Below are 46899 nucleotides of genomic sequence, written 5' to 3'. Positions count from 1 at the left end.
CCGGTGACGAGATCGGCCTTGGCCAGCCGCGCGGCGCGTTCGGCCATGTCGGCGAGCTTCGCCTTCTCAAGCCCCTCCCCTTCAGGGGAGGGGTTGGGGGTGGGGGACGTCTCACCGAGACCGGCGGCTGCGTGGGACTGCCCCACCCCAACCCCTCCCCTGAAGGGGAGGGGCTTTACGATCCCTTCTTCCACCAGCCAGCGCGCGAGCTTCGCCACCCGCTCCACCTTGTCCGCCACGGTGCCGAGCTTTTCGTGGAAGACGATCTTTTCGAGCTTCTTCGCCTGCTCCGCGAGCGGCACCTTCAAGTCCGTCTCGTAGAAGAAGCGCGCATCCGCCAGCCGCGCGGCGAGCACCTTGCGGTTGCCCTCGACGATCTTCGCGCCGCCATCGGTCGCGGCGATATTGGCGGTGCAGACGAAGGCGTTGGCGAGCTTGCCCGCGCCGTCGCGGCAGACGAAATATTTCTGGTTCACCCGCGCGGTGAGCTGGATCGCCTCGGGCGGCACCTCAAGGAACGCCGCGTCGAAGCGGCCAAGCAGCGGCACCGGCCATTCGGTGAGGCCGGCATTCTCCGCGACCAGCCCCTCGTCCTCGATCAGTTCCAGCCCCGCCTCACGCGCCAGCGCCGACGCGCGGGTGCGGATGATCGCCATCCGCTCGTCCTGATCGACGATGACATGCGCCGCGCGCAACTTCTCGACGTAATCGCCCGCCGAGCCGATCGTGATCGCGCCGGGATGGTGGAAGCGGTGGCCGAGCGTCGCCGCCCCGCTCTCCACGCCGGAAACCGTGACGGGCACGATATCGCCGCCGAACAGCGCGACGATGCCGTGCAGCGGGCGCACCCAGCGCTGGCTCTCGGTGGAGCGCGAGGCCGCGCCCCAGCGCATCGACTTGGGCCAGGCGAAAGCGCGGATCACCGCGGGAATCGCGCTGGCGAGCACCTCCGCCGTCGCGCGGCCAGGGCGCTCGATCACCGCGAAGAACACGCCGTCGCGCTCCTCAAGCTGCTCGCGCGCAAGGCCCGTCTTGCGCAGGAACCCCTCCAGCGCCTGTGGCGGCGCGGAGCTACGCGGGCCTTTCAATTCCTCGCGCACGGCTTGCGTGGCTTGCGGCAAGCCGCGCAGGATCAGCGCGAGGCGGCGCGGGGTGGCGTAGCTGATCGTCTCCGCCGCCGTGATGCCCGATTGCGCCAGTTCGGCGGCGAACAGCCGCGCGAGATCGTCGCGCGCCTTGGCCTGCATCCGGGCGGGGATTTCCTCCGAGCGGAGTTCGAGCAGGAAATCGGTCACGCCGCGCTCCATTCGGGATATTTCGCCTGCCATGCGGGCGTATTCTTCTCGATCCACGCCGCGCAGCTCGCCTTGGCCAGATCGCGCACGCGGCCGATATAGGCTTGCCGCTCCGCCACGGAGATCACGCCGCGCGCGTTGAGCAGGTTGAAGATGTGGCTCGCCTCGATCGCCTGTTCATAAGCCGCGATCGGCAGCTTCGCGGCGAGCGCATTCTCGCATTCCGCCGCCGCTTTCCGGAACAGATCGAACAAGGCGTCGGTATCGGCGACCTCGAAATTCCACGTCGACATCTCGCGCTCATTCTCAAGGAACACGTCGCCGTAGCTGACGCCCTCGTCGTTGAAGCGCAGGTCGTACACATTGTCGACATTCTGGATATACATCGCCAGCCGTTCGAGGCCGTAGGTCAGCTCGCCCGCCACCGGCTTGCAATCATAACCGCCCATCTGCTGGAAATAGGTGAACTGCGTCACCTCCATCCCGTCGCACCACACTTCCCAGCCCAGCCCCCAGGCGCCGAGCGTCGGGCTTTCCCAATCATCCTCGACGAAGCGGATATCGTGGACGCTCATATCCACCCCGATCGCGGCGAGGCTGCCGAGATAGAGCTGCTGCAGGTCCGGCGGGCTGGGCTTCAGGATCACCTGATATTGGTAATAATGCTGGAGCCGGTTGGGGTTTTCGCCATAGCGCCCGTCGGTCGGGCGGCGGCTGGGCTGGACGAAGGCGGCGTTCCACGGCTCCGGGCCGAGCGAGCGCAGCGTCGTCGCGGGGTGAAAGGTGCCGGCGCCCATCCGCATGTCATACGGCTGAAGGATCACGCACCCGCGCTCGCTCCAATATTGATGGAGGCGCAGGATCATGTCCTGGAAGCTCAGCGGCGTGTCTGTTGACCTCATGTTCATCGCGCGCGCGCAATGACGGATGGCTCGCCAACAGGCAAGGGTACGGAGTCTTTTGCGCGGCTTTCAGCCGTCGGACGGCGCCAGCCCGCTCCCCCACCCCGCCTCCCAGTCATGTTGCCGATGGGAGGCGGGGTGGGGGAGCGGGCTGGCGCCGCATCGAAAATCAATTAAGCCTCACCCTGCCACTTTTGACACGAGGTCGCCCGCTTTGTTCCGCTCCATCGCCGCTTCGTTCGCCGCCCTTGGCCTCGCCTTCGCCCTGCCCGCCTGTGCGCAGCCCGCGCCGCCGGTCGCCGCGACGCCCGCCGATCCCGCCTTGTGGGTGGTCAAGGACAAGGACACCACGATCTATCTGTTCGGCACGATCCATGTGCTGAAACCCGGCCTGTCGTGGTTCGACGATGCGGTGAGGAAGGCGTTCGATAAATCGGGCACTTTGGTGCTCGAAATGGTCGAGCCGGATCAGGCGACCCAGCAGAAGGTGGTCCTGTCCAAGGCGTTCGCGCCCGATGGCCCCACGCTTTCCGAGCAATTGCCGCCGGCCAAGCGCGCCGCCTTCGCCACCGCGCTTACCGAAAACGGCCTGTCGCTGTCGCAATATGATCGGATGCGCCCGTGGTTCGCGGCGATCAGCCTGTCGATCCTGCCGCTGGAGAAGATCGGCTATGATCCCGCCAACGGCCCGGAGGGCATCCTCACCCGCGCGGCGAAAGCGCAGAAGAAGCAGGTGATGGGGCTGGAGACGTTCGAGGGCCAGATGTCGATCTTCGACAAGCTCTCGCAAAAGGGCCAGATCGAGCTGCTCTCCTCCACCATCGACGAATTGCCCAAGGCGCGGGAGAATATGGACAAGATGGTCGCCGATTGGGCAAGCGGCCGCCCCGAGGCGCTGGCGGCGGAGATGAACGCCTCGCTCAAGGATACGCCCGAGGTGGCGGAAACCCTGCTGCTCAACCGCAACAAGCAATGGGCCGGGTGGATCGCGGAGCGGATGAAGACGCCGGGCACGGTGTTCATCGCGGTCGGCGCGGGGCACCTCGCGGGCAAGGGCAGCGTGCAGGATCAATTGCTGCGCTACAAGCTGAAGGCGGTGCGGATAAAATACTGAAAACAAAGCCCTGCCCCTTCAGGGGAGGGGTTGGGGGTGGGGCAGTCAAGAGCGACGGTCTCTGCGGGTCATCCCCCACCCCACCCCCTCTCCTGAAGGGGAGGGGCTTGGCGACTCGCCCCCGCATTGCCTTTTTGGCGCCGCCCGGCTAAGGGCGCCGGCTTCCCGTCATGGTCATCCCTGGAGGCGTGGCGGGAGATGAACCACTTTCGTTTCGGAGATACTGTATGAGCGATACGCTGACGCTCGCAGCCGAGACGCGTGATCGGGTCGGCAAGGGAGCCTCCCGTGATCTGCGTCGTCAAGGCCGCGTCCCCGCCGTGATCTACGGCCAGAACAAAGAGCCCGCCTCGATCCACCTCGAGGAAAAGGCGCTCGTGAAGGCGCTCGGCACCGGGCACTTCATGAACTCGGTCATCATGGTCAACGGTGAGCGCACGCTGCCGAAGGACGTGCATTTCCACCCGGTCACCGATCGTCCGGTCCACGTCGATTTCCTGCGCATCAGCGCGCACGCCAAGGTCACCGTCGCGGTGCCGGTGGTGTTCACGAACGAGGACGAAGCCCCCGGCCTGAAGAAGGGCGGCGTGCTCAACATCGTTCGCCACGAGCTGGAGCTGGTGTGCGACGCGGCGGAAATCCCCGGCGAGGTCGAAATCTCGCTCAAGGGCTTCGACGTTGGCGCATCCGTCCATATCTCGGACGTGAAGCTGCCCAAGGGCACCGCTTCGGCGATCGAAGACCGCGATTTCACCATCGCGACGATCGTTGCCCCGTCGGGCCTGAAGTCCGCCGAGGGCGCCGCCGCGGCGACCGGGGAAGAAGGCGACAAGGCGGAGTAATTCGCTTTTTTGTCTGTTATCACGGTGCCGGCCCGCTCCCCTGAGGATCGCGCCGGCACCGCCGGAGCACGCGAACGCCTGTTCCACCAAACCATTCGGGCGGGGTGACGGCAACGTCCCTCCGCCCGTTTCATATCGGAAGGGAATGCGCGTGCAATTGTGGGTCGGTCTGGGCAATCCGGGGCCGCAATATGCGATGCACCGACACAATGTCGGCTTCATGGCGCTCGATGCGATCGCCGCGGTGCATGATTTCGGCCCGGTCGCGAAGAAATTTCAGGGCTGGGTGCAGGAAGGGCGGCTGGGATCGGAGAAGATCCTGCTTTTGAAGCCCGCGACCTTCATGAACGAAAGCGGCCGCAGCGTCGGCGAGGCGCTGCGCTTCTACAAGCTCGATGTGGACGCGCTCACCGTGTTCCACGACGAACTCGATCTCGCGCCGTTCAAGGTGAAGGTGAAGCGCGGCGGTGGCACCGCCGGGCATAACGGCCTGCGCTCGATCGACCAGCATCTCGGCCCCGATTTCCGGCGCGTGCGGATCGGCATCGGCCATCCCGGCCACAAGGATCGCGTCACGGGTTACGTGCTCGGCAATTACGCGAAGAACGAGATTGATCCGCTTTCCGATCTGCTCGGCGCGGTCGCGGCGGAAGCGGCGCGGCTCGCCGATGGCGACGACGCGCGTTTCATGAACGATGTGGCGCTCCGGCTCGGGGATTGAGCCGCCGCCCTCCTCTCCACCAGCCCCGCCCGCAACAAGGCCCCGCCCCATGCCGATCCGCACATTGTTCCCCACCCTGTTCTATGAAGACCGCATTGCCGACGCGGCGCTGATCGCCGATCTCGAACAATCGGCGCATATGCTGGCGCAGGAGGATGGCGCGGGCCGCGCATGGTCCCGCGCGCACGGCTATCGCGGCTATACCAGTTATGCCTCGCTCAACGATCTGCCCGCGCGCGATCCCGCCTTCGCCGCGCTGAAGCGCCGGCTCGACAAGCATGTCGCGGCCTTCGCGGAGGAGTTGCAACTCGATCTCGGCGGGCGACGGCTGAAGCTCGACAGCCTGTGGGTCAATGTGATGAAGCGCCACGCCACCCATTCCGGGCATATCCACCCGCACAGCGTGATCTCCGGCACTTTCTATGTCGCCGTCCCGCCGGGATCGGGCGCGCTCAAGCTCGAAGATCCCCGCCTGCCAATGCTGATGGCGGCGCCGCTGCGCCCCGACACCTTCGTCTATGCCGAGCCCGCGCCCGGCAGCGTGTTCCTGTGGGAAAGCTGGCTGCGCCACGAAGTGATGCCGAGCGACGCGAAGGACGAACGGATCAGCATCAGCTTCAACTATAGCTGATCGGCTCCACGCAAATCCTGCTGACGGATGAACCCGCCGCCCAGACTCCGTTCATCTGCCGCGATTTATAGCGGGGTTGTTACCGGGAGGATGGATGGAGTCATGTCGTCATGGCCGGATTTCGCATTTCCCATCTCGGTGCGTCGGTGGCGCTGGCGGCATTGGCGCTGGCCGGATGCAATCGCACCCCCGCCGTCGATCAGGCGCTGCTGAACAACCAGAGCGCGATCGCCCCATTGCCCGATCTGCCCGCGACGCTGCCGATGGTCGACGGGCCGGCAACCCCGGCAACCTTCGCGCCGCGCGTCACCTCGCTTCCCGAAACGCGCCCGATCCGCACCGTGCGGGTGCGCGATGCGGCGAGCGGCGCGGGCTATGCCTATGCCAACGCGGCTTATGGTTTCGCCGACGCGCTTGGCGAGGCGCCGCCCGATTACGGCTTCGATTATCAGGGCGTGGAGCCATGGGCGTGGCAGGCCTATGACGATTCGATCGTGTTCGTGGAGCCGGTCGCCGGCGGTTATCGTTCCTATTATTATCGCCCCGGCGCCGACGAACCCTATTTCATCAGATGCCCCGATTACTCCTACGGTTATGCCAACGGCCAGCTCGCGGTGGTCTATGCCGTGGATGGCGCGATCATCCCATGGGCGGATTACGGGCCGCAGGTGATCTATGCCTCGCGCTATCTGGTGCGTGGCCGCGACATGTGGCGCGCCTCGCGTGACGAGCGCCTCCCGATCAACGCCGCGAACTGGGCGGATCGCCGCACCGGCTGGTTCGAGGCGCGCCTGCAATGGGGCGCCGCGCGGGCGCGCCAGCCCTTGTGGGAAAGCTATGCGCAAACCAACGCCGCCGCTGAAAGCCACTGGCGGACCGAGCAGGTGCGGCGCGGCGCGGATGCCCGCCGCTTCGCCACCTGGCAATCGCAGGGCTTCCGCTCCGCCCCGCCGCCACGCGCGATTCCCGTGCAATGGCAACAGGCATCCTGGGCGCGCAATCCGGATCATTTCGCGCCGGCGGCGGCGGCGATCACCGGCGGCGCGGTCGCGAGCGGGGCGGTGATGGCGCATAACGCCGCGATCGCGGCGCAACGCCAGCAGGAGGAACAGCAGGCCCGGCTCGCGGATGCCGCCCGCGTCCAGCAGGAGCAAGCCCGGATGCTCGCGCAGCGTCAGCAGGCGATGCAGATGCAGACCGCGCATCTGCAACAGGCCCGCGTCGCCGACACGATGCAGCGCCGCCAGCAGCAAGCCGTGCGCTTCGAGCAACAACAGGCCCACGCCGCCGAAACGATGCAACGCCGCCAGCAGCAGGCCGTGCGCTTCGAGCAACAACAAACCCGCACCGCCGAAATGACGCAACGCCGCCAGCAGCAGGCCGTGCGCTTCGAGCAACAACAGGCCCACGCCGCCGAAACGATGCAACGCCGCCAGCAGCAAGCCGTGCGCTTCGAGCAACAACAAACCCGCGCCGCCGAAATGACGCAGCGCCGTGAGCAGCAGGCCCGTGCAGCGGACGTGATGCAGTATCGCCAGCAGCAGGCCGCCCAGATGGAGCGCCAGCAGGCCGCGCGGATGGAGCAGCAGCAGGCACGCATGGCGGACATGGCCCGCCGCGAACAGGCCGGCGCCGCCCGCGCGCAGGAAATGCAGGCGCGGGCGCAGCAGCAGCAGGCGCGCGCCTCCGAATCCTTCCAGCGCGCGCAGATGCAGGCGCCGCGCGTGCAGGAACAACCGGCGCCCCGCCCCGCCGCGCCGCCGCACGAGCATCCGGAACGCCCGCACGAGCAGCGCTGAGCCTGTGCCTCGGGGTGGCGCGATGCGGGCGAAGGCTGTAGGGCCGCCCGCATCCCCCTTCTTGAGGAACGAACATGGGTTTCCGTTGCGGCATCGTGGGCCTGCCCAATGTGGGCAAGTCCACCCTTTTCAACGCGCTGACCGAGACGGCGGCGGCGCAGGCCGCGAACTATCCTTTCTGCACGATCGAGCCGAACGTCGGCAATGTCGGCGTCCCCGATCCGCGCCTGGAAAAGCTCGCCGCGGTCGCGGGGTCGGCGAAGATCATCGAAACGCAACTCGCCTTCGTCGATATCGCCGGGCTGGTGCGCGGCGCCTCCAAGGGCGAGGGGCTGGGCAACCAGTTCCTCGGCAATATCCGCGAGGTGGACGCGATCGTCCACGTGCTGCGCTGCTTCGAGCATGGCGACGTGACGCACGTGGAGGGCAAGGTCGATCCGATCGCCGACGCCGAAACGGTTGAGACCGAGCTGATGCTCGCCGATCTCGAAAGCCTCGAAAAGCGCGTGCCCAATCTTATCAAGAAGGGCCAGTCGGGCGACAAGGAGGCGAAGATCGCCGCCAGCGTGCTCGGCCAGGCGCTCGATCTGCTGCGCGAAGGCAAGCCCGCGCGACTGACCCAGCCGAAGGATGTCGAGGAGCAGCGGCTGTTCGCGCAGGCGCAATTGCTCACCGCAAAGCCCGTGCTCTATGTCTGCAACGTCGAGGAGGCGAGCGCGGCGAACGGCAACGCGCTATCCGCCCGCGTGTTCGAACGCGCGGCGTCCGAGGGTGCGGAGGCCGTCGTCGTCTCCGCCGCGATCGAGGCGGAAATCGCCACCATGCCGGTGGAGGATCGCGGCGAGTTCCTCGCCGAACTGGGCCTCGCCGAAACCGGCCTCGCCCGCGTGATCCGCGCCGGCTACACCCTGCTTCATCTGCTCACCTTCTTCACCGTCGGGCCGAAGGAAGCGCGCGCCTGGACGGTTCCGGCCGGATCAAAGGCGCCGCAGGCCGCCGGCGCGATCCACACCGATTTCGAACGCGGCTTCATCCGCGCGGAGACGATCGCGTTCGACGATTATGTCGCGCTGGGCGGCGAATCCGGCGCGCGCGAGGCGGGCAAGCTCAGGCAGGAGGGCAAGGAATATCTCGTCCACGATGGCGATGTGATGCTGTTCCGCTTCAACGTGTGAGGTTCCGCCGTCATTCCCGCGCAGGCGGGAATCCATTCACGCGGATCAGGGAATAGAATCGCGCCACCAGCCGAAAATGGATTCCCACCTGCGCGGGAATGACGAACGCGGCGGGCGAGCCGCCCTTCCCCCCCTCGCCGTTCGGGCTGAGCTTGTCGAAGCCCTGCACTTTTCGGGGAAGAAGGCGGCCCTTCGACAAGCTCAGGGCGAGCGGGAATATGGCCGGGTTATCGCTTACTCTTCAAACGCGGTGATGATCGGGCAGCCCCCGCCCTCGCCCGCCGCGCAGGATCGCGCCAGCCGCGCGAGCGATTCGCGCGCGGCGGCAAGCTCGGCGATCTTCGCGTCCAGCGCGACGATGCGGCGTTCGGCCAGCGCGCGCGCCGCCGCGCGATCCTCGCCCGCGTCGAGCGCGAGCAACCCGGCGATCTCGTCGAGCGTGAAGCCCGCCCCTTGCGCCGAGCGGATGAAGCGCAGCCGCCGCAGCGCCTCCGCATCATAGCGCCGCACGCCGCCGTCAATCCCGTGGCCGCCGCGCGGCGGCGTGCCGATCAGCCCGCGCCGCTGGTAATAGCGCACCGTTTCCACGCCCACGCCGCCCGCTTTCGCCAGCGCGCCGATCGTCATTGCCACCACCACTTGACTCCGTACCATGGTACGGCCCCTATATCGGCGCGCATGGATACATCCGCAAGCAGGAGCGCGACGCTCTATCGCATGGTCATGCCCGGCCACACCTGCCCTTATGGGGTGAAGGCGAAATGGCTGCTCGAACGCCACGGCTACCGGGTCGATGATCGCTGGCTCACCACCCGCGCCGAAACCGATGCGTTCAAGGTGCTGCACGATGTGCAGACCACGCCGCAGACCTTCATCAACGGCGAGCGCGTCGGCGGTTACGACGATCTCCGCCGCTTCTTCGGCAAGCCGGTCGCCGCCCCCGGCGCGACCAGTTATCGCCCGGTGATCGCGCTGTTCGCGATGACGGCGCTGATGGCGCTCGCCGCCAGCTTCGCGGTGACGGGCTCGGCCTTCACGATTCGCGCGGGCGAATGGTTCATCGCGTTCAGCATGTGTATCCTAGCCCTGCTCAAGTTGCAGGATGTCGAGAAATTCTCCTCGATGTTCCTGAATTACGATCTGCTCGCGGCGCGCTGGGTGCCCTATGCCTATCTCTATCCGTTTCTGGAGGGGCTGGCGGGCGTGCTGATGGTGGCGGGCGCGCTGACATGGTTCGCAGCGCCGCTTGCGCTGGTGATCGGCGGAATCGGCGGGGTTTCGGTGTTCAAGGCGGTCTATCTCGATCGGCGCGAGCTGAAATGCGCCTGTGTCGGCGGATCGTCGAACGTGCCGCTTGGTTTCGTCTCGCTCACGGAGAATGTGATGATGGTGGCAATGGCGGTGTGGATGCTGGCGGGGATGCACTGAGCGATAAGCGCGGCGCGCTGATTGTGCCTTCCACCTGTCATCCGCCGCGCGTAAGCGTTTGGGGATGATCGGTCGCACCCTCGTGCTCGCCGCGCTCGCCGCTCTTGGCGGCTGCGCTTATCCCTATACCCCGCATGGCCTGCCGCCGGCGAACCAGGCGGCGCCGGTCGCGGCCACCGTGGCGGAGAGCCGCGCGCCCGTCACCATCCTGATCTCGATCGACGGCTTTCGCCCGGATTATCTCGATCGCGGCGTCAGCCCGAATCTCGCGCGGCTCGCGGCGACGGGGGTGTCCGCGCCGATGCGCCCGTCCTTTCCGTCAAAAACCTTCCCCAATCACTGGACGCTCGTTACCGGGCTGCGCCCCGATCGCCACGGCATCACGGCGAACAATATGGAAGATCCCGCCCGGCCCGGCGAGAAATTCACCATGGCGACCGACGATCCCTTCTGGTGGAACACCGCCGAGCCGATCTGGGTGACCGCGCAAAAGGCGGGCATTCGCGCCGCTTCGATGTTCTGGCCCGGCTCCAGCGTCGCATGGGGCGGGGTGCGGGCTGCGGAATGGCCGAACACGGTGACGGGCGGCGTCCGCCCGGATGACTGGCAGCAATTCACGCAGGTGATGCCCGGCGAGAATCGCGTCAACGCGGTGATCGACTGGCTGCGCCGCCCGCCTGCCACCCGCCCCGGCTTCATCACGCTCTATTTCGATACGGTGGACACCGCCGGGCACCAGTTCGGCCCCGCCAGCCCGGAGGTGACCGCGGCGGTGGGCGAGGTCGATCGCTGGATCGGCGATCTGACGGCGGGGCTCGCCGCGCTCGGCCAGCCGGCCAATCTGGTGATCGTCGCGGATCACGGCATGGCGCCCACCTCCAGCGATCGCGTGATCGCGCTCGACAAGCTCATCAGCCCCGATGATGCCCGGATCGTCGAAGCCGGTCCCTATGCCAGTTTCGTCCCCGCGCCCGGCCGCGATGCCGCGGTGGCGGCGGCGCTGCTCAAGCCGCATCCGCATCTCACCTGCTGGCGGAAAGCCGAGATTCCGGCGCGCTTCCATTATGGCAGCAACGTCCGCGTGCCCCCCTATCTCTGCCTCGCCGACGATGGCTGGACGACGATGAAGACCGCGCCCGCCACGCCGTTTACGCGCGGCGAACATGGCTATGACAACGACCTGGCGGATATGCGCGCTTTGTTCATCGCCAACGGCCCCGCCTTCGCCGCCGGGCGCAAACTGCCTGTATTCGATAACGTCGATATCGCGCCGCTCTTGCGCGATCTGCTCGGGCTGCCGGCGGGGACCGGGCTGGACGGCACCGACGCGCCGTTCCGCGCGGTGCTCAACAAGAAACAGGCGAAAGGGTGAGGATGCAATATTTCGAGGATATCGCGGTCGGCGCGAAGGCCAGCTTCGGCGCGTATCAGGTAACGCGCGAGGAAGTGATCGACTTTGCGGGCAAATATGATCCCCAGCCGTTCCACCTTTCCGACGAAGCCGCCGCGCAGACGCATTTCGGGCGCCTTTCGGCAAGCGGCTGGCATACCTGCGCGATGGTGATGTCGATGATCGTCGAGAATCTGAAGCAGCACCGGCAGGCCGGGCTCGGCTCCCCCGGCATCGACGAATTGCGCTGGCTGAAGCCGGTTTTCCCCGGCGACACCCTGCGCTGCGAAACCGAGGTGATCGAAAAGCGCCAGTCCGCCAGCCGCCCCGAAATGGGCATCTTCAAAAGCCGCATGACCGTGTTCAATCAGGAAGACGCGCCGGTGATGACGATGATCTCGAACGGGCTGATCCGCACGCGATCGGGGGCCGCCGCGACGGCGTGATGAAGCGCGCCGGCACGTCGCGCCAAGCCGATCTGGAGCGGGATCGACATTCAGGATTCCCAAATGATGTGAGGGCTGATTCACAGGGCTCCGTGCTGAGGCTCGGAGCGGGCGATGGCGGTCAAGCGATACGGAACGATGTGCAATGGGCGAAGGTCGCGCCGTTGCTGCCGGGTAAAGCAGGCGATCTGGGTCGGACGGGATCGGATAACCGATTATTCGTGAACGGATGTTTGTGGCTTCTGCGGCCGGGGGCGCATTGGTGCGACCTGCCGGAACATTATGGGCGATGGAAGACGGTGCGTCGACATTTCAGCCGCCGGTATCATGCCGGCGGGTGATCCCACCCGCCTTGAAACCGATCTCGTCGCGCTGATCGCGGCGGACGATCGGCGGATGGCGGCGCTGGCCGCCGTCGCGTCGCTCAGGCTGCCGGATTGCTGGATCGGCGCGGGCTTCGTGCGCGATGCGGTGTGGGATCGCCTCCACGGGCGCCCGCCCGCGATGCCGCATGGCGATGTCGACGTGCTGTACTTCGATTCACGCCATCTCTCGCCCGGCGACGACGCCGCGCTGGAGCGCCGGTTGCGCGCGGCTGCGCCTGAGCCGGACTGGTCGGTCAGGAATCAGGCGAGGATGCACCTGCGCAATGGCGATCCGCCGTACCGATCGGTCGGCGATGCGATGCGCTTCTGGCCCGAAACCGCCACCGCCGTGGCGCTGCGGCTGGCGGGCAACGGCGCGATCGAGGTGATGGCGCCTTACAGGCTGGGCGATCTCTACCGTCTTCGCCTCGTCCCGACGGAAAACTTCACAACCCGCAAGCGCGCGATTTTCGATCAGCGGATCGCCGACAAGGAATGGCTGGCGCGCTACCCCCTGCTCCGCGTCATCCGCTGAAATCCTTCCCGTCCGCCGCTCAACGGTTACTCGCGTGGCGGATGCCCGCCGCCGGAATGGCCGCCGCCCCGCCCACCGCCGAAGCCGTGCCAGTTCGGGCGTGGATTCGGGCGCATCGTCTGGCCGTTCCAGCCGGGTCGTCCATGCCAGTAACTGTCGCCCCGGCCCTGCCAGTAGCGCCGCTGGTCATCGTTCCAGCGATAGGGCCGCCGATAGCGATCGTACACATAGACGCCGGTGCCGGGATAATAATAATCGCCGTACCAGCCCCAATAGCCATCACCATAGCCATAGCCGTCATAATAGCCCGGCACGCCATAGCCGACAGACATGCCGCCATAGCCGTAATCGTCGGCGCAGGCCGAAACGGCGATCCCCGCCGCGCCGATCAGCGCCAGAAGCAGGATGCGTTTGCGGTCCATTGCCATTCTCCCACAAGCCGGGCGATCCACGCGCGGAGTAAGCGGCCAATCCAATGATGAAACGCGGGCGAATGTTCCGTCGCCCGCGAAACCAACTGCGGCGATTATGGCGCGCGGCGCGTGAAGCGGCGCTGAACTGGCCTGTTCTCCCCCGTTCAGGATCAGCCGTGCCACAGGCGCGACGTTCCGCCTTGCGCGGCGATGTCGATAGGTCCGCGCCGCTTTCCAGCCGCTGTTCGCGGCGTGATGGCGAAGCGGGCGTGCCGCTCTCACGCGCCCGGCGGCATAAGAGCAGCGTTCAGGATCAGCCGCGACGCAAGCGCGACGTTCCGCCCTCGGCGCGCCGATGCCGATAGCCTTCCGCTGTTTGCCAGACCCCGTGCGCCCCGCGCGCCCGGCGGCATGAGCACACCGTTCAGGATCAACCGCGACGCAGGCGCGACGTTCCGCCCTCGGCGCGCCAATGCCGATGGCTTTCCGCTGTTTTCCAGACCCCGTGCGCCCCGCGCGCCCGGCGGCATGAGCGCACCGTTCAGGATCAACCGCGACGCAGGCGCGACGTTCCGCCCTCGGCGCGCCAATGCCGATAGCCTTCCGCTGTTTTCCAGACCCCGCGCGCGCCAGTGCGCCCCGTGCGCCCCGTGCGCACGCCACATGACAGCGAAGCCGGCGAGTTGCTCACTCCTTTTCCTCGCATGGCACGCGGGCCGCCGCGTCCTTCCACGAACGCGCGGCCCGTGCCTTTCAACTCATGCCGGCGCGCGAAAAGCGGCTTGCCGCGCCGAGCACCATTCTCGGTTCGATCCGCCCTGAATGGCGACGCGGCGCTAATGCCCCGGAAACGCCACCAGCGCGTCCACCTTGATGCCGTCCGCCGCCAGTGCCGCCGCGCCGCCCAGATCCGGGAGGTCGATCAGGAACTGCGCCTGCGTCACGATCGCGCCCGCCTTGCGCAGCAGGCGGATCGCGGCGCGCGCGGTGCCGCCGGTGGCGATCAGATCGTCGACCAGCAGCACGCGCGCGCCCGGCGCCAGCGCATCGGCGTGCATCGCGATCCGGTCACTGCCATATTCGAGCGCATAATCCTCCGCGATCGTCGCCCCCGGCAGCTTGCCGTCCTTGCGGATCAGCAGCACGCCCGCGCCGAGCGGCACCGCCAGCGCGGCGGCGAACAGGAAGCCGCGCGCCTCGATTCCCGCGACGAGATCGACCGGCCCGTCGGTCGCCGCGACCATCCGCTCGACGCTCGCCGCGAGCCCGGCGGGCGACAGCAGCAGCGTGGTGATATCGCGAAACGCGATGCCGGGCTTGGGGAAATCCGGGATGGTGCGGATCAGCGCCTTCAGATCGTCGTTCACCGGCATCTCCTTTCCGCGCGATCCTAGAGCGATTTCGAGGCCGGTGGAATCACCCGCCGGCGCGTAAAATCGCGGCGAACACAAGGAAGGTCGCGCGACGATCCGATGCGGCCGGATCGCAAAACCGCTCCAACGCAAAACGGCGGCCGGGGTTCGCACCACGACCGCCGTTTCATTTGTCCCGCATCCTTCACATGGGTGAAGGCGCGGCCCGCCCTCAATGCTTAATGTCGCGCCACACGTTCTGATAGGCGCCCCAGGCGAGGAAGCAGAAGATCGCGAGGAAGATCACCGACGCCAGCCCCGCGCCATGGCGCGATTCCAGGTTCGGCTCCGCCGTCCAGGTCAGGAAGGCGGCAACGTCGCGCGCCATCTGATCCTTGGTCGCCTTGGTGCCGTCGGTATAGCTGACCTGGCCATCGGCGGTCAGCGGCGGCGGCATCGCGATGTTCAGGTTCGCGAACACCGGGTTATAGTGCAGGCCCGACGGCGTGACGGAGCCGGGGAATTTCTTCACCAGTTCAGCCGGCTGGTTGCGATAGCCCATCAGCAGCGCGTGGATATAATTGGGGCCGTCCTCGCGCGCCTTCGCCATCAGCGAGAGATCGGGCGGCAGCGCGTTGTTGTTCGCGGCGCGCGCGGCGACCTCGTTGGCGAACGGCGACGGGAATGGATCGGCGGGCACGTTCTTGCGCGTCGCCGCCTCGCCCGTATCCGGGTTGATGCTCGGCTGCTCGATCACCCAGGCTTGCGCGATCGCCTTCACCTGCGCCTCGGAATAGCCGAGCTTGGTGAGATCGCGGAAGTGGACGTATTTCAGCGAGTGGCAGGCGGCGCAGACTTCCTTGAAAACCTGGAAACCGCGCTGGACCTGCTGGCGATCGAAGGTGCCGAACAGCCCGGCGGACTTCAGCCCGATATTTTCCGGCTCGACGCGATAGACGTGCTCGGCGGATTCGGGCGTCGGATCGGTGATAGAAGTCTTCACCGTGCCGAACAGCGCGAAGCTGAGCGCCGTCAGGAACGCCGCGCCGATCAGGAGTGCGATGGTACGAACCATTGTCTTGTCAGTCCCCCGTTCGGCTCAGTGTGCCAGCGCCGGTTGAGCCGGCTGTGTTTCGCCATGCTTTGCCAGCACGGCTTCGGTGATCGAATTCGGCAGCGGGCGCGGCCGCTCCGAACGCGCGACCATCGGCAGGATAATCAGGAAGTGCGCGAAGTAATAAGCCGAGGCGATCTGCCCCATCATCACGTTGCGCGCGATCGGCTCCGCCCCGCCGACATAGCCGAGCACCAGCACGTCGACGAGCAGCACGCCCAGGAACCAGCGATATTTCGGGCGATAGCTGGCCGAGCGCACCGGCGACGAATCCAGCCACGGCAGGAAGAACAGCAGCAGGATCGAGCCGAACATCGCCAGCACGCCCCACAGCTTCGCCGGGATCCACAGGAAGTTGAAGGTGAACGACTTCAGGATCGCGTAGAACGGCAGGAAATACCATTCGGGCACGATGTGCGCCGGGGTCGAGAGCGGGTTCGCCTCGATATAATTGTCCGGATGGCCCAAGAGGTTCGGCGCGAAGAACACCAGCACCGCGAACACCACGAAGAACACGCCGACGCCAACGCCGTCCTTGGCGGTGTAATATGGATGGAAGGGCACGGTATCCTGCTCACCCTTCACGTCCACGCCGGTCGGGTTGCTGGAGCCTGGAATGTGCAGCGCCCAGATGTGCAGGATGATGACGCCGAAGATAACGAACGGCAGCAGATAGTGCAGCGAGAAGAAACGGTTCAGCGCGGCATTGTCGGGCGCGAATCCGCCGAGCAGCCAGATGCGGATCGTTTCGCCCACCCCCGGTATCGCCGAGAAGAAGCCGGTGATGACCTGCGCGCCCCAGAAGCTCATCTGGCCCCATGGCAGCACATAGCCCATGAAGGCGGTTGCCATCATCAGCAGGAAGATCACCACGCCCAGCAGCCACACCATCTCGCGCGGCGCCTTGTACGAGCCGTAATAGAGGCCGCGCGCGATATGGACGTAAACCACAAACAGGAACATCGACGCGCCGTTGGCGTGCGCATAGCGCAGCAGCCAGCCGCCGTTGACATCGCGCATGATATGTTCGGTCGAGCCGAAGGCGACCAGCGCGTTGGGCGCATAATGCATCGCCAGCACCACGCCGGTGATGATCTGGCACACCAGCGCCACCCCGGCGAGCACGCCGAAGTTCCACCAGTAATTGAGGTTGCGCGGCACCGGATAACCGGCGCCGATCGAATTATAGACGAGGCGCGGCAGCGGCAGCTTCTCGTCCAGCCACCGCATCAGCGGCTGCTTCGGCTCATAATGTTTGGCCCAGGGAAAGCTCATTGTGCGCTACCTCAACCGACCGTGACGGCCGTGTCAGACTTGAAAGTATAGGGCGGTACGAACAGGTTCAGCGGCGCCGGCCCCTGCCGGATCCGCGCCGCCGTATCGTATGCCGAGCCATGGCACGGGCAGAAATAGCCGCCGAACGGCCCGCGATTCTCGCCCTCGCCCGCGCCCAGCGGCACGCAGCCGAGGTGGGTGCAGACGCCGAGCGTGATGAGCCAGTTCTTCTTGCCCGGCTTGGTGCGCTGCTCCAGCGTCTGCGGGTCGCGCAGCGTGCTGAGCGGCACCGCATCGGCCTCCGCGATTTCCTTCGGCGTCAGGTTGCGCACGAACAGGGGCTGCTTGCGATAGATCGTCTTGATCGCCTGCCCCGGTGCGATCTTCGACAGATCGACATCGGTGGTCGCCTGCGCGAGCACATCGGCGGAAGGGTTCATCTGGTTGATGAGCGGCAGGACGACGACGCCCGCGCCCACGCCCGCCCAGGCTACGGCGGCGATATTGATGAAATCGCGACGGCGGGGATCGTGATCTTCCTCAAGATATCGGACTGGGTTCGCACCCGGGGGAATCGTGTCTTCGACCGTCGCCATTCGCTAACCCTTGTCCCTTCCTGTCGGGCGGGCGCATCGTAGCGGATCGAGATCCTCCCACGCCCACCTTTTGACCACCCGTCCCCACGGAGGCTCGGGCCTGATAGCCGCCACCCCCGCCGCTGCCAACAGCATTTTGCGTTTAATCATTATCCTAGGGATCGCCCCTTCCGCAGGAAAGCCGTGCGCGCTAATCGCGCCGTGATGCGCATCGCCCTCCACGAACCCGATATCGCGGGCAATGTCGGCACGATCCTCAGGCTCGCGGCGTGCATGGGCGCCGGAGTCGATCTGATCGAGCCGATGGGCTTCCCGTGGAGCGATCGCGCGCTGGCCCGCGCCGGGATGGATTATGCGGGCGCCGTGGAAGTGACGCGCCACGCGGACTGGGCGGCCTTTGTCGCTCAGGCTGGCGGGCGCATCGTGCTCGCCACCACCAGCGGCGCGATTTCGCTACCAGAGGCGCATTTCCGCGCCGACGATATCCTGCTGTTCGGATCGGAGGGCGCGGGCGTGCCGCAGGCGGTGCACGATCGCGCCGATTTGCGGGTACGCGTGCCGATGCGTCCCGGCTTCCGCTCGCTCAACATCGCGGTGTCCGCCGCGATTCTGCTGGGCGAGGCGTTGCGCCAGACCGGCGGCTGGCCGGATTGATCGGCGCGGGGGCCGATGCAGACAGCCCCCGGAAAACCATGCCGGGGGCTGCCTTGGGCGATAAATCGCGCGGGTTCGTCAGGCTGCGGTGTAGCGCAGGCTCGTCGTGGCGCGCCGGCGGCGCAAGGTTCCGCCGATCATCCCGAAGCCCAGGATCATCAGCGCCCAGGTCGCCGGTTCGGGAACCGAGGGCACGACGGAGAGGCCGCCGATCAGGAAGTTGTGGGGCGTGTCTCCTGAATATCCGCTCGAGACGAAATCATAATATTTATAGGTGCCGAGACCGGGCAGCGCGTTGTAAATTTCCTCGGTCGTGCCGCTAATCAGCGGCGATCCGGAATATGATCCCGCGGTGTGGCTGCCGTAGACGTTCCAGGTTTCGCCGTTCGTCGTGCTGCCGGTGAAGAATTGTATGAGCGAAACCTTGCCGAGAAGCTGGCCGACATCGAGTTGCACGAAGCCGAATCCGGTGGCGATTTCATTATCCAGCGCGCCGGCGAGGCCGATCCCATTCTCGTCTCCGCCGAAATTCTTGCCGAAAAGGTCGATCGGCGAACCGGAAGGGTTGAAGCCGCTGGCCGTTACCGAAAGGCCGCCGGAAGTATAGGTATGGGTCGGCCCGATATTGCCTGGCGCGCTGGAGAAATCGAACAACACGGCGGCCGACGCCGCGCTGCTCGCCGCCATTCCGGCGGTCGCCACCAATAATCCGAATGCAAGTTTACGCATGGCACAATGTCCTTCTCGCTCGCGCGCAGAACCGCCGAAGCGCTAAGCGCGCATCAGTCCAACTTGGCCGTTTTGTTATTGACCGCGACTCGTGCGGTCGATGCGGGAGGATAGGTCCGCATCGGAAATACAATCAATGCGTTGGCAACCATTCATCGTCCCGATTCGGGACGCGTTCGGCATCCCGCTGAACGGGAAGGAGATTTCCGCGGGGTGCGCCAAACCGTTCGTCGCATCCGGCGATCGGCGCACGCGGGCGGGGCATCGCGCGCGCCGCCCGCAATCACAAAAAGACCATTTCCCGCCCGCCACCCGGCGCGATGCCGGGACACGCGACATTCAGGCCGGGCCGCGCCGAAATGGCGGTTTCCCCGTTATCCGCAAGCGCGGCGTAGCAAAGCCAGGCGAGCAACAGACAGCGCGGGGAAACCGCCATTTGCAGGCCGGCATGGGCCGAACGTCGCGTCGGCCCTAAGCCGCCGCCCCGGCGTAGCGATGGACCATCGCGGCGAGCCGCCCGTCGATGATCTCCTCCGCCTCGGCGACAATGCGATCGACCAGTTCCTTCACGCTCGGCACGTCATGGATCAGCCCCTGCACCATGCCGGCGGACCAGATTCCGCCATCGGTATCGCCATTCTCCATCGCGGCCACCCCGCGCTTGCCCGCGACAAGATGCTGCACATCCTCGAACTTCGCGCCCCCGCGCCGCTCGATCGCCACGACTTCCTGGCTCACCGCGTTCTTCATCACCCGCGCTGTATTGTGCAGCGTGCGGAAGATCAGATCGGTCGCGCGCTCGTCGTTCGCCACCATCTGCTGCTTGAAGCTTTCGGGGATTTCGGCCTCTTTGGTGACGCAGAAGCGCGTGCCCATGTTGATGCCGTCCGCGCCCAGCGCGAGCGCCGCGACCAGCCCGCGCCCGTCGCCGAACCCGCCCGAGGCGAGCATCGGCACCGTCACCTTGTTCGCCGCCGCCGGGATCAGGATCAGGCCGGGGATATCATCCTCGCCCGGATGGCCCGCGCATTCGAAGCCGTCGATCGAGATCGCGTCCACGCCCATCCGCTCGGCGGAAAGCGCGTGGCGGACGGCGGTGCATTTGTGGATCACCTTGATCCCGTGCGCCTTGAAATCGTCGACATGCTCCTGCGGCTTGTAGCCCGCGGTCTCGACGATCTTCACCCCACCCTCGATGATCGCGCGGCGATATTCGGCATAAGGCGGGGGCGTGATCGTGGGCAGGATCGTGAGATTCACGCCGAACGGCTTGTCGGTCAGGTCGCGGCAGCGCGCGATTTCCTTCGCCAGCGCCTCGGGCGTCGGCTGGGTCAGCGCGGTGATGAAGCCGAGCGCGCCGGCATTGGCGACCGCGGCGACCAGCGGCGCGCGCCCCACCCACTGCATCCCGCCCTGCGCGATCGGATATTCAACCCCGAACGCCTCGGTGAACCGCGTCTTCAGCATGTCCGTCTCCCCAACCTACCATAACAGATGTTACGCCGATTCGCTGCGCCGCCGCAAGTCCCGCCCCGGCCAAAGCCCGCCACCCCGGCCTCGTGCCGTGATCCACGCAGGCGGCAGACGGCGAGGCCGGAAGAGTCGGGATCACCTCAAATCCGTTCGCCCTGAGCCTGTCGAAGGGCTGCCCATTTCTTCACCGGAAGAAAGACAGTGCTTCGACAAGCTCAGCACGAACGGCGAGGTGGCTCCCCGCCGCGAGACAGGGCGGCGGCGCTTAGCGCTCAGCCCCGATCGCCTGCCAGCCGCTGCGCGGGCGGATCTGGCTCTCGGTCCGGTAATCCACATCGTCCCAGCCGAGGTCGGCGAATTCCTTCCGCTTCGGCCCGAGATAGCCGAACAGGAACGCCCCCACCTTGCGCATCTGGATTTCCTCCGCGCCCTCGGTGATGCGATAGCGGCGGTGGTGGCGATAGATATGCTCGAACGGCTTGTGCCGTGAATAGCCGATGCCGCCATGCACCTGCATCGCGCGATCCGCCGCCTCGCAGCACAGCCGGTTCGCCCAGTAATTGCACATGCTCACCTTGTCGGAGATGCGCTTCTCCACCTCCGGATGGGGCATCTGATCCATTTCCCATGCGGTCTTGCGGATCAGCAGGCGCAGCATCTCGGTCTGCGTGGCGAGTTCGACCAGCGGGAACTGGATCGCCTGGTTGCGCGCCAGTTCCTCGCCGAACGGCTTGCGCTGGCGGGCATAGCGCACCGCTTCCTCGATGCAGTAAACCGCCGCGCCAAGGCTGGAGGCGGCCTGGCGGATGCGGTTTTCATGGACGAAGCTCTGCGCCAGCGGCAGGCCGTTGTCGGCGGGGCCGAACATCGCGCTGTCGGGCACCCATACGTCATTGAAGCTGACGCGCGGGTGATCGGTCGGCATGTTGAAGGTCCAGAGATATTCCTCGATCTTCACCCCCGGCGCGTCCGACGGCACGAGGAAGCAACTGATGCCGCGTGCCGCGCCATCCTCGCCGCTGGTCCGCGCGAACAGGGCGCAATGCGTCGCGACGTGCATCCCCGTCGTCCACATCTTCTCGCCGTTGAGCAGCCAGCCGGAAACGCCGTCGCGCTCCTGCCGACGCCCGCGCGTTTCCATATGGGTCGCGTCCGATCCGTGATCCGGCTCGGTCAGGCCGAAGGTGATGCGCTTGCTGCCGTCGAGCATACCGGGGATGAATTCGGCCTTCTGCTCCTCGGTGCCGAAATCGTCGAACATCTTGGCGAAGGGATTGTTGGCGACGATCGAATGTTCATTCTGCAGATCGTTGTGCAGCCCCAGCCCCTTGGAGGCGAGATATTCGCGGATCACGCACATCCACAGATTCGATCCGCCCTTGCCGCCGAATTTGGGGAGCAGCGCGAATCGCAGATGCCCGGCCTTGTCCGCGCGGCGCTTCGCCTCGTGCAGCAATGCCTCCCATTCGTGGCGCGGCAAACCACCATTCTCGAAATCGGTCCGCGCCCATTCGCGGCGGTGATCAAAAAAGCGGACGTTGTCGTCCGCCTCCTCAAGCGGCTTGATTTCCGCCTCGATGAAGGCATCCAGTTCGGCCAGATAGTCGATCAGATCCTGGGGCAGTGCGAAATCCATATTGATCCTCTCTGAACAATCCTTAGAGTTCTATGCAATTTGGCGCAGCGCGGCATGATTGGCCAGCCTGAAAAGATAAGGAAGCATATGGCGGACGTTGCGGAAAGGCTTGCGGTGCTGGCGCCGGTGATGGCGGGCGGCAATGCGCGCATCGCCGATCTCGGGCTGCTCACCGGCGGCGCGAGCATGGAGACATGGGCGTTCACGCTGGTTCCCGCCGCCGGCGAATCGACCCAACTCATCCTGCGCAGGGGCGATTCCCCGCTCGCCACCCACCCCGGCAGCAAGCCGCCGCTCCGAATCGAGGCGGAGCTGATCGCGGCGGCGGTCGCGCATGGCGTCCCCGCGCCCGAGGTGGTGCATATCTGCACCGAGGCGGACGGGCTTGGCGAGGCGTATGTCATGCGCCGCGTATCGGGCGAGACATTGGGCAAGCGCATCGCCACAGACCCCGCGTTCGACGCGGTTCGCCCCTGCCTCGCGCGGCAATGCGGCGCGGCGCTCGCGCGGATTCACGCCACCCCGCCGCTCGCCGAACTCGCCACGCTCGATATCCGCGCCACGCTTGCGAATTACGAGGAAACATGGCGCGCATCCGGGCTGGTCCGCCCGACGATCGAGGCCGCGTTCCGCTGGCTCGAACGCCGCGCGCCGGAGGCGACCGACCTCACCTTGGTCCACGGCGATTTCCGCAACGGCAATCTGATGGTCGATCCCGCCACCGGGCTTGCCGCCGTGCTCGATTGGGAACTGGCGCATATCGGCGATCCGGCGGAGGATATCGGCTGGATCTGCACCAATAGCTGGCGCTTCGGGCGGCCAGAGCATCGCGTCGGCGGGTTCGGCGATCTCGATGATCTGCTCGATGGCTATGTCGCGGCGGGCGGCGCGCCGATCGCCAAGGAGCGCGTCGATTTCTGGCAGATGCTCGGCAGCCTGAAATGGGGCGTGATGACGACGATGATGCACGCGCGCTGGGCCGCGGCCCCCTCCGCCGGGCCGGAACGCGCCGTGATCGGGCGGCGATTGTCGGAAACAGAGGCGGATATCGTCGCCATCATCGAACGGAACGCAGCATGATTACGCATCCCACCGCACAGGCATTGGTAGCGGGCGTCGCGGGCTGGCTCCCGGTCGACGGCAGCGCGAGCGGCTTCACCCTGCGCGTCGCGCGCAACGCGCTGGAGATCGCCGCGCGCGACATGGCGCTCGGCCCCGCCGCCGATGCGCGCGCCGCCGCCCGGATCGCCGCTTTGCTCGGTCGCGACGACACCGGCGATCGTGACGCGCTCGACGCGCTGCTGGTGGCGGCGATCCGCGACGGCGCGATCGCGCCTGACGATCCGCGCCTGATCGCGCATATGAAGGCGTGCGCGCTCGATACGCTGGCGATAGATCAGCCGCGCTACGCCCATGAACTGGGCTGAGCCACCCGCTGGCGTGCCAGTTTGGCACAATGTCTCGAATATTTAATCTTTTATTAATCAAGGAGCCTTGGCATCCGGCCCCCAACTTTTCTGGGGATGATGTGATGAACAAGATGGCTTTCCTGGCGACGGCAGCGGCTGCGGCGTTCGTCGCCGCGCCGGCTTCGGCCGCGACGACGATCAATCTGGTTCCGGTGCTGGGCACGCTGAGCGGCGCCTTCGGCAACGCCCATCCGCATGGCTCGGGCACCGATGTCTATAATTTCACCGTGCCGTCGGATGGCAGCGTGTTCGGCTATGTCGGCTCGATCGGCCTGCGCTTCACGTTCAACGATCTCGATTTCACCTCGGTGACGCTGAACGGCGTGAACTTCGACATCAACAGCAGCGGCTGGATCGAGGATCGCACGATCACGCTGCCCGTCCTCGCGGGCGTGCAGACGCTGTCGGTCAGCTACAAGAACGCGCAGCGGTTTTCGAGCTACGGCGGGTTCGTCTCCTTCACCGCGGGCGCGGTCGGCGCGGTGCCTGAACCGGCGACCTGGGCGCTGATGATCCTCGGCATGGGCGGCATCGCGGGCGCGATGCGCCACCGCCGCCGCACGACGACCACCGTTCGTTTCGCCTGAACCGCGGGATCGTCTGATAAAAGGGGCCGTTCGCCGGGTGGCGGGCGGCCCCTTTTGCCGTCCGCGCCCTCTGGACAATCGCCGCCAATCCCGCAAAGCGACAGGCAGGCGTGAGGAGATGATGATGGCCGGCATGGGCGCGTTCGACTGGGCTGACCCCTTTTTGCTCGACGATCAGTTGAGCGATGACGAGCGGATGGTGCGCGATACCGCGCGCGCCTATGCTGAGGACAAGCTGGCGCCACGCATCATTGATGCCTTCGCGCATGAGACGACCGATCCCGAAATCTTCCGCGAGATGGGCGCGCTCGGCCTGCTCGGGCCGACGGTGCCGGCGGAATATGGCGGGGTCGGCGCGTCTTACGTCGCTTATGGCCTCGTCGCGCGCGAGGTGGAGCGCATCGACTCAGGGTATCGCTCAATGATGTCGGTGCAGTCGAGCCTCGTGATGTATCCGATCTATGCCTATGGCTCGGAAGCGCAGAAGCGCAAATATCTCCCCAAACTCGCCAGCGGCGAATGGATCGGCTGCTTCGGGCTGACCGAGCCCGATGCGGGATCGGACCCCGGCGGCATGAAGACCCGCGCGGTGAAGACCGACGGCGGCTATCGCATTTCCGGCAGCAAGACGTGGATCAGTAACGCGCCGATCGCCGATGTGTTCGTGATCTGGGCCAAGTCGGATGCGCATGGCGGCGGCATCCGTGGCTTCGTGCTCGAAAAGGGCATGAAGGGCCTCTCCGCGCCCAAGATCGAGGGCAAGCTTTCGCTGCGCGCCTCGATCACCGGGATGGTGATGATGGATGAGGTGGAGGTCGGCGAGGATGCGCTGCTTCCCGAGGTGCAGGGGCTGAAAGGCCCGTTCGGCTGCCTCAATCGCGCGCGCTACGGCATTTCATGGGGTTCGCTCGGCGCGGCGGAATTCTGTATGCACGCGGCACGGCAATATGGCCTCGATCGCCACCAGTTCGGCAAGCCGCTCGCCGCCAACCAGCTCTATCAGAAGAAGCTCGCCGACATGCAGACCGAGATCGCGCTCGGCCTGCAAGCCTCGCTGCGTGTCGGGCGGCTGATGGACGAGGGCCGTTTCGCGCCGGAGATGATCTCGATCGTCAAGCGCAACAATGTCGGCAAGGCGCTCGATATCGCGCGGATGGCGCGCGACATGCACGGCGGCAACGGCATTTCGGGCGAATATCAGGTGATGCGCCACCTGATGAACCTCGAGACGGTCAACACCTATGAGGGCGCGCACGATGTCCATGCGCTGATCCTCGGCCGCGCGATCACCGGCATCGCGGCGTTCTGAGCGGCAGCATGACCAGCGAAGCCATGATCGTTCGCCCGATCCAGCCCGGCGACCATGCGCGCTGGTTGCCGCTATGGGATGGGTATAACGCCTTTTACGGGCGCGCGGGCGATACCGCGCTCGCGCCGGAGATAACGCGCACCACCTGGACGCGCTTCTTCGATCCCTATGAGCCGGTCCACGCGCTGGTCGCCGAACAGGGGGGCCGGCTGCTCGGCTTCACGCATTATCTGCTTCACCGCAGCACCACCGCGATCGCGCCCAGCGTCTATCTTCAGGATCTCTTTGCAGCGAGCGACGCGCGCGGCAAAGGCGTTGGCCGGGCGCTGATCGAGGCGGTTTACGATTATGCGCGCACCGCCGGGGCGTCGCGCGTCTATTGGCAAACCCATGAAACGAACGAAACCGCGATGCGGCTCTATGATCGGATCGCGGAAAAATCGGGGTTCATCGTCTATCGCCACATGATCTGAAGGCGCGCGCCCGCGCAGGCCGTCGCCGCTCAGATGTGCCGCTTCTCCAGCTTGCGCGCCAGCGTCCGCCGGTGCAGCCCCAGCCGCCGCGCGGCCTCCGAAATGTTGAAATCGGTATCCACCAAAGTCTGATGGATATGCTCCCATTCCAGCGTCTTGATGCTCGTCGCGCGGGTGGCGATATCGGCGCCGGGATCGCCCGCCACCCGCGCGAACGCGGCTTCGATATCGTCGGTATTGGCGGGCTTGGTCAGGTAATTGGTCGCGCCCAGCTTGATCGCCTCCACCGCCGTGGCGATGCTGGCGAAGCCGGTCAGCACCACGATCCGCATCGCCGGATCAATCGCGTGGAGCATCTGCACGCAGGTCAGCCCGGATGCCCCGCCGCCCAGCCGCAGGTCGATCACCGCATGATCGGGGGCGAAGCGCCGCGCGGCTTCCTCCACGCCTTCCGGCCCGTTCAGCACCTCCACCTGATAGCCGCGCCGCTCGAACGATCGCCCGAGCGTGCGGGCGAACACCGCGTCATCCTCGACGATCAGCAGCCGGCCCGCGCTCATCTCCAATTCTCCTCGGCCCATTCGTCCGTGCCCCATTCGCCGCGCCCGGCATTATCCGCCGCCGCGTCCTCAAGCGCGAGCGCGGCGAGCGGCAGCCGCAGCGTCACGATCGCGCCGCGATGCGCATCGTTGCGCGCCTCCAGCGTTCCGCCCAGCGTGCGCAGCACATTGGTGGCGAGGAACAGCCCCAGCCCCGCGCCGCGCCGATCCTTGGTGCTCTGATACGGGCGCCCGATGCTGTCGAGGAAATCGGGGGGGAAACCGCGCCCGTTATCGCGCACGGCGATCACGATCTCCTCGTCGCCGTCGGCATCGTCGTCGAGCGCGAGCGTCAGGGTGATCGCGCTCGCCCCCGCCTCGATCGCATTGTCGAGCAGGTTGACCAGCGTTTGCGCCAGCGCGCGATCGGCCACGATCGGCGGATCGCGCCACAGGCAATCGTCGAGCGTCACCTGCCCCGCCCCGCCCCACCGCTCGATGATCCGCCCGACGAAGCGGCGCAGCGTGGTGCGCGCCGGCGCCTCCCCGGTCACTTCCCCGGCGGCGAACAGGATGCCGGCGAGGATTTCCTTGCAGCGCGCCACCTCCGTCTCAAGATCGGCGATCTCGGCGGCGAGGCGTGGGAAGGAGCGCGTATCCGCCTCGCGCCGCCAGTCCCCCAGCGTTACCGACAGGGTGGACAGAGGCGTGCCGAGTTCGTGCGCCGCGCCGCTTGCCAGCAATCCCATCCGCACGATCTGTTCCTGCTCCGCCGCGCGCTGGCGCATCGCGGCAAGGTGTGCGTCGCGCTGGCGCAGGTTGCGCGCGCTGCGGGTCACGAACGTCACCAGCAGCACCGCCGCCATCGTGAAGGTGAGCCAGCTTCCCACCATATAGGGCAATGACAACCGGCTGGCGAACCCGGCGGGCAGCGGCAGCGGGCGGTGGACCACCGCGAGTAGCGCGAACGCCCCGCTCGTCACCGCGACGAGCAGCCAGCTAGACCATGTTTCGAGCAGCACCGCGCCAAGCACGACCTGCAACAGGAACAGCGTGATGAACGGATTGGTCGCCCCGCCCGACAGCGCGAGCTGGACGCTCAGCGCCGTCACGTCGATCAGCAGCGCGCCGAGCAGCTCGGCATTGGTGACGGGGAAGCGCGCGGTGGCGAGCTGGACGAGGTTCAGCACCACCAGCCCGCCGATCGTCGTCAGCATCGGGGCGAGCGGCAGGCGGATGCCCATGCCGAATTCCACCGCCAGGATCGTCACGAGCTGCCCGCCCACCGCCAGCCAGCGCAGCAGGATCAGCAGCAGCAGGTTGCGCCGCGCGGCGTCGTCCGGGCGCTGCGCGGCGATCACTGCGCGCCCTTGCGCCACGCGCGCCACCCCAGCCAGGCGAGCAGCGCGGCCATCGCGAACCAGGTGAGCGCATAGCTCAGATGGCTGTTGCGGAAGGAAACGATGGTCAGCCCGCCGCGCGGCCAGCCATCGCCGTTCGCACCCGCGTCGATGAACCATGGCGCCACCGGCCCCAGCCCGCGCGCCGCCGCGATTCCCGCCACGTCGCGCGAATACCAGCGGCCCGCGGCGGGATCGTTGGCGCGCAGGAACCCCCCGCCCGGCTCGGTCAGCCGCAACAGCCCGGTAACGCTCGCCGCCCCGCTCGCGGCCGGCGCGCGCCCGCGCATGTCGGTCGGCACGAACCCGCGATTGACGATGATGCGGCCACCCGGCGTATCGAGCGGGGTCATCACCCAATAGCCGCCGCCAAGCGCCGTCACCGCCTGCACATAAGCGTCATGCCCGGAAAGCCATCGCCCGCGCGCCGTGACGCGGGTGTAGCTGTCCGCCGCGGTCGCGCGGTAGGCGGCGGGCGGCGCGGGCACCGGCGCGGCGGCGAGCTTTGCATCCACCTGCCGGATCAGCGCGCGCTTCCACTGCAATCGCTCGATCTGCCACACGCCGAGCGACAGGAAGCCGAGCACGCCCGCCGCCACCAGCAGCTTCGCGATCAGCGATCTCATCGCCGCCGCCTGAACGACACCGGCCCGCCCCGCCAATGTGGCGAAGCGGGCCGGGGAAAGACGACGGGCGAGGCCGTGCTCACATCGCGCCCATGTCCATCGTATGCGCCGCGGGGTGCGGCTCCGGCATCGCCGGCATCATGTGGTAATTCATGTTGACCATCACCCACAGCGAACCCGCCAGCCCGATCACGATGATGATGATCGTGAAGATCAGCGCCATCAGCGTCCAGCCGTTTTCGGAGCGCGCGTTCATGTGAAGGAAGTAGATCATATGGACGACGATCTGCACCATCGCGAACACCATGATGATCGCGGCGGTGATGCGGGTATCGGCGATCACGCCGCTCATCACCAGCGCGAACGGTATCGCGGTGAGCACCAGCGACAGCAGGAAGCCGGTGACATAATCGCGCCGCGTGCCGTGCGCCGCGCCGCCCGCGCCGTGATCGTCGGTTTCGTGTTGATGCGCGCTCATGCCATCGACCCCAGCAGATAGACGAAGGTGAAGACGCCGATCCACACGACGTCGAGGAAGTGCCAGAACAGCGACAGGCATTCCAGCCGCCGCACATTGGCCGCCATCAGCCCCTTGCGCGACACCTGCACCATCAGCACGATCAGCCAGATCGAGCCGAAGGTAACGTGCAGCCCGTGGGTGCCGACCAGCGCATAGAAGCTGGAGAGGAACGCCGAGCGCGACGGCCCCGCCCCTTCATGGAGCATGTGGGAGAATTCGTACAATTCCACCCCGAGGAAGCCCAGGCCGAACAGCAGGGTCACCACCAGCCAGCCGAGCGTCGCCTTCTGGCGCTTGGCATGGGCCGCGATCATCGCGAAACCGTAAGTGATCGACGAGAACAGCAAGAGCGCGGTGTTGAGCGCCACCAGCTTCAGGTCGAACAGTTCGTGCGAGGCGGGGCCGCCCGCGAAATTGCGGCCATAGACGCCCCAGGAGGCGAACAGCATCGCGAAGATCAGGCAGTCGCTCATGATGTAGAGCCAGAAGCCCAGCAGCGTGCTGCCCCCGCTCTCATGATGATGCGGCTCGGTCTCCCAATAAACCGGGGTGCCGTCGGCGGCGATCAGATTGCTTTGCGCCATGGTTCAGGCCCCCGCGTTCATGGTTGGCGCCGCCGCCAGCGCCTTCAGGCGCGCGGTCTCCGTCTCGGCCACTTCGGCGGCCGTGATGAAATAATCGCGATCATAGTTGAACGTGTGGAAGATCGCATAGCCGATCACCCCCAGCATCCCCAGCGCCGCCAGCCACCACATGTGCCAGATCATGCCGAACCCTGCCGCCGCGGAAAGCCCGGCGAGGATCACGCCCGCCCCGGTGTTGCGCGGCATATGGATGTCGATCCAGCCCTTGTCCGGCGCATATGCGCCGCGCGCCTTCATGTCCGCCCAGGCGTCGAGATCGTGGATCACGGGCGTGAACGCGAAGTTATAGTTCGGCGGCGGCGAGGAGGTGGACCATTCGAGCGAACGGCCGTTCCACGGATCGCCCGTCACGTCCGCCAGCGCCTCGCGGTTGCGGATGCTGACATAGATCTGGATGATGAAGGCCGCGATGCCCACCGCGATGATCGCGGCGCCGATCCCGGCGATGATGAACCAGATTTGCAGGCTCGGATCGTCGAACGTGCGCAGCCGGCGGGTGATCCCCATCAGGCCCAGGATATAGAGCGGGGTGAACGCCACCCAGAAGCCGATCACCCAGCTCCAGAAGCTCACCAGCCCCCATTTGCGATCGAGCTTGAAGCCGAACGCCTTGGGCCACCAGTAATTGATCCCCGCGAACATCCCGAACACCACGCCGCCGATAATCACGTTATGGAAATGCGCGACGAGGAACAGCGAGTTGTGCAGCACGAAATCGGCCGGGGGCACGGCGAGCAGCACGCCGGTCATGCCGCCGATCACGAACGTCAGCATGAAGGCGATCGCCCACATCATCGGCAGCTCGAAACGGATGCGGCCCTTGTACATCGTGAACAGCCAGTTGAAGATCTTCGCCCCCGTGGGGATCGAGATAATCATCGTGGTGATGCCGAAGAAGCTGTTGACCGTCGCGCCCGATCCCATCGTGAAGAAGTGATGCAGCCACACCAGATAGGAAAGGATGCAGATCACGATCAGCGCATAGACCATCGAGGTATAGCCGAACAGGCGCTTGCCCGAAAAGGTCGAGACGACTTCGCTGAACACGCCGAACGCCGGCAGCACGAGGATGTAAACCTCCGGATGCCCCCAGATCCAGATCATGTTCACGTACATCATCGGGTTGCCGCCCAATTCGTTCGTGAAGAAATGCGTATCGACGTAGCGATCGAGGCTGAGCAGCGCGAGCACCGCGGTCAGCACCGGGAAGGCGGCGACGATCAGCACGTTGGTGACGAGCGCGGACCAGGTGAAGACCGGCATCTTCATCATCGTCATGCCCGGCGCGCGCAGCTTCACGATCGTCGTAATCAGGTTGATCGCCGAAAGCGTGGTGCCGACGCCCGCTATCTGCAACGCCCATATATAATAATCGACGCCCACGTCGGGGGAGAAATCGAGGCCCGACAGCGGCGCCATCGCCAGCCAGCCGGTGCGCGCGAATTCGCCGATGAACAGGCTCGCCATCACCAGCATCGCGCCGGCGGCGGTCATCCAGAAGCTGAAATTGTTGAGGAACGGGAACGAAACGTCACGCGCGCCGATCTGGAGCGGCATGATATAGTTCATCAGCCCGGTGACCAGCGGCATCGCCACGAAGAAGATCATAATCACGCCATGCGCGGTGAAGATCTGGTCGTAATGGTGGGCGTTGAGATATCCCTCGCTGCCGCCGAACGCCATCGCCTGCTGGATGCGCATCATGATCGCATCGGCAAAGCCGCGCAGCAGCATCACGATGCCCAGGATCACATACATGATGCCGATGCGCTTGTGATCGACGGTGGTGAACCATTCGGTCCACAGATAACGCCACAGCTTGAAATAGGTGATCGCGCCAAAGAGCGCGATGCCGCCCAGCACGACGCCGGCGAAGGTCGCGACGACAATCGGTTCGTGATACGGAAACGATTCCAGCGACAGCCGGCCGAAGATCATTTTGGTCAAGGATTCGGACATGGCCTCAAGCCCCTGTCGCCGGCGCATGGGCGCCGTGCGACTGATGTGATTGGTGCGATTGCGGCGCGTCGGCGGCGGGAACCGTCGCGGGCGCCGGCGGCATCGGCATATGGCCGTGCATCGATTCGCTCATGCAGGTGGTGCCCGGCTTCACGCACATGTTCACCGCGCGATCGAACAGCCCGCGCTCGACGCCGCTGAAATAGGTCACCGGCACGCGCTCGCTCGGCTGTTCGAGCTTCAGGTAGCTCGCGGTATCGAGCCGCGCGCCGCCGCTCGCCTTGGCCTTGTCCACCCATTGCGTGAAGGCGGCATCGTTCACCGCATGGGTGCGAAAGCCCATGCCGGAGAAGCCGGCGCCACTGTAATTGGCGGACATGCCCAGATAATTGCCCGGCTTGTTGAGCACGGCGTGGAGCTTCGTCTCCATGCCCGCCATGGTATAGACCATGCCCGCCATCGCCGGGACGTAGAATGTGTTCATCACGCCCGATGAGGTCATGCGGAAACGCACCTGGCGATCGACCGGCACGACCAGTTCGTTGATCGTGGCGATGCCCTGTTCGGGATAGATGAACAGCCATTTCCAGTCGAGCGAGACGATCTGCACCTCAAGCGGCTTCTGCGCGGCGGGCACCTTCTGCCCCGGCGCCAGCCGATCGAGCGGGCGATACGGATCGAGCGTGTGCGTCGCCACCCAGGTCAGCGCGCCCAGCGCGATGATGATGAGCAGCGGGGCGGACCAGATGATAAGCTCCAGCGCGGTCGAATGATCCCAGTCGGGATGGTATTCGGCCTCGCGGTTCGACTCGCGATAGCGCCAGGCGAAGACCACGATCAGGATCATCACCGGAATGATGATGAGCAGCATCAGCCCGGTCGACCACAGGATCAGGTCGGCCTGCTGGCGCGCGACATCGCCGGATGGGTTCATGACCACCAGGTCGCAACCGCCCAGCGCCGCGAGGAGCGGCATGGCGAGCAATGCGCGGGGCCACTTCCAGTTTCGAGCCATTTTGTGCATGATGGTCACCGGCTAGATCGAATTGTGCAACTGCGAAATAGGACAATTTGTCCTATCCCCGGCCCGGAACAGCGAGCCTAAGGGAGCGTGATTTTCATTCGAGAGTTTATGCCAGATGGCCGAAGCGATTGCTAATTCCGGACCCCTCGGGCGCGACCCGCACGCGCCCCATGGCGCCCATCCCGTTCGTCCCGGCGAGATCGCGATCGGGGTAATCATCGGCCGAACCTCCGAGTTCTTCGATTTCTTCGTTTACGCGATCGCCTCGGTGCTCGTTTTCCCCGAGCTGATCTTCCCCTTCGTCGATCGCGTGACGGGTACGCTCTACTCGTTCGCCTTGTTTCCGCTGGCCTTCCTCGCGCGGCCGATCGGCACACAGATCTTCATGGCGATCGACCGCCGCCACGGGCGCGGAACGAAGCTCACCATCGCCTTGTTCCTGCTCGGCACGTCGACCGTGACGCTGGGCTTCCTGCCGGGCTATGCCACGATCGGGATGGCCTCGGTCGCGATCCTCGCGTTGCTGCGGATCGGCCAGGGCATCGCGCTGGGCGGCGCGTGGGATGGCCTTGCCTCGCTGCTCGCGCTCAACGCCCCGGCGAACCGGCGCGGCTGGTATGCGATGGTGCCGCAGCTTGGCGCGCCGCTCGGGCTGATCGTGGCGAGCGGGCTGTTCGCCTTCTTCATCGGCACGCTTGGCTTTGCCGATTTCATGAGCTGGGGCTGGCGCTATCCGTTCTTCGTCGCCTTCGCGATCAACGTCGTCGCGCTGTTCGCGCGGCTGCGCATGGTGGTGACGCCGGAATTCACCGAGATGTTCAAGTCGCGCGAGCTGACCCCCTCCCCCGTCGTCGCGACGGTGAAGGCGCAGTGGCGCAACATCATCATCGGCGCCTTCGCCCCGCTGGCGAGCTTCGCCCTGTTCCACATGGTCACGGTGTTTCCGCTGTCATGGGTCGCGCTGTTCACGCGGGAGAGCATCACGCGCTTCCTGGTGATCGAGATGGTCGGCGCCGCGTTCGGCGTCGCCGCGATCGTCGCCTCGGGCGCGCTGGCGGATCGGATCGGGCGGCGCTCGCTGCTCGGCTATACCGCCGCCGCGATCGCGGTATTCTCCGGCTTCGCGCCGCAGTTGCTCGATGCCGGCGGCGCGGGCGAGGCGGCGTTCATGGTGCTGGGCTTCATCCTGCTCGGCCTGTCGTTCGGCCAGTCGTCGGGCGCGGTGACGAGCAACTTCCCGAAGCGCGCGCGTTATACCGGCGCCGCGCTCACCTCCGATCTCGCCTGGCTGTTCGGCGCGGGCTTCGCGCCGTTCGCGGCGCTGGTGCTGGCGAAGGATTTCGGGCTGATCGCGGCGGGCGGCTATCTGCTGTCTGGCGCGATCGGCACGCTCGTCGCGCTGGCGCTCAACACCGAACTGGCCCGCCGCCTCGACTGATCTGCCACCACGGAGGGGAAAGCGTCACGGCGCCTTCCCCTCCGCCACCATCCGATCGGCAAAGGCGATCGCCTCCCGCTGCCGACGCCGCGCGATCGCATCGAGCCGCGCCAGCAGCACGCGATTGGTTTCTTCCGCGCTGGCATAGCCCTTGTCCGGCCCCGCCGCTTCCTTCGCGGCCTCCTTCCCCGCCTTTGCGAGCAGCAGCCGGAGCGCGCTATCCGAATAGCGGCGGCGATGCCCCACCACCTCGCCCTGGAAGAACACCGGCTCCAGCCACCCCTCCACCGCGCGTTCATACGCCGCCGCCTCGATCGAGCGCGGCGGCTCCGCCTCAAGCGCGCGTTTCCACGCCGCCGCGAAGCGCGGGCTGCGCTGGCGCAGCGCATAGGCCGCGCGCTTGGACACGCCCGCCACCGCGCACGCCTCGATCACGCAGCCGGTTCGGGCAAGCGCGCGCAGGAACCGCGCCCGCGCATTGGCATCCCATCCGCCACGCTCGCGCCCGTCGAACAGCCGGTCCTCAGCCGCCCCGCCATCGCCATCCAGCCGGGCGGCTTGCGCGGCGAGAAAGGCGCGCTGCTGCGCCGCCACCGCCTCCGCCCAGCGCGCGGCGAAATCGGGATCGCGCTGGCGGCGCTTATAGGCGGAGCCGGGATCGCGCCCGATCTCCGCCGCTGCCTTCCTCACATTCCCGGTAAGCCGCAGCGCGAGCAGAAACGCCGTCTCCGTCTCGGCACTCCAGCGTGAATAGGGCTTGACGATCATGCTGCCTCCCCATGAACAAGAAGGCGCGCCATCTATCGCATTTCCCCACTTGTAGGACAGCGCGTGCCCATCCCCGACGGGCAGGCGCGATAAAAGCATCGCGCGCACCGCGCCCCAGCCCCTTCCCCCCTGCCGCACCCGCTGCTATCGGCCTGCGCAATACGTCGCTCACACGCCCGCTTGGGCGCGCTCGCGCGGCGGCCCGGCGCCTTGCCGCGGCCACCGCCTTCCCGCCGCGCACAGGTTGGCCAGACCCTGGAAAGGACCAGCATGACCGCCATCGGCCACGATACGCTCGGCGCTCGCACCACGCTCGACGTGGGCGGCAAGACCTATGATTATTTCTCGCTCGCCAAGGCGGCGGAAAAGTTCGGGGATATTTCGCGCCTGCCCTTCTCGATGAAGGTGCTGCTGGAAAACATGCTGCGCTTCGAAGACGGCACCACCGTCACGCCCGAGGATGTGCAGGCGATCGTCGACTGGCAGAAGGAGCGCCACTCCGATCGCGAGATCCAGTATCGCCCCGCGCGCGTGCTGATGCAGGATTTCACCGGCGTGCCCTGCGTGGTCGATCTCGCCGCGATGCGCGATGCGATCACGAAGCTTGGCGGCGATGCGGCCAAGATCAATCCGCAGGTGCCCGTCCACCTCGTTATCGACCATTCGGTGATGGTTGACGAATTCGGCACGCCCAAGGCGTTCGCCGATAACGTCGATCTCGAATATGCCCGCAACAGCGAGCGTTACGAGTTCCTGAAATGGGGCAGCAAGGCACTGGATAATTTCCAGGTCGTGCCGCCGGGCACCGGCATCTGCCACCAGGTGAACCTTGAATATATCGGCCAGGCCGTGTGGTCATCGCGGGAAAGCGGCGATCATGCCAAGGCCGGCGCGACGATCGCCTATCCCGATACGCTCGTCGGCACCGATAGCCACACCACGATGGTCAACGGCCTTGGCGTGCTCGGCTGGGGCGTCGGCGGGATCGAGGCGGAAGCCGCGATGCTCGGCCAGCCGGTCTCGATGCTGATCCCCGAAGTCGTCGGCTTCAAGCTCACCGGCGCGCTGCGCGAAGGCATCACCGCCACCGATCTGGTGCTCACCGTCACGCAGATGCTGCGCGCGAAGGGCGTGGTTGGCCGCTTCGTAGAGTTCTACGGCCCCGGCCTCGCCTCGATGACGCTCGCCGATCGCGCGACCATCGCCAATATGGCGCCGGAATATGGCGCGACCTGCGGCTTCTTCCCGGTCGACGATCGCACGCTCGAATATATGCGCCTCACCGGGCGCCCCGACGAAACCGTCGCGCTGACCGAGGCTTATGCCAAGGCGCAGGGCATGTGGCGCGATGCCAATTCGCCCGATCCGGTGTTCACCGACACGCTTGAGCTGGATATGTCGAGCGTCGTTCCGTCGCTCGCCGGCCCGAAGCGCCCGCAGGACAAGGTGGCGCTCGATTCGGTCGATGATGTGTTCAACGGCGATCTCGCCAAGGTCTATAACAAGGCCGCGCCGGTGCGCGTGCCGGTCGAGGGGCTCGGCCACGATATCGGCGATGGCGATGTGGTGATCGCCGCGATCACTTCATGCACCAACACGTCGAACCCGTCGGTGCTGGTCGCCGCGGGGCTGGTCGCGCGCAAGGCGCGCGCCAAGGGGCTGAAGCCGAAGCCGTGGGTGAAGACCTCGCTCGCGCCGGGGTCGCAGGTCGTCACCGATTATCTCGACAAGGCCGGGCTAAGCGCCGATCTCGATGCGATCGGGTTCAACCTCGTCGGCTATGGCTGCACCACCTGCATCGGCAATTCGGGGCCGCTGGCCGCGCCGATCTCGGCGGCGATCAACAACAATGATCTCGTCGCCGCGAGCGTGCTGTCGGGCAACCGCAATTTCGAAGGCCGCGTCAGCCCGGACGTGCGCGCGAATTTCCTCGCCTCGCCGCCGCTGGTCGTCGCCTATGCGCTGAAGGGCACCGTAACCGAGGACATGGTCGGAACGCCGATCGGCCAGGGCTCGGATGGTTCGGATGTCTATCTCAAGGATATCTGGCCCACCAACGATGAAGTAAACGCGTTGATGACGGCCAATATCAACGATGCGATGTTCCGTGCACGCTATGGCAACGTCTATGCCGGCGATGCGAAGTGGCAGGAAATCAAGGTAGAGGGCAGCGACACTTACGGCTGGCGCGCGGGCTCAACTTATGTCGCCAACCCGCCTTACTTTGACGGGATGGAGATGACCCCCAAGCCGGTCACCGACATCATTGATGCGAAGCCGCTTGCCATTCTGGGCGATTCGATCACCACCGATCACATCTCTCCGGCAGGCTCGATCAAGGCGGATAGCCCGGCGGGCACCTATCTGCAGGAGCATCAGGTTTCCCGCGCGGATTTCAACAGCTATGGCGCGCGGCGCGGCAATCACGATGTGATGATGCGCGGCACCTTCGCCAATATCCGTATCCGCAACGAAATGGTTCCGGGCGTTGAAGGCGGCATGTCGCAGTATAACGGCGAAGTAATGCCGATCTATGATGCCGCGATGCGCCACAAGAACGATGGCACGCCTCTGGTTGTCATCGCGGGCAAGGAATATGGCACCGGCTCGTCGCGCGATTGGGCGGCGAAGGGCACCAATCTGCTTGGTGTGCGCGCGGTCATCACCGAAAGCTTCGAGCGTATCCACCGTTCGAACCTCGTCGGCATGGGCGTGCTGCCGCTCCAGTTCGCCGAAGGCGTCGATCGCAAGTCGCTGAAGCTGGACGGTTCGGAGACGTTCACCATCCGCGATGTCGCCGGGCTGCGCCCGCGTCAGGACGTGGAAGTCACCCTCACCCGCACCGACGGCAGCACGCAGACCTTCCTCACGCGCTGCCGCATCGACACCGTCAACGAGCTGGAATATTTCCTCAACGGCGGCATCCTGCAATATGTGCTGCGCAAGCTCGCCGCCTGATCCGCAAGGCCGGCTTCCGGCTCCTTAGCGGAGCCGGAAATGTCCAGAAGAAAGGCGCCCCGCAAATGCGGCGGCGCCTTTCTTATTTCGGAAATGCGATAATTTATTCTTATAAATGCGCGTGTTACGCCGCGTCGTCCACGCTGGCCCGGCGACGCCCCCAGGCCAGATAGACGATCAGGCCGAACACGTTCCACGCCACGAACGAAAGCTGCGTCACCTCCTGCAGACTGTTGAACAGATACAGGCAGCCGAGGATCGCCGCCGGTGCCACGATCCACGCCGCCGGGGTCCGGAAGCCCTTGCTCGGCGTTCCGCGCCGCCGCATCACCAGCACGCACGCCGCCACTGCGGTGAACGCGCAGAGCGTGCCGGCGTTGGCGAGGCTCGCGATCACGTCGAGCGGGGTGAGCGCCGCGATCACCGAAACGAACGCCGCCGTCACCGCGGTGATCCGCGCGGGCGTGCCACGGCTCGAAACCCTGGCGAGGCTGCCCGGCAGGAACCCGTCGCGCGCCATCACCAGGAAGATGCGGCTTTGTCCATAAAGAAAGCCCAGAATAACCGTAGGCAAAGCAATCGCCGCCGCCGCCGCGATGACGGTGGCGATGCGATCCTGCCCGATCTCGCGCAGGATCAGCGCCAGCGGCTCGGGCGAGTTGGAGAAGCGCGCGAAGCCAAGCGCCCCCACAGCCGCACCCGCCACGACGATGTAGATGACGGTGCACGCCGCCATCGAACCGATGATCCCGATCGCCAGATCGCGCTCCGGCCGCTTGGCCTCCTCCGCCGCGGTCGAAATCGCATCGAATCCGTAGAATGCGAAGAAGATGATCGCCGCCGCGCCCATCACGCCATATTTCACCCCGTTCTCGCCCGCGACGCTACCGTAGCCATAGGGTGCGAACGGATGGAGGTTCGCCGCGTCGAAATGCGGCAGCGCGACCGCGACGAACAGCGCGAGCGTCACGATCTTGAGCACGACCAGCGCGCTATTGATCCGCGCGCTTTCCTGCGTGCCGAGCGAGAGCAGCCCCGCGACCACCGCGATGATCGCGATCGCCGGCAGGTTTACGCCCAGTTCCGTCAGGCGCAGCGATCCGTCGAACAGGCTCCCCGCAACCGCCGGCCCGTGCGTCAACGCCGCGGGCAGCACGATCCCCAGCCCCTTGAGGAACCCGACCGCATAGCCCGACCAGCCGACCGCGACGGTCGCGACGACCAGCGAATATTCGAGGATCAGCGACCAGCCGACCACCCAGGCGAACACCTCGCCCAGCACCGCATAGCTATAGGTATAGGCGCTGCCCGACGCGGGAATCGCGGTCGCCATCTCGGCATAGCATAACGCCGCGCACGCGCAGATCGCCCCCGCGACGACAAAGCTCAGCAACACCGCCGGCCCGGCACGATCCGCGCCAACGCCGATCAGCGTCAGGATGCCGGTGCCGACGATCGCGCCCACGCCAAGCGCGACGAGATGCGGCCACGACAATGTGCGCGCCAGCGCGCGCTCCGGCGGCTGCTCGATGATCGTCTTGCGGCGTAACAGGCTGCCCATCCGTCCCCTTTCTCCATTCGTCCCCATGCCGGCTCGTAACAGATGGAACGATCGACGCAAACGCGGGCGCTAGCGATGCGCGCGTTCCGCCGCAATTCCGCAAGGCGGTTGCCAGCGTCGCGACCGTTGCTTACCGCCGCAGGATGCAGCCGCTTGACCAACAACAATCCACCGCGCGCGCCTGGTTCGAGGAGCTGCGCGATCTGATCTGCGCAGAGTTCGAGTCGATCGAGCGCGAAGCGGGTTCCGATGCGCGGTTCGACTATATCGCATGGGACCGCGCCGACCCGAGCGGGGCGCCGGGCGGCGGCGGGGTGCGCGGCGTGATGAAGGGGCGGGTGTTCGAGAAGGTCGGCGTCAATGTCTCGACCGTCGGCGGCGCGCTGGAGGGCGATTTCGCCCGGACGATCCACGGCGCGGGCGACGATCCGAGCTTCTTCGCCACGGGGATCAGCCTCGTCGCGCATATGGCGAACCCGCATGTTCCCGCCGTTCATATGAACACGCGCTTCCTCACCACGACGAAGCGCTGGTTCGGCGGCGGCGCCGATCTCAATCCCCCCTTGCCGATCGCGGAAGATACCGCCGATTTCCATGCCACGCTGAAAGCGGCGTGCGATGCGCATGATGCGGGCCATTATCCGCGCTTCAAGCAATGGGCCGACGATTATTTCTATATCCCGCATCGCAAGGTGCATCGCGGCGTCGGGGGCATTTTCTACGATCACCTGGAGGGCGATTTCGCCGCCAATTTCGCCTTCACGCAGGATGTCGGGCGCGCCTTTCTCGATGTGTTCCCGCGCATCGTGCGGCGGCGGATGAACCTGCCGTTCACCGATATGGAACTGGCGACGCAACGCGAATGGCGCGGGCGTTATGCCGAGTTCAACCTCGTCCATGATCGCGGCACGTTGTTCGGGCTGAAGACCGGCGGCAATATCGACGCGATCCTGATGAGCCTGCCGCCGATCGCCACCTGGAGCTGAGCGCGCGATGGGCCTGACGCCGGTTCCGAACGATCAGCTCGCCACGATCGTGACGACGCTGGAAATGACGCGCCGGCCGCCCCTGCGCCCCACCCCGCCGACGCCGCTGCGGCTGCTCCATTGGCCCGCACCCGATCCCGACAAATATCGCGCGCTGTTCCGGCGCGTCGGCGGCCCGTGGCTGTGGTATTCGCGGCTGGCGATGGATGATGCGGCGCTCGGCGGCATCATCCGCGATCCCGCCATCTCGATCTTCGCCGTTGTCGATCGCGCGGGCATCGAGGTGGGGATGGTCGAGCTGGATCACCGCCATGCCGAAACGTGCGAATTGGCCTATTTCGGGCTGGTGCCCGAACTGGCCGGCAAGGGGCATGGCCGCTGGCTGATGGGCGAGGCGCTGGCGCGGGCGTGGCGCGCAGGCGTCACGCGGATGCGAGTTAACACCTGCACGCTCGATCACCCTTCCGCGCTCAATTTCTATCGCGCGCAGGGATTTGTCGCGGTGAAGCGGACGATCGAAACCTTTCCCGATCCGCGCCAGCTCGGCCTGTTGCCGGCGGACGCCGCGCCTCACATCCCGTTATTGCCCGCCAGCCGCCGGTAAACCGCAATCCCGATCGCCAGAATGCCGAGATGGTAAGCGGTCGCCGTAGCCGCCATCCCCGCATCCACCAGCGCCAGCACGAAGGGATTCTCCCGACCAGCGGTACGCAGCACGTCATCGGCGCCCATCAACGGCGCAAGCACCAGATATTGCGCGAGGAAAAGCGTGACGATCGCCGCGAGCACGCCCCACCAGTCACGGCGCATCAGCCGCCAGCTCCGCCCCACCGCGCGCCGCGCGCTGATCGGTGATTCGACGACAAGCGCCGGGATCGCCGCGATCAGCCGCGCCTGAATATAAAGCCCCGGCAACACGAACAGCCACAGCCCAAGGCCGACCGGGATCGAGATCAGCAGATCGGCGAGCAGGAAGCGCCCGAAACGTCGTCCCGCCGTTGCCAGCGCGGTCTTCACGTCCGGTCGCGCGGGGTGGATCAGCAGAATCGCGAGCGCGGCGAGGCCATAGATGCCGATCGCATCCGCCAGCAGATACCAGCCGGCATTGCCCTGTCCCCAGGCGGATAGCTGCTCCAGCCACGTCTGCATCGCCGCCTGATCGCGCGGCCCCTGCGGCAGCGCTGGCGGCGGGGCGGCGAGCAACTGCACCGCGAATGCCGGCAGAAAGACGAAGGGCGCCGCGACACGCAGCACCAGATCGCCCTCACGGCGCAAAACACTCCACGCGTCGCTAAGGACACGGCCAAGGGTGAGCATCATGCGTTGTCGAGGCGTTCGCGCGCGGCGAGATAGAATTGCGTGCTGAACGTCGTTTGCAGCACGCTGAAACCGGCGGTGGCGATGCCCGTCGCCAGCGCGAGCAGCAGCATCGTCCACATGCGCCCGCCATCGCCGAACACGATCTGCGCCACGCTGCCGAGCACCCAGGTGATCGCCGTCAGCACGATGATCGCGACGATCGCATAGAGCAGCATCAGCCCGATCAGCTTGAGCGTGCTGCCCCGCGTCAGCGCGAAGGAGCGCGCGAAAGCGCCCAGCCCGCGCCGCTCGTTGGTCACCACCGCGAACAATGGCAGCAGCCGCGCGCTCAGCCACAAGGCGGCGAGAGACAGCACCAGCAACAGCGGCGGCACCGCGGCGGAGGCCGAGGCATTGAGCGACGACGCCGACACCCCTTGCTCCAGCCGCGCCACATCGACGCTGCCCGCGATCAGATAGATCAGCGGAACCACCACGACGACGAAGGTTGCCGCCACCGCCACCAGCAGCACCGCGATGCCGGCTGGCAGACGACGGCGACCGATCGCGATCGCGTCATGCCGATCCACCGCCGGATCGCTCGTCATCGCCGTCATCGCCAGCGTGCCCCATATAGCCAGCACGGCCACCACCAGCCCCACCACGAACGCCAGCAGCTTCAGCGAGCCCATCGGGCTTTCGCCCGCCGCGGCGCGCATGATCGCCTGCAACATGCTGGGTGCGAACAGGAACAACCCGGCGAGCCAGGCGAGCAAGCTGGCCCGGCCGGCGATCACCTCGGTCGTCCGATCCCAAACCGCGCCGATCCGTATCATCAAGGTCTCCTGTCTGCGTGCCAAACCTAGCGCATCGTCCACATGCTTGCCAATCGAGCGTATCGACCGCATTTCGCATTGCGTGAAACAGGAAGCCGTTATCGAGTGGCGCGTGTCGCCGGGTCTGACCGATTATGCCGTATCGCTTGCCGAGATGGAGGCCCGCGCGGCAGCCGTCGCGGCGCATCAGGCCGATGAGCTGATCTGGCTGCTCGAACATCCCCCCGTCTATACCGCCGGGACCAGCGCCGACCCCGCGGAGCTGATTGATCCCCGCTTTCCGGTGGTCAACGCCGGGCGCGGCGGGCGCTACACCTATCACGGGCCGGGCCAGCGCGTGGGCTATCTGGTGCTCGATCTCGCGCGGCGCGGGCGCGATGTGCGCCATTTCGTCCATTCGCTCGAAGGCTGGGTGATCGCGGCGCTGGCGCGGCTCGGGATCGAAGGTTTTCGCGCGGAAGGGCGCATCGGCATCTGGACGATTGATCGCAACGGAAATGAAGCGAAGATCGGCGCGATCGGCGTCCGCGTGCGCCGCTGGGTGACGATGCACGGCTTTTCGGTGAATCTCTCGCCCGATCTCGGCCACTTTGGCGGAATCGTGCCTTGCGGCATCGCGGAATATCCCGTCACCAGCGCAAAAGCGCTCGGTGCGCCGCACGATCTTGCAACTTTCGATGCCGCGCTGGCGTTGACCCGCGACGACTTTCTCCACGGCCTTCCGGGCACTCGTGAAAACGAGACTTGAGGGCGCGGACGGATGCGACTAATATCCCCCTCGATTTGGGGATTAACGGGGCACACGCCGTCCTAAATCTACTGTCTAGGGAGCTCTCAATGCGTGCACTTTCCAAGATCCTGACCGGCTCGGCCATCGTGGCAGCTGCTCTGGCCGTTTCGGCCTGCGGCTCGAAGACCGAGACCGCGACCGAGAACACCACCATCACCGATATGAATGCCACCGAAGGCATGGACACCACCACCGACAACATGACGGCGGTGGACAGCTCCATGAACGCTGGCGCGATGTCGAACGATGCGGGTGCGGTCGACGCGAATGCGGCGGCTCCGGCCGGCAACGCACACTGATCTGCCCGCAAGGCAAATCATATCGCGAAAAGGGGGTGTCCGGGAAACCGGGCGCCCCCTTTTTTCGTGCCTGAGCGAATTTCCCCGCATCACCGCCCCGCACCCGCAATGCGGCGGGCCGAGTCTGCGACATGACGAATCGGGCTTGGGTTAATGCGCCAACGGGCCTAGAATCCCGCGCGATGCGTGGGAGAATTTCGATGTTGTTGGGGCAGATTGTCGGCGCAGGCGTGGCCGCAGCGGCGCTATTGGGCGCGACACCGGCTGCCGCGCAATTCTTCATGCAGGCAAAGGATATGTCGGGCGCGCCGGTCGTCGGCAACGAACCCGGCCTCGGCCCGGCGCTGCCGGGCGCCACGCTGGAGGAACAGAAGGCGGCGGTAACCTGGAACGTCCGCGCCGCGCTCAATGTCGCCGCGCTGCAATGCCAGTTCGAGCCGACGCTGATGACCGTCAGCAATTACAATGCGATGCTGACCGATCACAAGACCGAGTTGAAGCATTCGTGGGATGTGCTCACCAAATATTTCGCGCGCCTCAACAAGACGCCGAAGGCCGCGCAAAACGCGCTCGATCAATTCGGCACCAAAACCTATTCGAGCTTCACCACGGTCGCCGCGCAATATAATTTCTGCCTCGCCGCAAACGATGTCGGTCGCGAAGTGGTGTTCGCGCCGCGCGGCGATTTCGGCAAGGTCGCGCTGCAGCGCATCCGCGAACTCCGCAACAGCCTGACGCCATGGGGCGAACAGCGCTTCCCGCGCTTCATCTATCCGCAAGTGACGCTGCCGCGCCTTGACGCGATCTGCTGGAAGAATGGCGACTGGCAGGTGAAGAAGTGCGGCGCGCAGAATTTCCCGCCAGCGGGCGTTGGAATCGCCCAGCGCTGATCCGCCGCTGGGGGACGCGCGAACCTAGCCGCGCCCGCCCTCGTCCCTAGCGGAGGCCAAGCATCTTGTGCGTTTGCAGCGTCAGCCGCCAGCGCGGGCGCTGCATGACGAGTGCTACGGCAGCGTCGCGGTTCGCCTCCGCATCAGGATCGTCCAGCGGCTGGATCAGGAGGTGCGGGAAATCCCATTCCTCCATCGCATCCACGTCGCTCCCCGCCTGCGGCCAGACCAGCTTCAGCTCATCGCCCGAACGCTGCACCGTTTCGCTGCCCGCCTTGGGGCTGATGCACACCCAGTCGATGCGCGGGTGCACCGCAAGTGTGCCGTTGCTCTCGATCGCGATGAAGAAATTGGCGGCGTGGAGCGCATCGACCAGCGCATCGTCCACCTGAAGCATCGGCTCGCCGCCGGTCAGCACGACGAAGCGCTCCGCATCGCCGCCGTCCCACATCCGCGTAACCGCCTCCACCAGCGCGGCGGCGTCCGCGAAACGCCCGCCGCCCAGCCCGTCCATCCCGACGAAATCGGTGTCGCAAAAGCGGCAGATCGCGCTCGCGCGGTCCTCCTCGCGCCCCGTCCACAGATTGCACCCCGCGAATCGCACGAACACCGCGCGGCGCCCCGCCTGCACGCCCTCGCCCTGGAGCGTCAGGAACATTTCCTTGACCGCGTAGCTCATCACGCCACCGGCGGCGTCACCGCATAAGCGGTGGGATCGGGAACCCCCGCCTCGACGAACCCCTTGTGGCGCAGGCGGCAACTGTCGCACAGCCCGCAATGCAGCCCGTCCGGCGTCGGATCATAGCAGGACCAACTCACGCCCATGTCGAGCCCCAGCCGGGCGCCTTCACGCACCACATCGGCCTTGCTCATCATCTGCAGCGGCGCGCGAATACGGAATGGCGCGCCCTCCACCCCGGCCTTGGTCGCGAGTTCGGCCAGCGTTTCGAAGCCGGCGATGAATTCCGGGCGGCAATCGGGATAGCCCGAATAATCGAGCGCGTTGACGCCGACATAGATGTCGCGCGCGCCGCTCGCCTCGGCCCAGCCCAGCGCCAGGCTGAGAAAGATCGTATTGCGCGCGGGAACATAGGTGATCGGTATCCCCTCCCCCACGCCGTCCTTCGGCACGGCGATGTCGTCGGTGAGCGCGGAGCCGCCGAATGCGCGCAGATCGAGCGGAAGGACGACATGGCGTTCGGCGCCCAGCATTTTGGCCACACGATGCGCCGCGGCCAGTTCCACCTGATGGCGCTGGTTATAATCGACCGAAAGCGCAAGGATGCGGAAACCGGCTTCCCGCGCGAGTGCCGCGGAAACCATCGAATCAAGGCCGCCCGAAACCAGGACGACCGCCAGCGGAGTTTGGCTTGTCATAAGCTGATACCGGCTAGGCGCTTGCCGGCTCGCGCGCAAGAAAAAGGGCCGCCCGAAAGCGGCCCGAAGGGAATACGGCCGTTGCCAGCCGGATCAGGGAGAAAGCGTGCTCCAAGAAAAGCACCCCCCTTCCTAAGCCCGTCAGCGTTAACGGAGCGCTAACGCGGCGCTCAACATTTTCCGGTGCGGCGGCCTTCGAAATCGAAATCGAACGGCGCACCCTTCATCAATCCCTGGGTCTGAAGGCGGATCAGATTGCGATCCTCCACCTTGATCGTCGTGCGGCCATAACCCTGTCCGGGGCAGCTATATTGCACCGTCAGGCTGTTGGGCCGATCCTCGATCACATATTGGGTGCATTGCGCCGATCCGTGGATCAATTGCAGCAGCAGCCTGGGATCGCGCACGCAGATCGCGCGGGCGGATGCGGCGTTGCCGATCTCATGCAACGACCAGGCCCCGCGCTCGATCTCGCCGAGCGCGGCCATCCGCACCTCCTGCGCGCCGACGCCAGCGGCGACCGCGACGAGCAACAATGCCGCCGAACGAACTGGACCGAATCGTTTCACGCGCGAAATCATATCATGATTCATCGCTTGCCAGGCCCATTTTGTCGCCAGCGCCGATCGGCACGGGAAAGACGGTGGAGCAAAAACGACAATCCACCGAGATCGTCCCCGCCTCATCCGCCATCTCGATTTGCTGTTCCAACGGGAACCGCCCGATTACCGAGGCGATATGCTCAGCGGTGCACCGGCAACCGCGCACGATCGCGTTTTCGCCGATGACGCGCACCTCGCGTTCTTCGTTGAACAGGCGCCATATGAGCGTTTCCAGCGGCAGCCCCGGATCGCAAAGTTCATCGGCGCCCGTCGTCGCGCCAAGCGCCACGACATGCTCCCATTCGGGATGATCGTGGCGCACATGCAGCCGCTCACCGCCCGCGTCGCCTTCGGGCAGATGCTGGAGGAACAGCCCCCCGGCGCAGACATGCCCGCCACGCCGGCGGATGCCGACACGCACGAGGCTCGGGATCTGTTCGGACTGGATGAAATATTGCTCCGCGGCCTCAGCCAGCGAATCGCCATCGAGCGGCACGATCCCCTGATATCGCTCGCCGCTTGTCGCCAGATCGAAGGTGATCGCGAGATAGCCCTGCCCGAACAGCGCGAACAGGGTTGGTTCGGCGGGCGCGCTGGCGAGCCGATCGGCATCGAAATCGACATAGCCGCGCAGTTCGCCGCCGCGATAATCGACCACCA

Annotated in this window: 50 protein-coding genes and 1 pseudogene; 24 read left to right on the top strand and 27 right to left on the bottom strand. The window is 66.0% G+C overall.

Annotated features, from left to right (window positions below):
* The coding region (gene glyS / locus Q0316_RS01005) for a glycine--tRNA ligase subunit beta (RefSeq protein WP_298668316.1) at window positions 1–1295 on the bottom strand (1295 nt) is incomplete at its 3' end.
* Window positions 1292–2197, bottom strand: coding sequence for a glycine--tRNA ligase subunit alpha (locus Q0316_RS01000; protein ID WP_298668313.1), 906 nt, complete (start codon window positions 2195–2197; stop codon window positions 1292–1294). The genes glyS and Q0316_RS01000, both read right to left, overlap by 4 nt.
* 214 nt (window positions 2198–2411) lie before the next feature.
* Between Q0316_RS01000 and Q0316_RS00995 the strand changes: the two genes are divergently transcribed.
* The 6 genes from Q0316_RS00995 to ychF all read left to right on the top strand — a co-directional run bounded on the left by Q0316_RS00995 (window position 2412) and on the right by ychF (window position 8479).
* Window positions 2412–3311, top strand: coding sequence for a TraB/GumN family protein (locus Q0316_RS00995; RefSeq protein WP_298668310.1), 900 nt, complete (start codon window positions 2412–2414; stop codon window positions 3309–3311).
* A gap of 227 nt (window positions 3312–3538) precedes the next feature.
* Window positions 3539–4153, top strand: coding sequence for a 50S ribosomal protein L25/general stress protein Ctc (locus Q0316_RS00990; protein WP_298668307.1), 615 nt, complete (start codon window positions 3539–3541; stop codon window positions 4151–4153).
* Between the two features lie 151 nt (window positions 4154–4304).
* On the top strand, window positions 4305–4874 hold the full coding sequence (pth, locus tag Q0316_RS00985) for an aminoacyl-tRNA hydrolase (RefSeq protein WP_298668304.1): 570 nt from the start codon (window positions 4305–4307) through the stop codon (window positions 4872–4874).
* Between the two features lie 49 nt (window positions 4875–4923).
* The gene (locus Q0316_RS00980) at window positions 4924–5505 is read left to right on the top strand and encodes a TIGR02466 family protein (RefSeq protein ID WP_298668301.1); all 582 of its coding nucleotides are present in this window, start codon (window positions 4924–4926) and stop codon (window positions 5503–5505) included.
* A gap of 110 nt (window positions 5506–5615) precedes the next feature.
* Entirely contained in the window at window positions 5616–7304 is a 1689-nt protein-coding gene (locus Q0316_RS00975) for a hypothetical protein (protein WP_298668298.1), read from the top strand.
* A 74-nt stretch (window positions 7305–7378) separates the two neighbouring features.
* Window positions 7379–8479, top strand: a complete 1101-nt coding sequence (gene ychF, locus Q0316_RS00970; protein ID WP_298668295.1) for a redox-regulated ATPase YchF — start codon at window positions 7379–7381, stop codon at window positions 8477–8479.
* A 10-nt stretch (window positions 8480–8489) separates the two neighbouring features.
* On the opposite strand, the gene Q0316_RS00965 is transcribed toward ychF, so the two are convergent.
* Both Q0316_RS00965 and Q0316_RS00960 read right to left on the bottom strand, forming a co-directional pair.
* Window positions 8490–8678 (bottom strand): hypothetical protein, encoded by a 189-nt coding sequence (locus tag Q0316_RS00965; protein ID WP_298668292.1) that lies wholly within the window; start codon window positions 8676–8678, stop codon window positions 8490–8492.
* A gap of 35 nt (window positions 8679–8713) precedes the next feature.
* Window positions 8714–9133, bottom strand: coding sequence for a MerR family DNA-binding protein (locus Q0316_RS00960; protein WP_298668289.1), 420 nt, complete (start codon window positions 9131–9133; stop codon window positions 8714–8716).
* 24 nt (window positions 9134–9157) lie between these two features.
* On the opposite strand from Q0316_RS00960, the gene Q0316_RS00955 reads away from it, so the two are divergent.
* The 5 genes and pseudogenes from Q0316_RS00955 to Q0316_RS00935 all read left to right on the top strand — a co-directional run bounded on the left by Q0316_RS00955 (window position 9158) and on the right by Q0316_RS00935 (window position 12643).
* Window positions 9158–9907: a glutaredoxin family protein gene (locus Q0316_RS00955; RefSeq protein ID WP_298668286.1), complete on the top strand. Its 750-nt coding sequence runs from the start codon at window positions 9158–9160 to the stop codon at window positions 9905–9907.
* Between the two features lie 64 nt (window positions 9908–9971).
* Window positions 9972–11279, top strand: a complete 1308-nt coding sequence (locus Q0316_RS00950) for an ectonucleotide pyrophosphatase/phosphodiesterase (protein ID WP_298668284.1) — start codon at window positions 9972–9974, stop codon at window positions 11277–11279.
* A gap of 2 nt (window positions 11280–11281) precedes the next feature.
* The gene (locus Q0316_RS00945; protein WP_298668319.1) at window positions 11282–11743 is read left to right on the top strand and encodes a MaoC family dehydratase; all 462 of its coding nucleotides are present in this window, start codon (window positions 11282–11284) and stop codon (window positions 11741–11743) included.
* Window positions 11744–11871: 128 nt separating this feature from the next.
* Window positions 11872–12063: pseudogene (locus Q0316_RS00940) on the top strand (transposase); the annotation flags it as partial.
* 7 nt (window positions 12064–12070) lie between these two features.
* Window positions 12071–12643, top strand: coding sequence for a nucleotidyltransferase family protein (locus Q0316_RS00935; RefSeq protein ID WP_298668281.1), 573 nt, complete (start codon window positions 12071–12073; stop codon window positions 12641–12643).
* Between the two features lie 26 nt (window positions 12644–12669).
* On the opposite strand, the gene Q0316_RS00930 is transcribed toward Q0316_RS00935, so the two are convergent.
* From Q0316_RS00930 to petA, 5 genes are all read right to left on the bottom strand, one after another.
* A complete protein-coding gene (locus Q0316_RS00930; RefSeq protein ID WP_298668278.1) occupies window positions 12670–13065 on the bottom strand; it encodes a hypothetical protein in 396 nt (131 codons plus the stop codon).
* An 827-nt stretch (window positions 13066–13892) separates the two neighbouring features.
* Window positions 13893–14429, bottom strand: coding sequence for an adenine phosphoribosyltransferase (locus Q0316_RS00925; RefSeq protein ID WP_298668276.1), 537 nt, complete (start codon window positions 14427–14429; stop codon window positions 13893–13895).
* 211 nt (window positions 14430–14640) lie between these two features.
* Window positions 14641–15483 (bottom strand): cytochrome c1, encoded by an 843-nt coding sequence (locus Q0316_RS00920; RefSeq protein ID WP_298668273.1) that lies wholly within the window; start codon window positions 15481–15483, stop codon window positions 14641–14643.
* 24 nt (window positions 15484–15507) lie between these two features.
* Complete coding sequence (locus tag Q0316_RS00915; RefSeq protein ID WP_298668270.1) at window positions 15508–16797, bottom strand: cytochrome b N-terminal domain-containing protein; 1290 nt, start codon at window positions 16795–16797, stop codon at window positions 15508–15510.
* Window positions 16798–16808: 11 nt separating this feature from the next.
* Window positions 16809–17393, bottom strand: a complete 585-nt coding sequence (gene petA / locus Q0316_RS00910) for a ubiquinol-cytochrome c reductase iron-sulfur subunit (RefSeq protein WP_298668267.1) — start codon at window positions 17391–17393, stop codon at window positions 16809–16811.
* Window positions 17394–17597: 204 nt separating this feature from the next.
* Here petA and Q0316_RS00905 point away from each other — a divergent pair, with 204 nt between their 5' ends.
* Complete coding sequence (locus Q0316_RS00905; protein ID WP_298668265.1) at window positions 17598–18047, top strand: tRNA (cytidine(34)-2'-O)-methyltransferase; 450 nt, start codon at window positions 17598–17600, stop codon at window positions 18045–18047.
* Window positions 18048–18125: 78 nt separating this feature from the next.
* Here Q0316_RS00905 and Q0316_RS00900 read toward each other — a convergent pair whose 3' ends face one another.
* From Q0316_RS00900 to Q0316_RS00890, 3 genes are all read right to left on the bottom strand, one after another.
* The gene (locus Q0316_RS00900; protein ID WP_298668262.1) at window positions 18126–18776 is read right to left on the bottom strand and encodes a PEPxxWA-CTERM sorting domain-containing protein; all 651 of its coding nucleotides are present in this window, start codon (window positions 18774–18776) and stop codon (window positions 18126–18128) included.
* Between the two features lie 471 nt (window positions 18777–19247).
* Window positions 19248–20243, bottom strand: coding sequence for a nitronate monooxygenase family protein (locus Q0316_RS00895; RefSeq protein WP_298668259.1), 996 nt, complete (start codon window positions 20241–20243; stop codon window positions 19248–19250).
* A gap of 271 nt (window positions 20244–20514) precedes the next feature.
* Window positions 20515–21885 carry an acyl-CoA dehydrogenase family protein gene (locus Q0316_RS00890; protein ID WP_298668257.1) on the bottom strand — a complete coding sequence of 457 codons (1371 nt, stop codon included), beginning with the start codon at window positions 21883–21885 and terminating at the stop codon, window positions 20515–20517.
* An 87-nt stretch (window positions 21886–21972) separates the two neighbouring features.
* Between Q0316_RS00890 and Q0316_RS00885 the strand changes: the two genes are divergently transcribed.
* From Q0316_RS00885 to Q0316_RS00865, 5 genes are all read left to right on the top strand, one after another.
* Window positions 21973–22965: a phosphotransferase family protein gene (locus Q0316_RS00885; RefSeq protein ID WP_298668255.1), complete on the top strand. Its 993-nt coding sequence runs from the start codon at window positions 21973–21975 to the stop codon at window positions 22963–22965.
* Window positions 22962–23312: a DUF6285 domain-containing protein gene (locus Q0316_RS00880; protein ID WP_298668252.1), complete on the top strand. Its 351-nt coding sequence runs from the start codon at window positions 22962–22964 to the stop codon at window positions 23310–23312. The genes Q0316_RS00885 and Q0316_RS00880 overlap by 4 nt, the downstream gene beginning before the upstream one ends.
* A gap of 104 nt (window positions 23313–23416) precedes the next feature.
* Window positions 23417–23941 (top strand): FxDxF family PEP-CTERM protein, encoded by a 525-nt coding sequence (locus tag Q0316_RS00875; RefSeq protein ID WP_298668249.1) that lies wholly within the window; start codon window positions 23417–23419, stop codon window positions 23939–23941.
* A gap of 124 nt (window positions 23942–24065) precedes the next feature.
* The gene (locus Q0316_RS00870; RefSeq protein ID WP_298668246.1) at window positions 24066–25250 is read left to right on the top strand and encodes an acyl-CoA dehydrogenase; all 1185 of its coding nucleotides are present in this window, start codon (window positions 24066–24068) and stop codon (window positions 25248–25250) included.
* Window positions 25251–25258: 8 nt separating this feature from the next.
* On the top strand, window positions 25259–25723 hold the full coding sequence (locus Q0316_RS00865; protein WP_298668243.1) for a GNAT family N-acetyltransferase: 465 nt from the start codon (window positions 25259–25261) through the stop codon (window positions 25721–25723).
* A 29-nt stretch (window positions 25724–25752) separates the two neighbouring features.
* Here the strand turns inward: Q0316_RS00865 and Q0316_RS00860 are convergent, their stop codons facing one another.
* From Q0316_RS00860 to cyoA, 7 genes are all read right to left on the bottom strand, one after another.
* Window positions 25753–26283, bottom strand: a complete 531-nt coding sequence (locus tag Q0316_RS00860; RefSeq protein WP_298668239.1) for a response regulator transcription factor — start codon at window positions 26281–26283, stop codon at window positions 25753–25755.
* Window positions 26280–27641, bottom strand: a complete 1362-nt coding sequence (locus Q0316_RS00855; RefSeq protein WP_298668236.1) for an ATP-binding protein — start codon at window positions 27639–27641, stop codon at window positions 26280–26282. Before Q0316_RS00855 ends, Q0316_RS00860 begins: the two co-directional genes overlap by 4 nt.
* The gene (locus Q0316_RS00850; RefSeq protein WP_298668233.1) at window positions 27620–28288 is read right to left on the bottom strand and encodes an SURF1 family protein; all 669 of its coding nucleotides are present in this window, start codon (window positions 28286–28288) and stop codon (window positions 27620–27622) included. The genes Q0316_RS00855 and Q0316_RS00850 overlap by 22 nt, the downstream gene beginning before the upstream one ends.
* A 79-nt stretch (window positions 28289–28367) precedes the next feature.
* Window positions 28368–28766, bottom strand: coding sequence for a cytochrome o ubiquinol oxidase subunit IV (gene cyoD, locus Q0316_RS00845; protein ID WP_298668231.1), 399 nt, complete (start codon window positions 28764–28766; stop codon window positions 28368–28370).
* A complete protein-coding gene (gene cyoC / locus Q0316_RS00840; protein ID WP_298668228.1) occupies window positions 28763–29392 on the bottom strand; it encodes a cytochrome o ubiquinol oxidase subunit III in 630 nt (209 codons plus the stop codon). The genes cyoD and cyoC overlap by 4 nt, the downstream gene beginning before the upstream one ends.
* A gap of 3 nt (window positions 29393–29395) precedes the next feature.
* Window positions 29396–31411, bottom strand: coding sequence for a cytochrome o ubiquinol oxidase subunit I (cyoB, locus tag Q0316_RS00835; RefSeq protein ID WP_298668225.1), 2016 nt, complete (start codon window positions 31409–31411; stop codon window positions 29396–29398).
* A 4-nt stretch (window positions 31412–31415) separates the two neighbouring features.
* Window positions 31416–32387: a ubiquinol oxidase subunit II gene (cyoA, locus tag Q0316_RS00830; RefSeq protein WP_298668222.1), complete on the bottom strand. Its 972-nt coding sequence runs from the start codon at window positions 32385–32387 to the stop codon at window positions 31416–31418.
* 163 nt (window positions 32388–32550) lie between these two features.
* On the opposite strand from cyoA, the gene Q0316_RS00825 reads away from it, so the two are divergent.
* Window positions 32551–33873, top strand: coding sequence for an MFS transporter (locus Q0316_RS00825; protein ID WP_298668218.1), 1323 nt, complete (start codon window positions 32551–32553; stop codon window positions 33871–33873).
* Window positions 33874–33897: 24 nt separating this feature from the next.
* Here the strand turns inward: Q0316_RS00825 and Q0316_RS00820 are convergent, their stop codons facing one another.
* Window positions 33898–34641, bottom strand: coding sequence for a hypothetical protein (locus Q0316_RS00820; protein WP_298668215.1), 744 nt, complete (start codon window positions 34639–34641; stop codon window positions 33898–33900).
* 270 nt (window positions 34642–34911) lie between these two features.
* Here Q0316_RS00820 and acnA point away from each other — a divergent pair, with 270 nt between their 5' ends.
* Window positions 34912–37599: an aconitate hydratase AcnA gene (gene acnA, locus Q0316_RS00815; protein WP_298668213.1), complete on the top strand. Its 2688-nt coding sequence runs from the start codon at window positions 34912–34914 to the stop codon at window positions 37597–37599.
* A gap of 124 nt (window positions 37600–37723) precedes the next feature.
* Here acnA and Q0316_RS00810 read toward each other — a convergent pair whose 3' ends face one another.
* Window positions 37724–39160, bottom strand: a complete 1437-nt coding sequence (locus Q0316_RS00810; protein WP_298668211.1) for an amino acid permease — start codon at window positions 39158–39160, stop codon at window positions 37724–37726.
* Between the two features lie 143 nt (window positions 39161–39303).
* Between Q0316_RS00810 and hemF the strand changes: the two genes are divergently transcribed.
* Window positions 39304–40146, top strand: a complete 843-nt coding sequence (gene hemF, locus Q0316_RS00805) for an oxygen-dependent coproporphyrinogen oxidase (RefSeq protein ID WP_298668208.1) — start codon at window positions 39304–39306, stop codon at window positions 40144–40146.
* 7 nt (window positions 40147–40153) lie between these two features.
* A complete protein-coding gene (locus Q0316_RS00800; protein ID WP_298668205.1) occupies window positions 40154–40750 on the top strand; it encodes a GNAT family N-acetyltransferase in 597 nt (198 codons plus the stop codon).
* Here the strand turns inward: Q0316_RS00800 and Q0316_RS00795 are convergent.
* Both Q0316_RS00795 and Q0316_RS00790 read right to left on the bottom strand, forming a co-directional pair.
* Window positions 40717–41466, bottom strand: coding sequence for a glycerophosphoryl diester phosphodiesterase membrane domain-containing protein (locus Q0316_RS00795; protein ID WP_298668202.1), 750 nt, complete (start codon window positions 41464–41466; stop codon window positions 40717–40719). The genes Q0316_RS00800 and Q0316_RS00795 overlap by 34 nt on opposite strands.
* Window positions 41463–42281: a hypothetical protein gene (locus tag Q0316_RS00790; protein ID WP_298668199.1), complete on the bottom strand. Its 819-nt coding sequence runs from the start codon at window positions 42279–42281 to the stop codon at window positions 41463–41465. Before Q0316_RS00790 ends, Q0316_RS00795 begins: the two co-directional genes overlap by 4 nt.
* A gap of 82 nt (window positions 42282–42363) precedes the next feature.
* Between Q0316_RS00790 and lipB the strand changes: the two genes are divergently transcribed.
* The 3 genes from lipB (at window position 42364) to Q0316_RS00775 (ending at window position 44260) form a co-directional block, all read left to right on the top strand.
* Window positions 42364–43029 (top strand): lipoyl(octanoyl) transferase LipB, encoded by a 666-nt coding sequence (lipB, locus tag Q0316_RS00785; protein WP_298668196.1) that lies wholly within the window; start codon window positions 42364–42366, stop codon window positions 43027–43029.
* A gap of 89 nt (window positions 43030–43118) precedes the next feature.
* The gene (locus Q0316_RS00780) at window positions 43119–43370 is read left to right on the top strand and encodes a hypothetical protein (protein WP_298668194.1); all 252 of its coding nucleotides are present in this window, start codon (window positions 43119–43121) and stop codon (window positions 43368–43370) included.
* A gap of 200 nt (window positions 43371–43570) precedes the next feature.
* Window positions 43571–44260: a hypothetical protein gene (locus Q0316_RS00775; protein ID WP_298668191.1), complete on the top strand. Its 690-nt coding sequence runs from the start codon at window positions 43571–43573 to the stop codon at window positions 44258–44260.
* Window positions 44261–44306: 46 nt separating this feature from the next.
* Here the strand turns inward: Q0316_RS00775 and queE are convergent, their stop codons facing one another.
* From queE to Q0316_RS00755, 4 genes are all read right to left on the bottom strand, one after another.
* Window positions 44307–44939: a 7-carboxy-7-deazaguanine synthase gene (queE, locus tag Q0316_RS00770; protein WP_298668188.1), complete on the bottom strand. Its 633-nt coding sequence runs from the start codon at window positions 44937–44939 to the stop codon at window positions 44307–44309.
* Window positions 44939–45637, bottom strand: a complete 699-nt coding sequence (queC, locus tag Q0316_RS00765) for a 7-cyano-7-deazaguanine synthase QueC (RefSeq protein WP_298668186.1) — start codon at window positions 45635–45637, stop codon at window positions 44939–44941. Before queC ends, queE begins: the two co-directional genes overlap by 1 nt.
* A 170-nt stretch (window positions 45638–45807) precedes the next feature.
* Complete coding sequence (locus tag Q0316_RS00760) at window positions 45808–46206, bottom strand: hypothetical protein (RefSeq protein ID WP_298668182.1); 399 nt, start codon at window positions 46204–46206, stop codon at window positions 45808–45810.
* Window positions 46207–46219: 13 nt separating this feature from the next.
* Window positions 46220–46899 (bottom strand): Hsp33 family molecular chaperone HslO (locus tag Q0316_RS00755; protein ID WP_298668179.1); only part of this gene is annotated, 680 nt, incomplete at its 5' end.

This window comes from uncultured Sphingomonas sp., from assembly GCF_937871615.1.
Taxonomy (GTDB): Bacteria; Pseudomonadota; Alphaproteobacteria; order Sphingomonadales; family Sphingomonadaceae; genus Sphingomonas.
Note: the sequence above shows the minus strand (reverse complement) of the source record. Positions and strands in the feature narration are given on the sequence as shown.

Coding starts and splice junctions, on each gene's coding strand:
- Q0316_RS00960 (WP_298668289.1), bottom strand. CDS start 9,133: ATGGTACGGAGTCAAGTGGTGGTGGCAATGACGATCGGCGCGCTGGCG.
- Q0316_RS00930 (WP_298668278.1), bottom strand. CDS start 13,065: ATGGACCGCAAACGCATCCTGCTTCTGGCGCTGATCGGCGCGGCGGGG.
- Q0316_RS00975 (WP_298668298.1), top strand. CDS start 5,616: ATGGCCGGATTTCGCATTTCCCATCTCGGTGCGTCGGTGGCGCTGGCG.
- Q0316_RS00850 (WP_298668233.1), bottom strand. CDS start 28,288: ATGAGATCGCTGATCGCGAAGCTGCTGGTGGCGGCGGGCGTGCTCGGC.
- Q0316_RS01000 (WP_298668313.1), bottom strand. CDS start 2,197: ATGAGGTCAACAGACACGCCGCTGAGCTTCCAGGACATGATCCTGCGC.
- Q0316_RS00895 (WP_298668259.1), bottom strand. CDS start 20,243: ATGCTGAAGACGCGGTTCACCGAGGCGTTCGGGGTTGAATATCCGATC.
- Q0316_RS00925 (WP_298668276.1), bottom strand. CDS start 14,429: ATGCCGGTGAACGACGATCTGAAGGCGCTGATCCGCACCATCCCGGAT.
- Q0316_RS00915 (WP_298668270.1), bottom strand. CDS start 16,797: ATGAGCTTTCCCTGGGCCAAACATTATGAGCCGAAGCAGCCGCTGATG.
- Q0316_RS00870 (WP_298668246.1), top strand. CDS start 24,066: ATGGCCGGCATGGGCGCGTTCGACTGGGCTGACCCCTTTTTGCTCGAC.
- Q0316_RS00905 (WP_298668265.1), top strand. CDS start 17,598: ATGCGCATCGCCCTCCACGAACCCGATATCGCGGGCAATGTCGGCACG.
- hemF (WP_298668208.1), top strand. CDS start 39,304: ATGCAGCCGCTTGACCAACAACAATCCACCGCGCGCGCCTGGTTCGAG.
- queC (WP_298668186.1), bottom strand. CDS start 45,637: ATGACAAGCCAAACTCCGCTGGCGGTCGTCCTGGTTTCGGGCGGCCTT.
- cyoC (WP_298668228.1), bottom strand. CDS start 29,392: ATGGCGCAAAGCAATCTGATCGCCGCCGACGGCACCCCGGTTTATTGG.
- Q0316_RS00800 (WP_298668205.1), top strand. CDS start 40,154: ATGGGCCTGACGCCGGTTCCGAACGATCAGCTCGCCACGATCGTGACG.
- Q0316_RS00955 (WP_298668286.1), top strand. CDS start 9,158: ATGGATACATCCGCAAGCAGGAGCGCGACGCTCTATCGCATGGTCATG.
- Q0316_RS00980 (WP_298668301.1), top strand. CDS start 4,924: ATGCCGATCCGCACATTGTTCCCCACCCTGTTCTATGAAGACCGCATT.
- Q0316_RS00990 (WP_298668307.1), top strand. CDS start 3,539: ATGAGCGATACGCTGACGCTCGCAGCCGAGACGCGTGATCGGGTCGGC.
- cyoA (WP_298668222.1), bottom strand. CDS start 32,387: ATGCCGCTCCTCGCGGCGCTGGGCGGTTGCGACCTGGTGGTCATGAAC.
- ychF (WP_298668295.1), top strand. CDS start 7,379: ATGGGTTTCCGTTGCGGCATCGTGGGCCTGCCCAATGTGGGCAAGTCC.
- Q0316_RS00865 (WP_298668243.1), top strand. CDS start 25,259: ATGACCAGCGAAGCCATGATCGTTCGCCCGATCCAGCCCGGCGACCAT.
- Q0316_RS00885 (WP_298668255.1), top strand. CDS start 21,973: ATGGCGGACGTTGCGGAAAGGCTTGCGGTGCTGGCGCCGGTGATGGCG.
- cyoD (WP_298668231.1), bottom strand. CDS start 28,766: ATGAGCGCGCATCAACACGAAACCGACGATCACGGCGCGGGCGGCGCG.
- Q0316_RS00900 (WP_298668262.1), bottom strand. CDS start 18,776: ATGCGTAAACTTGCATTCGGATTATTGGTGGCGACCGCCGGAATGGCG.
- Q0316_RS00935 (WP_298668281.1), top strand. CDS start 12,071: ATGCCGGCGGGTGATCCCACCCGCCTTGAAACCGATCTCGTCGCGCTG.
- acnA (WP_298668213.1), top strand. CDS start 34,912: ATGACCGCCATCGGCCACGATACGCTCGGCGCTCGCACCACGCTCGAC.
- Q0316_RS00810 (WP_298668211.1), bottom strand. CDS start 39,160: ATGGGCAGCCTGTTACGCCGCAAGACGATCATCGAGCAGCCGCCGGAG.
- Q0316_RS00920 (WP_298668273.1), bottom strand. CDS start 15,483: ATGGTTCGTACCATCGCACTCCTGATCGGCGCGGCGTTCCTGACGGCG.
- cyoB (WP_298668225.1), bottom strand. CDS start 31,411: ATGTCCGAATCCTTGACCAAAATGATCTTCGGCCGGCTGTCGCTGGAA.
- Q0316_RS00825 (WP_298668218.1), top strand. CDS start 32,551: ATGGCCGAAGCGATTGCTAATTCCGGACCCCTCGGGCGCGACCCGCAC.
- queE (WP_298668188.1), bottom strand. CDS start 44,939: ATGAGCTACGCGGTCAAGGAAATGTTCCTGACGCTCCAGGGCGAGGGC.
- Q0316_RS00775 (WP_298668191.1), top strand. CDS start 43,571: ATGTTGTTGGGGCAGATTGTCGGCGCAGGCGTGGCCGCAGCGGCGCTA.
- Q0316_RS00820 (WP_298668215.1), bottom strand. CDS start 34,641: ATGATCGTCAAGCCCTATTCACGCTGGAGTGCCGAGACGGAGACGGCG.
- Q0316_RS00860 (WP_298668239.1), bottom strand. CDS start 26,283: ATGAGCGCGGGCCGGCTGCTGATCGTCGAGGATGACGCGGTGTTCGCC.
- petA (WP_298668267.1), bottom strand. CDS start 17,393: ATGGCGACGGTCGAAGACACGATTCCCCCGGGTGCGAACCCAGTCCGA.
- Q0316_RS00780 (WP_298668194.1), top strand. CDS start 43,119: ATGCGTGCACTTTCCAAGATCCTGACCGGCTCGGCCATCGTGGCAGCT.
- Q0316_RS00890 (WP_298668257.1), bottom strand. CDS start 21,885: ATGGATTTCGCACTGCCCCAGGATCTGATCGACTATCTGGCCGAACTG.
- Q0316_RS00795 (WP_298668202.1), bottom strand. CDS start 41,466: ATGATGCTCACCCTTGGCCGTGTCCTTAGCGACGCGTGGAGTGTTTTG.
- Q0316_RS00950 (WP_298668284.1), top strand. CDS start 9,972: ATGATCGGTCGCACCCTCGTGCTCGCCGCGCTCGCCGCTCTTGGCGGC.
- Q0316_RS00875 (WP_298668249.1), top strand. CDS start 23,417: ATGAACAAGATGGCTTTCCTGGCGACGGCAGCGGCTGCGGCGTTCGTC.
- Q0316_RS00790 (WP_298668199.1), bottom strand. CDS start 42,281: ATGATACGGATCGGCGCGGTTTGGGATCGGACGACCGAGGTGATCGCC.
- Q0316_RS00945 (WP_298668319.1), top strand. CDS start 11,282: ATGCAATATTTCGAGGATATCGCGGTCGGCGCGAAGGCCAGCTTCGGC.
- Q0316_RS00880 (WP_298668252.1), top strand. CDS start 22,962: ATGATTACGCATCCCACCGCACAGGCATTGGTAGCGGGCGTCGCGGGC.